The 47,230-nt window shown below is 35.9% G+C and carries 48 protein-coding genes; 20 read left to right on the forward strand and 28 right to left on the reverse strand.

Annotated elements, in window-relative coordinates; genetic code table 11:
* Nucleotides 1-182 precede the first annotated feature (182 nt).
* The 7 genes from DIT68_RS15075 (at nt 183) to DIT68_RS15105 (ending at nt 6,072) form a co-directional block, all read left to right on the forward strand.
* Complete coding sequence (locus tag DIT68_RS15075; protein WP_109360655.1) at nt 183-581, forward strand: OsmC family protein; 399 nt, start codon at nt 183-185, stop codon at nt 579-581.
* Between the two features lie 334 nt (nt 582-915).
* Complete coding sequence (locus DIT68_RS15080) at nt 916-1,230, forward strand: hypothetical protein (protein WP_146194245.1); 315 nt, start codon at nt 916-918, stop codon at nt 1,228-1,230.
* Nucleotides 1,231-1,383: 153 nt separating this feature from the next.
* Nucleotides 1,384-3,033 (forward strand): bifunctional metallophosphatase/5'-nucleotidase, encoded by a 1,650-nt coding sequence (locus tag DIT68_RS15085; RefSeq protein WP_109360703.1) that lies wholly within the window; start codon nt 1,384-1,386, stop codon nt 3,031-3,033.
* 181 nt (nt 3,034-3,214) lie between these two features.
* Nucleotides 3,215-3,613 carry a DoxX family protein gene (locus DIT68_RS15090; RefSeq protein WP_199223435.1) on the forward strand — a complete coding sequence of 133 codons (399 nt, stop codon included), beginning with the start codon at nt 3,215-3,217 and terminating at the stop codon, nt 3,611-3,613.
* Nucleotides 3,614-3,661: 48 nt separating this feature from the next.
* On the forward strand, nt 3,662-3,961 hold the full coding sequence (locus DIT68_RS15095; RefSeq protein ID WP_109360657.1) for a nucleotidyltransferase family protein: 300 nt from the start codon (nt 3,662-3,664) through the stop codon (nt 3,959-3,961).
* Between the two features lie 55 nt (nt 3,962-4,016).
* Entirely contained in the window at nt 4,017-4,445 is a 429-nt protein-coding gene (locus tag DIT68_RS15100; protein WP_109360658.1) for a sulfur reduction protein DsrE, read from the forward strand.
* A gap of 331 nt (nt 4,446-4,776) precedes the next feature.
* A complete protein-coding gene (locus tag DIT68_RS15105) occupies nt 4,777-6,072 on the forward strand; it encodes a glycosyltransferase (protein WP_109360659.1) in 1,296 nt (431 codons plus the stop codon).
* 93 nt (nt 6,073-6,165) lie between these two features.
* On the opposite strand, the gene DIT68_RS15110 is transcribed toward DIT68_RS15105, so the two are convergent.
* Genes DIT68_RS15110 through DIT68_RS15125 form a run of 4 tightly spaced genes read right to left on the reverse strand, consistent with a single transcriptional unit; the run spans nt 6,166 to nt 12,076 of the window.
* Nucleotides 6,166-7,473: a TolC family protein gene (locus tag DIT68_RS15110; protein ID WP_109360660.1), complete on the reverse strand. Its 1,308-nt coding sequence runs from the start codon at nt 7,471-7,473 to the stop codon at nt 6,166-6,168.
* Entirely contained in the window at nt 7,470-10,562 is a 3,093-nt protein-coding gene (locus tag DIT68_RS15115) for an efflux RND transporter permease subunit (RefSeq protein ID WP_109360661.1), read from the reverse strand. The genes DIT68_RS15110 and DIT68_RS15115 overlap by 4 nt, the downstream gene beginning before the upstream one ends.
* Nucleotides 10,559-11,602, reverse strand: coding sequence for an efflux RND transporter periplasmic adaptor subunit (locus DIT68_RS15120; protein ID WP_109360662.1), 1,044 nt, complete (start codon nt 11,600-11,602; stop codon nt 10,559-10,561). The genes DIT68_RS15115 and DIT68_RS15120 overlap by 4 nt, the downstream gene beginning before the upstream one ends.
* Before the next feature lie 3 nt (nt 11,603-11,605).
* Nucleotides 11,606-12,076 (reverse strand): MarR family transcriptional regulator, encoded by a 471-nt coding sequence (locus tag DIT68_RS15125; RefSeq protein ID WP_109360663.1) that lies wholly within the window; start codon nt 12,074-12,076, stop codon nt 11,606-11,608.
* A 364-nt stretch (nt 12,077-12,440) separates the two neighbouring features.
* On the opposite strand from DIT68_RS15125, the gene DIT68_RS15130 reads away from it, so the two are divergent.
* From DIT68_RS15130 to DIT68_RS15140, 3 genes are read left to right on the forward strand one after another with little or no spacing between them, the layout of a single operon-like run.
* Nucleotides 12,441-13,757, forward strand: a complete 1,317-nt coding sequence (locus tag DIT68_RS15130) for an AAA family ATPase (protein ID WP_109360664.1) — start codon at nt 12,441-12,443, stop codon at nt 13,755-13,757.
* A gap of 29 nt (nt 13,758-13,786) precedes the next feature.
* Nucleotides 13,787-14,443, forward strand: a complete 657-nt coding sequence (locus DIT68_RS15135; protein WP_233244214.1) for an RloB family protein — start codon at nt 13,787-13,789, stop codon at nt 14,441-14,443.
* A gap of 57 nt (nt 14,444-14,500) precedes the next feature.
* Nucleotides 14,501-15,274: a S1/P1 nuclease gene (locus DIT68_RS15140; RefSeq protein ID WP_109360666.1), complete on the forward strand. Its 774-nt coding sequence runs from the start codon at nt 14,501-14,503 to the stop codon at nt 15,272-15,274.
* 836 nt (nt 15,275-16,110) lie between these two features.
* Here the strand turns inward: DIT68_RS15140 and DIT68_RS15150 are convergent.
* The 6 genes from DIT68_RS15150 to DIT68_RS15180 form a co-directional block, all read right to left on the reverse strand.
* Nucleotides 16,111-17,511: a TolC family protein gene (locus tag DIT68_RS15150; protein WP_109360668.1), complete on the reverse strand. Its 1,401-nt coding sequence runs from the start codon at nt 17,509-17,511 to the stop codon at nt 16,111-16,113.
* Nucleotides 17,508-18,860: an HlyD family secretion protein gene (locus DIT68_RS15155; RefSeq protein ID WP_109360669.1), complete on the reverse strand. Its 1,353-nt coding sequence runs from the start codon at nt 18,858-18,860 to the stop codon at nt 17,508-17,510. The genes DIT68_RS15150 and DIT68_RS15155 overlap by 4 nt, the downstream gene beginning before the upstream one ends.
* 1 nt (nt 18,861) lies before the next feature.
* Nucleotides 18,862-20,568, reverse strand: coding sequence for a peptidase domain-containing ABC transporter (locus DIT68_RS15160; RefSeq protein ID WP_109360670.1), 1,707 nt, complete (start codon nt 20,566-20,568; stop codon nt 18,862-18,864).
* Nucleotides 20,569-21,255 (reverse strand): helix-turn-helix domain-containing protein, encoded by a 687-nt coding sequence (locus tag DIT68_RS15165; protein WP_109360671.1) that lies wholly within the window; start codon nt 21,253-21,255, stop codon nt 20,569-20,571.
* 407 nt (nt 21,256-21,662) lie between these two features.
* A complete protein-coding gene (locus DIT68_RS15175) occupies nt 21,663-22,127 on the reverse strand; it encodes a hypothetical protein (RefSeq protein WP_109360673.1) in 465 nt (154 codons plus the stop codon).
* On the reverse strand, nt 22,090-22,821 hold the full coding sequence (locus DIT68_RS15180; RefSeq protein ID WP_109360674.1) for a 3'-5' exonuclease: 732 nt from the start codon (nt 22,819-22,821) through the stop codon (nt 22,090-22,092). Before DIT68_RS15180 ends, DIT68_RS15175 begins: the two co-directional genes overlap by 38 nt.
* A 252-nt stretch (nt 22,822-23,073) precedes the next feature.
* Here DIT68_RS15180 and DIT68_RS15185 point away from each other — a divergent pair, with 252 nt between their 5' ends.
* The 8 genes from DIT68_RS15185 to rlmH all read left to right on the forward strand — a co-directional run bounded on the left by DIT68_RS15185 (nt 23,074) and on the right by rlmH (nt 27,361).
* The gene (locus DIT68_RS15185) at nt 23,074-23,268 is read left to right on the forward strand and encodes a hypothetical protein (RefSeq protein ID WP_109360675.1); all 195 of its coding nucleotides are present in this window, start codon (nt 23,074-23,076) and stop codon (nt 23,266-23,268) included.
* Nucleotides 23,269-23,510: 242 nt separating this feature from the next.
* Nucleotides 23,511-23,699, forward strand: a complete 189-nt coding sequence (locus tag DIT68_RS15190) for a hypothetical protein (RefSeq protein WP_109360676.1) — start codon at nt 23,511-23,513, stop codon at nt 23,697-23,699.
* Nucleotides 23,700-23,890: 191 nt separating this feature from the next.
* Nucleotides 23,891-24,124 (forward strand): hypothetical protein, encoded by a 234-nt coding sequence (locus DIT68_RS15195; RefSeq protein WP_109360677.1) that lies wholly within the window; start codon nt 23,891-23,893, stop codon nt 24,122-24,124.
* A 176-nt stretch (nt 24,125-24,300) separates the two neighbouring features.
* Entirely contained in the window at nt 24,301-24,660 is a 360-nt protein-coding gene (locus DIT68_RS15200; RefSeq protein ID WP_109360678.1) for a YraN family protein, read from the forward strand.
* Nucleotides 24,661-24,806: 146 nt separating this feature from the next.
* On the forward strand, nt 24,807-25,694 hold the full coding sequence (locus DIT68_RS15205) for a pseudouridine synthase (protein WP_109360679.1): 888 nt from the start codon (nt 24,807-24,809) through the stop codon (nt 25,692-25,694).
* A complete protein-coding gene (locus DIT68_RS15210) occupies nt 25,695-26,423 on the forward strand; it encodes a hypothetical protein (protein ID WP_109360680.1) in 729 nt (242 codons plus the stop codon).
* A gap of 84 nt (nt 26,424-26,507) precedes the next feature.
* Nucleotides 26,508-26,891: a DUF4783 domain-containing protein gene (locus tag DIT68_RS15215; protein WP_146194246.1), complete on the forward strand. Its 384-nt coding sequence runs from the start codon at nt 26,508-26,510 to the stop codon at nt 26,889-26,891.
* Nucleotides 26,888-27,361, forward strand: a complete 474-nt coding sequence (rlmH, locus tag DIT68_RS15220; protein WP_109360682.1) for a 23S rRNA (pseudouridine(1915)-N(3))-methyltransferase RlmH — start codon at nt 26,888-26,890, stop codon at nt 27,359-27,361. Before DIT68_RS15215 ends, rlmH begins: the two co-directional genes overlap by 4 nt.
* 391 nt (nt 27,362-27,752) lie before the next feature.
* Here rlmH and DIT68_RS15225 read toward each other — a convergent pair whose 3' ends face one another.
* The 4 genes from DIT68_RS15225 to DIT68_RS15240 all read right to left on the reverse strand — a co-directional run bounded on the left by DIT68_RS15225 (nt 27,753) and on the right by DIT68_RS15240 (nt 29,866).
* Entirely contained in the window at nt 27,753-28,142 is a 390-nt protein-coding gene (locus DIT68_RS15225) for a hypothetical protein (protein ID WP_109360683.1), read from the reverse strand.
* Between the two features lie 95 nt (nt 28,143-28,237).
* Nucleotides 28,238-28,510 carry a 50S ribosomal protein L27 gene (gene rpmA / locus DIT68_RS15230; protein ID WP_109360684.1) on the reverse strand — a complete coding sequence of 91 codons (273 nt, stop codon included), beginning with the start codon at nt 28,508-28,510 and terminating at the stop codon, nt 28,238-28,240.
* 47 nt (nt 28,511-28,557) lie between these two features.
* Entirely contained in the window at nt 28,558-28,869 is a 312-nt protein-coding gene (gene rplU, locus DIT68_RS15235; protein WP_109360685.1) for a 50S ribosomal protein L21, read from the reverse strand.
* A gap of 70 nt (nt 28,870-28,939) precedes the next feature.
* Nucleotides 28,940-29,866, reverse strand: a complete 927-nt coding sequence (locus DIT68_RS15240; RefSeq protein WP_109360686.1) for a DMT family transporter — start codon at nt 29,864-29,866, stop codon at nt 28,940-28,942.
* 181 nt (nt 29,867-30,047) lie between these two features.
* On the opposite strand from DIT68_RS15240, the gene DIT68_RS15245 reads away from it, so the two are divergent.
* A complete protein-coding gene (locus tag DIT68_RS15245) occupies nt 30,048-30,539 on the forward strand; it encodes a heavy-metal-associated domain-containing protein (RefSeq protein ID WP_109360687.1) in 492 nt (163 codons plus the stop codon).
* 104 nt (nt 30,540-30,643) lie between these two features.
* Here the strand turns inward: DIT68_RS15245 and DIT68_RS15250 are convergent, their stop codons facing one another.
* From DIT68_RS15250 to DIT68_RS15275, 6 genes are all read right to left on the reverse strand, one after another.
* On the reverse strand, nt 30,644-31,117 hold the full coding sequence (locus DIT68_RS15250) for a hypothetical protein (protein WP_109360688.1): 474 nt from the start codon (nt 31,115-31,117) through the stop codon (nt 30,644-30,646).
* A gap of 121 nt (nt 31,118-31,238) precedes the next feature.
* Nucleotides 31,239-32,831, reverse strand: a complete 1,593-nt coding sequence (locus tag DIT68_RS15255; RefSeq protein WP_109360689.1) for a hypothetical protein — start codon at nt 32,829-32,831, stop codon at nt 31,239-31,241.
* Between the two features lie 33 nt (nt 32,832-32,864).
* Nucleotides 32,865-33,530 (reverse strand): hypothetical protein, encoded by a 666-nt coding sequence (locus DIT68_RS15260; protein WP_146194247.1) that lies wholly within the window; start codon nt 33,528-33,530, stop codon nt 32,865-32,867.
* Between the two features lie 65 nt (nt 33,531-33,595).
* Nucleotides 33,596-34,261: a DUF3575 domain-containing protein gene (locus DIT68_RS15265; RefSeq protein WP_109360691.1), complete on the reverse strand. Its 666-nt coding sequence runs from the start codon at nt 34,259-34,261 to the stop codon at nt 33,596-33,598.
* A 186-nt stretch (nt 34,262-34,447) separates the two neighbouring features.
* On the reverse strand, nt 34,448-35,101 hold the full coding sequence (locus tag DIT68_RS15270; protein WP_146194248.1) for a hypothetical protein: 654 nt from the start codon (nt 35,099-35,101) through the stop codon (nt 34,448-34,450).
* 46 nt (nt 35,102-35,147) lie between these two features.
* Nucleotides 35,148-35,825 (reverse strand): DUF3575 domain-containing protein, encoded by a 678-nt coding sequence (locus DIT68_RS15275; protein ID WP_109360693.1) that lies wholly within the window; start codon nt 35,823-35,825, stop codon nt 35,148-35,150.
* A 150-nt stretch (nt 35,826-35,975) separates the two neighbouring features.
* On the opposite strand from DIT68_RS15275, the gene DIT68_RS15280 reads away from it, so the two are divergent.
* Entirely contained in the window at nt 35,976-37,517 is a 1,542-nt protein-coding gene (locus tag DIT68_RS15280; protein WP_109360694.1) for a glycine--tRNA ligase, read from the forward strand.
* Nucleotides 37,518-38,138: 621 nt separating this feature from the next.
* On the opposite strand, the gene DIT68_RS15285 is transcribed toward DIT68_RS15280, so the two are convergent.
* The 8 genes from DIT68_RS15285 to DIT68_RS15320 form a co-directional block, all read right to left on the reverse strand.
* A complete protein-coding gene (locus tag DIT68_RS15285) occupies nt 38,139-38,375 on the reverse strand; it encodes a hypothetical protein (RefSeq protein WP_109360695.1) in 237 nt (78 codons plus the stop codon).
* 14 nt (nt 38,376-38,389) lie between these two features.
* On the reverse strand, nt 38,390-39,277 hold the full coding sequence (locus DIT68_RS15290) for a sterol desaturase family protein (RefSeq protein WP_109360696.1): 888 nt from the start codon (nt 39,275-39,277) through the stop codon (nt 38,390-38,392).
* Nucleotides 39,278-39,675: 398 nt separating this feature from the next.
* Entirely contained in the window at nt 39,676-40,515 is an 840-nt protein-coding gene (locus tag DIT68_RS15295; protein ID WP_109360697.1) for a prohibitin family protein, read from the reverse strand.
* Nucleotides 40,505-40,705, reverse strand: a complete 201-nt coding sequence (locus DIT68_RS15300) for a hypothetical protein (protein ID WP_109360698.1) — start codon at nt 40,703-40,705, stop codon at nt 40,505-40,507. The genes DIT68_RS15295 and DIT68_RS15300 overlap by 11 nt, the downstream gene beginning before the upstream one ends.
* Nucleotides 40,706-40,839: 134 nt before the next feature.
* Complete coding sequence (locus DIT68_RS15305) at nt 40,840-41,745, reverse strand: hypothetical protein (RefSeq protein ID WP_109360699.1); 906 nt, start codon at nt 41,743-41,745, stop codon at nt 40,840-40,842.
* Nucleotides 41,746-41,873: 128 nt separating this feature from the next.
* Complete coding sequence (locus DIT68_RS15310) at nt 41,874-44,027, reverse strand: lamin tail domain-containing protein (RefSeq protein ID WP_109360700.1); 2,154 nt, start codon at nt 44,025-44,027, stop codon at nt 41,874-41,876.
* 313 nt (nt 44,028-44,340) lie between these two features.
* Nucleotides 44,341-45,252 (reverse strand): hypothetical protein, encoded by a 912-nt coding sequence (locus DIT68_RS15315; RefSeq protein ID WP_109360701.1) that lies wholly within the window; start codon nt 45,250-45,252, stop codon nt 44,341-44,343.
* A gap of 189 nt (nt 45,253-45,441) precedes the next feature.
* Nucleotides 45,442-46,980, reverse strand: a complete 1,539-nt coding sequence (locus DIT68_RS15320; RefSeq protein WP_109360702.1) for a YifB family Mg chelatase-like AAA ATPase — start codon at nt 46,978-46,980, stop codon at nt 45,442-45,444.
* Between the last annotated feature and the right edge of the window lie 250 nt (nt 46,981-47,230).

Consider the following 47,230-nt stretch of genomic DNA (forward strand, 5'->3'; position numbering starts at 1 on the left):
GAAAAACACGCTCAAAAAGTGAGAAATTAAATCAATAAAATAGACAATAACGCTTAGTTAAAAATTGAAATTTATATTTCTCCTTTCTTAATTGGTTAAAACTAGCTGATGAATAAAGCGGGTTAATCCTTTATTCTTATATTTCATAATTGATTTTGAACTATTCATTTTAAAAAAAAGCTATGGACGCAACACAATCCAAAACCTTAGAAGGAAATTACGCTCTTGAAATTAAATCGGCCTCTGGACATACCATAATAGCAGACGAACCAGAAGACCTTGGAGGACAAAATAAAGGGATGTCACCTTATGAGTTGATCGCCGCAGCATTAGCGGCATGTACCTCTGCGACATTAGAAATGTACGCACAAAAAAAAGAATGGGATCTGAAAGGAGTAAAAACCAATATCAAGGTTATTCAAGGTGATAGACCAGCAGATTTACCAAGTATTCACAGAGAAATTGAATTGGAAGGAGAACTCGATAGTAAACAAAAAGAAAGACTCATGACCATTGCCAATAAATGTCCAATACACAAGCTCCTGACTGGACAAATAGAGATTAATTCAGAAATGAGATAATTACTCCTAAGTGTTTGCGCTGTATTTCTAATGTTTAATTATTAAGGTTTAGTGTTTAACGAGAGTTGCGCTGGACTTTTTTTCATTAAACCCCAATTTCAACGCAGTTGAAATTCAATCCCTTGGGCGTTAAACATTAATAATTAAACCTTAATCATTAAAAAAAAATCCAGTTAAAATAGGTTAAATACTCTTTACTGTGACTTTTGTCACCTAATTCCGAGAAGAGTTACCTTATCTTTGAATCGTGAATCAAAAAAAGAGAGAAAATAATATTTTGTTGTATTTTCAAGTATTGGCCTTCGGGCTGATACTTGTTTTTTCGCCTTGTTCTGTGCGGAATTCAATTCAAGACTCTCTTGGTGTAGCACAAACTGATGTTACCAATAAAAGCAAAACCACCAATAATTTGGAGGAGCTTTGTGCTTCTTTAAATGTAGATAATGCCGGAGATCATATTTCTGAAATTATCAATACAACTCCAGATCTACCTACTTTTGGAGCATTTAGAGAATTTGATTTTCAAAAAGAGTGGATAATCAATGAAGATATTTCATTAAGTGATTATGAATCACCTTCTACCGTAAAAGACAAAACCCCTTTATATCTTTTACATCAACAATTTAGAGTCTACCTGCAAGAGGCTTAAAATTATAAAATTGCATCAGCTTTTTTATACCGTTTGAGGAACGCATTTCCCTCACAAAAATCAAAAATTATTTTAGAGCAAGCTAGCTCATCATCATTATTTATTGGAGTCAATCAACAGGTTTGGTTTGCCTCAAATATTAAATTTTATCAAATGAAAAAAATACTTTCTATCCTCGTTGCAGGTAGTTTCTTAACTGCATGTGGATCAAACACGGATACAGAAAACAAAAGCATGGAATCAAATATCATTTCAGATAACAGTGGCGATACCATAACAATTCTTCAAACAGCAGATATTCATGGTCAAATAGAAGTGCACGACGAACTCTTCTGGGAAAATGAAGAAATCAGCTTTAGAAGATTGGGTGGAATGGCCAATATGAAAACACTTTTCAACTCCGAACGTGCTAAAAATCCAGAAGGAACAATAATTCTCGATGGTGGAGATCTGATTCAAGGTGGAGCAGTAGCAGCACTTTCGGAAGGTACCGCATTTTCTGGAATCGTAAAAGCAATGGAATATGATTTCTTAATCCCTGGAAACTGGGAGGTGGTTTACGGAAAAGAAAAGATGATTAATGTTCTTAAAGGATATGAAACACCAGTTATCGCAGCAAATATGTATGATGACAAAACAGAAGAATATATTTTCCCGCCTTATTTCATTAAAGAATTGAAAGGTGTTAAACTTGGGTTTATTTCTTATAATGATCCAGATATTCCTGTGCGCCAAAATCCTTCATTTAGTAAAGGAATCCGTTTCGATAAAGTGCATGATAATTTAGCCGCATTAGTCAACAAGTTAAAAGACGAAAAAGAGGTTGATATTCTGTTTTTAGTTACGCACATCGGAATTTCAAAGCAATTTGACTTATCGAACGACCCAACTTTAAGTAAAGTAGATTACATTTTAGGAAACGATACACACGAAAGAATTCGTGAACCACTTCAAGGAGAATTTTCTAGAGTTACAGAACCTGGAGCATTCGCATCATTCGTTGGGAAAATGCAATTGGTGTTCAAAGACGGTAAAATCACTTATGAGGGATATGAATTAATGGAAGTTGATCCTGAAATTTATGCGCCAGACGAAAAAGTAGCTGCAGTAATTAAGGAAGAGGTGGCTCCGTATAAAGATAAAATTAGCCGAGTTTTAGGATATACTTCTACACCTTTATACAGATATTTCGTAGTTGAAAATCCGATGGATAACTTTATTACAGATGCTTCAAGGTGGAAAACAGGAGCAGATATCTCAATTTCGAATGGATTTCGTTTTAGTCCACCACTTGTTCCTGGAAAAGACGGAAAAGCAGCAATCACCTACGAATATTTGTGGAATATGCTTCCTGTAAACGAGTACGTGAAAACAGGAAAAGCAACTGGTCAACAAATTCACGATTGGATGGAGAAAGAAATTCATAACGTTTTCGCAAAAGATCCAAAAGAACGTTTTGGAGGATGGTTGGTTCGTTTCTCAGGAATGACTTTGGAGTTTGATTCAAGTAAACCAAAAGGCGAACGTGTGATTAATATTACAATAGGAAATGAGCCGTTAGATTTGAAAAGAGTTTATACTGTTTCTGCTTGTCGTCGTGAGGGAGAACCAGATCACATGTTGTGTAGAATGCCAAATTTAACAGAAACCGAAGTGAAGGAATACACCGTTCACGAAGTGTTGGAGGAATACTTGAAGGAAAAAGGAACAATTTCACCTGTGAGAGATGGCCGTGCAAAAGCAGTAGATTTAGGTGATAATGTTTTGTCGCAATTGCCAGGAACAGATTATCATTTCCATTAATTAATTACGAATTACAAATTATCAATTACGAATTGTGTACTTCCCTAAATAGGGTTGGCCGTTTTGGTTAATATTCTTAATTTATTCACTTCCTCGGAAAGAAATAGAATTAAAGCGCCTCCCTCCCGATTATAATCGGGAAGGGTGATAAATGGGGAGGATTTTTTTAAATAATAATATCATGAATTCAACATTCGAAGTAAAAAGGTCATCAGTGGTTATTTTGCGAATGATGTTAAGCGGAATTTTTATCGTGGCGAGTTTAAACCATTTATTTAATTTGGAGAAAACCGTTTCACGAATAGAACAAGCTAATTTTGGAGCGATCGGTCAACTTTTGGGTACACCAGAAGTGGCCGTAATCGCCTCTGGAATCTTAATGCTCATCGCAGGAATAGCGCTTTTGATTGGGTTTAAGACCAAGTGGGCGGCAATTTTGCTTCTTTTGGTTTTGATTCCAATTACATTAACCATTCAAGTAGGACAAGTTCAAACCATGGGACCACTATTTAAAAATATCGGTTTGGCTGGTGGACTTTTGTTCTTCGCTATGAATGACATTCAATTCCGAAAAACATAGGCGAAATTTCATAAATAAAAATTGTATATTTGAGTTAACTTTATTGCTATGATTGACGCTAAAGAAATATTAAATTATTTAACCTTAAAAAAGAATAGGTTTGAAAAGGAATGCCATTTGGTGGAAATCGGCATTTTTGGTTCTATTGCTAGAGGAGAGCAAAATGAAAAATCTGATATTGACTTGATAGTCGAATTTGAAGAGAATACTCCAGATTTATACGCTATTAAGCAACGGTTAAAAGATGAAATACAAACAATGTTCAATCGTCCTGTAGATATTTGCAGAGAGAAGTACATCAAACCAATATTCAAAAGCCAAATTCTTTCAGACGCTAAGTATGCATAACTATTCAAAGCATCAAGTACTTTGAATAAATAATCAAATTATAAAAACAGAAAAAATGAAAAATATAATAACAATAATTACACTCGCGCTTGTATTTGTTTTCGCACAAACAGCAGTTGCCCAAAACCTAGACAGCATAGATACAAACAAGAAAAACTATATTGTATTAACCAAAAAAGTGGGCCAACTGAAACCAATTTCACTTGCTGCAGACGAAATGAAGAAAGAAGACGGAGCAGATTTCGGTGAATTCCATGTTGTGTTTTGTGGAAAAAACATTGATGATTTAACAGACAAAAAACGCATGGTAAAACATTTAGAAAGACTCAATAAAAGCGGAGTGAAACTTATCGCATGTGGCTTTTCATTGAAGAAATTCGATGTCAATCCAGAGAAATTACCAGAAGGAATCGAGATCGTAGATAACGGAATCGCCTATGGTTTGAAATTGAAGAAAAAGGGCTTTTATGGGATGGAACTGTAGAGCCTAAAGGGCTTTCCTTGTTAAATTCCAGTTTCTCTTTAAGATGGTATTTACTGTTTTTAGGAGGAACTGGATTTTTTGTTTTTGGGGCTGCCACTGAAAATTCTTGACAACAAATTGATCAAGAAGATCAGGGTCGGGTCATCAGCTATATCTCTGACAAAAATGTCAGAGGATGCCGCTACTACCCCTCATCCGAAACGAGGCTTCGACTATTCATTAATAGGTCTTATTCAATCCGTAATTACCCTCGCTACTGCGAGATTTCATCTTATGGTTGTAAGAATCCCATTTCATTTCTTATTTTTGAAATTCCACATTTTATAAACCAATGAACTCAACAAAGAAAGTACTCGTTATCGCATACTATTGGCCGCCAAGCGGAGGAGCAGGAGTACAGCGTTGGTTAAAACTTACCAAATATTTAGCGAGACTTGGACACGAAGTACATGTTATATCAGTTGATCCTGAGAAAGCAAGTTATTTTAATTTAGATGAAAGTCTGAAAAACGATATCCATCCAAATGTAAAAGTACATTTATCCGATTCATTCGAGCCTATAAATATATACAGTCGAATGGTGGGGAAAAAAAATGTGCCTACTGCCGGATACTCTAATGTAGACGAGCAGCATTGGAAACAGAAATTGGTAAGCGGAATTAGGAGCAATATTTTTATCCCAGATCCTAGAATTGGATGGAGAAATCATGCCTACAAAAAAGCAATGGAAATAATCGCAAGCGAAAATATTCAGAATGTGATTACTACTTCGCCACCACATTCTACTCAGTTAATTGGACTAAAACTCAAACGAAAACTAAAAGATAAAATTAAGTGGATAGTCGATTTTAGAGATCCTTGGACGGATATTTATTACTATCCATTATTACAACATTCTAAGATTTCTCATCGTCTAAATTTAAAATTAGAACGTCAAGTGGTAGAGGAGTCTGACAGAATAATTACTGTTGGCGAAGGATTTAAAGCTTCTTTTTTATCGAAAACAAATAATGTAAAATCAGATAAATTCGAAATTATTTCAAATGCCTTCGATCCAGATGATTTTAAAATGAAAGATGAGGTTCACCCAGATAAAGATGTTTTCTTGGCTTCTTACATAGGAACAGTATCTGACAAATATGAACCAGACGTGTTTTTCGAAGCACTAGGACAACTTGCCAAAGATTTTCCAGATGCACCAATTCAATTTAAAGCAACTGGGGTTGTGTCGGAAAGATTACAAGAATTAATTGTCGATAATTTAGGCGATAAAGCATCATTTCATGCTCCAGTTCCCCACGAACAAGCGGTACACGCCATGCTAAAATCTCGTGTGCTTTTGTTAATTACTCCAGGAATTGAAGGAACCATTCCCGGAAAAACATTTGAGTACTTAGCTTCAGGACGAAGAATTGTAAGCATAGGAAAAGGAGACAGCGCAAAAGCAATTATTCAATGCAATGCTGGGGCAGCATTCGAACGCTCCGAAAAACAAGCGGTTTACGATTATTTGAAATCAGCTTTATTAGATTTTCAAAACAATATTCCTTTCGAAACGAATTACGAGGAACTCAAAAAAATGTCTTGGAATTACAAAGCAGCTCAGGTTGCTGAACTGCTTCGATAACTTTAATATTTCGCTGCCGCGAGCTTGCGCTGCTGCGAGGTTGATGGCTGCTGCGAGATTACATCTCGTAGCATGGTTTTCAAAGCTTATTTCTTAAAATAAACTTTGAAAACCACCACTCAACAAAGAAATATTTAACCTTGCGGTTTGGTATTCAATTTGAGATTGCAACAATCTTCCTTCTGCTTGAATGGCACTGTACTGAATTTCCCTGAGTTCTAAAGGTGTAATACTACCCGCTTTTAAAGCCGTCTCAGAAATGTCAATAATGGACTTCGTTTGTGAAATATTGCGTTGCTCAAACAATAGTTTTTCCTCCGCAAACTGCATTACTTCGTAATAATTACGCAAATCTGCCAAAGCATTGATGGAGTCATTTTGATAAGCTAACTGAGAACGTTCTTCGTTTAATCTGCTGTTTTTTAATTCTGTTGCACGCGATAAATGATTCAAAATACTCCATTTTGCTGTAATTCCTATGCTAGGTCCGTAACTTCTATTCGAAGCCAAGAAACCAACTTCGTTTACGGAATTTCCATAATCGTAAGCAGCATAAAAGCTCAATTGCGGATAAAATCTACTTTGTGCTTCTTTCGTTGATAATTCAGAAATGGCAATATTCGATTTTGCCTGCATGATAGAAGTGTTTTGCTCCATAAATTGACTTGCAATTGCATTCCATTCTTGCTTTTTCTCTTGCGCACCTAAATCTCCTTCAACGATTATCTCCTCCGTAACAGGAAGCTGCAAAACTTTACTTAAATCAGCTTTTACTTGTGCCTGAGATTGCTGATTCGCTATGTATGCCGCGCTATCAGCGGTTAAATCTAACTCAGCTTGCATTAACTGAATTCTATTTGCAGCACCACTGTTGAACCGACTTTGCATATAATCTTTACGCATTTTAGACAATTCAATGGCACCAGTGTACACTTCTTCCATTTCCTGAAGTGAAAGAAGTGTGTAGTAATTCACCACCGCTTCATAGATTTTCATTTCCATTGAAGCACGTAAGTTCAACTCGCTAAAACGCTCCAACTCCTCTAGTTTTTTGTCTGTTGCAAACATTTTGAAACCATCAAAAAAGGTCCAGTTTAACATTGCTCCAGCACTGAAAGCTCTATTACTTGCATTTGTTGCCTCGTTAACATCTCCGCTGATGAATTCCTGTCGTGCAGTGCTCTGTGCTAGGTCTTGTGTTGCTTGAACATCAAGTGTTGGCAAGTATCCTGCTGCACCAATATTGTTTTCATTCTTTGCAATTTCAGTATCAATTTTTGCAATTTGAATACCGAAATTCTGCGATAAAACACGGCTTACGACTTGTTCTAACCCCAGTTTTTCTTGCGCGATGGATAGTGAACTAAGCAATAATATGCTACTCAAAATTAGTGTTCTCATGATTCTAATGCTTTGTTTTCAGTTGCTTCTATAGATTCTACTGATTTTTTCTGTTTTGAAGAAATGTAAATGTAAAGTCCTGGAATAATGTAAAGAGTTAAGACCAAAGAGAATGTTAATCCTCCAATAATTGCAAGTCCCATGGGAACACGACTGGTTGCAGCATCTCCCAAGGCCAACGCAATTGGAAGTGCTCCTAAAATGGTAGCCAGTGAAGTCATCAAAATAGGTCTAAATCGTGCGGAAGAAGCATCAATTATAGCAGACTTTAGAGTTAGTCCAGCGTTCTTACGTTGATTTGCGAACTCTACAATCAAAATACCGTTTTTGGTTACTAATCCAACCAATACAATAATTCCAATCTGACTAAAAATATTTAGGGTGTGACCAAATATCCAAAGGGTGAGTACTGCACCTGCAAGTGCCAGAGGTACTGTTAACATAATTGTAAAAGGATCTCTGAAACTTTCGAATTGTGCCGACAATACTAGATAAACAAGAATTAACGCCAATCCAAAAGCGAAAATTAAACTGTTACCACTTTCCATAAATTCTTTTGAAGTACCTGCCAAAGAAGTTGTATAAGAAGCATCCAGTAGTTCTTCTGCAATTTTATCCATTGTTTCAATACCGTCTCCTATTGTTTTACCTGGAACTGGTGAGGCTTGAATAGTCGCAGAGGCATATCTGTTGTAGCGATACAATTGAGGTGGACTTGATTCGTCTTTTAAGTCGACCAAATTGCTCAATGGAATTAATTCCCCACTTTTGCTGCGCACATTTATTTCTTGCAAGTCTTTTGGCTCATTCCTGAATTCTTTTTGCGCTTGGCCAATTACTTCATATTGTTTCCCATTTTTGATGAAATATCCGTAGCGCTGACCAGAGAAATAAAGCTGCATCGTTTGAGCAATATCTAATACTGAAACACCAACCATACTCGCTTTGTCACGATTGATGGTTACTTGGAGTTCTGGTTTGTTGAATTTTAAGTCGACATCTACAATCTGGAAATCACCACTTTCTTTGGCTTTATCCATAAAATCAGGAATAACTTTTTCTAATTTTTCCAAAGTTGGCGCTTGCAGTACATATTGAACAGGTAAACCTCTTCCTCGACCACCTCCAATAGTTTGTTCTTGAACTACGAATGTTCTTGCAAAATTAAATTCCTTCAGTTTGCCAGTGATTTCATTGGCTATTTCATCCTGACTTTTTTTCCTTTCTCCTTTAGGTAAAAGGTTCAAGCGCACGAAACCAGTGTTGGTAGAAATTGATGAACCAAATCCAGGAGCAGTAACAGAAAGCAGATTTTTTCTTTCCTCTAAAGTGTCGACATAAGAAATGATTTCTTGTTGAAATTCATCCATGCGTTCAAAAGATGTTCCCTCTGGAGCTGTGCTCATAATCATCAAACGACTTTTATCTTCCATTGGGGCCAGTTCAGACTGTAGTTGGCTTCCGAAAACAAATATCGAAGCAATAATTAACGCCATATAAATAAATGCCTGCCAAGGACGTCTCATGAAGGCAATTAATGAGCGTTTGTAGCCCCTCTCCATTCCATTAAAGAATTTTTCAGACTTCACAAAAAGTTTGCTCTTCGCTTTGGATTTCTTCAATAATCGGGAAGACATCATCGGTGTTAGCGTTAAAGAAACGAAGGAAGAAATAATGACAGAGCCGGCGACGACGACTCCAAACTCTCTAAATAATCTTCCTGTTAAACCATCTAAGAAGATTACAGGCATAAATACTGCTGTAAGCGTAATTGTCGTTGCTAAAATTGCGAAGATTATTTCATTGGCTCCTTCAATTGCTGCTTTTTTGGGTTTCATACCCCGTTCAATCTTTGTATAAATATTTTCCATTACTACAATGGCATCATCCACTACAAGCCCTGTGGTTAGAACAATTGCCAAAAGAGTTAAGATATTAATAGAGAAATCCATCAAATACATGATGAAGAATGTACCTATTAACGAAATTGGAATAGCAATAATTGGAACCAAAGTTGTCCTCCAGTTTCTCAAAAACAAGAAAACAACCAAAACTACAAGTAAGAAAGAAATGATTACCGTTTCTTGAACTTCTGAGATAGACTTTCTAATGTTTTCGGTTGTATCTAGTGCTACTCCAAGTTTTATATCTTCTGGTAAATCTGCACTAATACTGTTGATTTTCTCATAAATTTCATCAACAATTTCAATGTAGTTTGCACCAGGTTGGGGCTGTATCGCAATACCAATCATTGGAACACCGCCATTTCCACGGAGAATTGTTCTTTCGTTTTCCGGACGCATTTCAGCCACTCCAATATCACTCAACCTTATAATTTCACCATTTTCTTCTCGGATGATGAGATTATTAAATTCTTTTTCTGTGGAAAGCCTTCCAAAAGTTCGAATGGTTAATTCTACATTGTCTCCTTCAATTCTACCAGAAGGCAGTTCAATATTTTCTTTCAATAATGCTGATCTAACCTCTGTTGCTGTAATGTTTTTGGCCGTCATTTTATTGGGCTCCAACATCAATTTCATTGAAAACTTCTTCTCTCCCCAAAGATAAATCCTACTGATTCCAGAAATGGTTTGTAAACGTTCCTTAAATAAGTTGATCCCAATATCTGTAAGTTCCAACAGACTTCTGTTATCGGATTGAACAGTCATTGAGAAAATAGTTTCCGCATCCGCATCAGACTTGGCTACAATTGGTGGGTCTGCATCGTCGGGCAACATTCGAATGGCGCCAGAAACTTTATCTCGAATGTCATTGGCTGCATTATCGAGATCCAAGTCTAAGTTGAATTCTACTGTAATCGTGCTTCGTCCATCACTACTCACAGAGGTCATAGTACGAATTCCTTGAACCTGATTTACCGCTTCCTCAATGGGTTCGGTAATTTGAGATTCTATAATGTCGGCATTTGCACCGGGATAGTTGGTGGTTACCGTTATAATTGGTGGATCCACTGAAGGGAATTCTCTAACGCCTAAGGAGTAAAATCCTATAGCACCGAAAATGACGATCACAATGGACAAAACCATTGCTAGCACCGGTCGGTTTATGCTTACTGATGATATGCTCATTTAACTTCGTTTTTCGCTTTAATTGATACTCCTGGTCTCATTCCTAATAATCCAGTCATAATTACGGTGTCGTTTGCTTTTATATCTCCGAACAATTGCACATTGGTACTGGAACGATTCCCAATATTTACATTTCTTTTTGCTGCTTTTCCGTTTTCAAACACCCAAACAATTTGTCCGTCAATTACAGATACAATTGCTGATGCGGGTACGGTAATAGTGTTAGCAGATTCCCCTAGGTTATAATCAATATTTACAAATCCACCTGCCACAATGTTTTTGCTCTCTCCAACTTTCGCTCTTACATTCAACATTTGTGTATTTTGATTAATAACTGGGCTAAAGGCATACACTTCCGCATGTACAGGAGTTGGGTTTAATGAGTCAGAAGGTGTTCTTAAAGTGACTTTCTGACCTTTTTTTACTTTGTGAGCATAACGCTGTGAGATGGCGAAATCAACTTTTAATTGGTTTGTTTGTGCCAAAACAGTGATCAAATCGCTAGTGGTAATGAAAGCGCCTTCACTAATTTCTCTTAAACCAACAATTCCCTCAAATGGAGCAGTGATTCTTCCTTTAGAAATTTGAACATCTAAAGATTGGATCTGAGCCTTCAAAGAATTGACATTAGATTCTGCTTGCTCAAAAGCCTCTTGCGTACCTGCTTCACTTTCGAAAAGCGTTTGCTTTCTTGCCTGGTCTTTCTTTGCTAATTCTAAATCAACTTTCAGCTTGTTTCTATTTGATTGCAAAATATCTGTATCAACAGTAAGCAATAGTTGACCTTTTTTCACTAAGTCTCCTTCTTGAAAATGAATTTTTTTAACTCTCCCGTTGATCTCGCTGTATACATTTACTTGTTCGAAAGGCATGGTTTTGCCCGGAACAGTAATTGTTTCTTCAAACGGTTCAGACTTAGTGACAAAAAAATCAACATTTGTGTAGTCGATTTTTCCCGTGTTTGTCTTTAGTCCAGGGTCTTCACTACAAGAAAAGGCAAGCATCAAAGGAATTGAAAAAAGGAGTATTTTTATTTTCATCGTTTATTTATTTAATCTTTTATAGTCGAATACAATTCTTTCACCATCAATTGGCCCAACTTTATTCGCTAAGTCGGTTATTTCAGACAAAACAAGATCTTTAGTGCTTTTGCTAAGTACACTTGTAAATTCTTGATCTGTTTCAATTAATGCTTTTTCTATAATCGGAACATATTCCTTCCCGTATTTCGTCACATGCAACAAGAAAGACCGCTTATCGTTTGGATGCTTTAACTTCTCTATGAAGCCATTTTCCATGAGATACTTCAAAATTCTAACTACAAGTACTTTATCTGTTTGAAGAATTTCTGCCAATCTTTTTGAGGTGATTTCTCCATCGTTATTTGAAATTACCCAGAAAGGATAGAAATACTTATCAATTGGCAAGTCTTTTAACTTAGCGCTAAATACGCTAAGGTAATTCTTGGTTAAAACCACAAATAATCTCCCCAGTGGAGTGATTTGTTTCTTCATTTTTTAAATACTCTATCGTTCCTAAAAAAAGTTTACAAAGTTAACCAATTAACATTCTGTTTTCACTATTGTTTATATAAGTTCTAAATAAAATGTTAAAAGGCGGGGAGTGGGTTTTCAAATTTTAGAAGTAATTAGTTTTTGCAAGAAAACCCCAAATATCCGTCAATGGGAAGGTCAGACTCTGCACATCGCAGCCATCGCACTAATAAATATAAACTCCTGATAATATAGAACTTCACAAGCCTTATCTATGGAATCTTCTTATCAATGACTTGAAAATCCGTAGTTTTCTTACGAACACTCGATTAGAAGTTAGTCCTTATTCTTATATTTGCATAAAATATGAAAATAATCATTTAACATGAAAATTCAAGAATTTAGTTTCGGTAACTACAAATCATTTAAAGATATTCAAACTTTAAATCTTTCATCTGCAAATATAAAATCAAGTAAACCAAATCTTGATGTTCTAAACGTGATTAAAGGTGAGAACAAAGAGGCTGTTTCATTTTTGAAGTCAAAAGCAATATACGGCGCAAACGCAAGTGGAAAAAGTAACATAATAAAAGCCTTGGTTTCATTTGTGAGAATTATTCGAACGTCTGTAAAAGATGAAAAGGCATTGAATGCAGTGGAGTCATTTAAACTTTCAACGGAGACTGAAAATGAACCTACTTTTTTTCAAATGATTTTTTGGCATAACAATATTAAATTTAGATATGGTTTTGAAGCTGATAACGAAAAGATAGTTTCAGAATGGTTGTATGGAAAACCAAAAGGTAGAGATTTACCATTTTTTATTCGTGATAATCAAGAAGTCATAAAACTTGATAAAACTAATTACTCTGAAGGGAATAAGTTACTCACTTTGTTGGACGATGATTCGGATGAAAATGAAGTTTTTAGAAATAATTCCTTGTTTTTGTCAACGCTGGCCACATTTGGGTTCGGGAAATTATCGAAACAAATTATTGATAGTTTAGGGTCTATTATTGTAGTTAACGGTTTAGGTCATCAGGGTATGTATCGATATGCAGGTGATGCTTTAAATGATTTAAATAAGAAGAAATATATAATTGATTTTCTAAAATATGGAGACATTGGAATTGAGGATTTGACTGCTATGGAGGTTTCTCTTGAGGATTTACCTGATATAAATGAAAGGATAAGAAATGTATTTGAAGATAATAAAAAAGGTAAGATTCTTGTTTCAACAAGAAAGAAGTATGATGAAAATAAGGTCTTTAATGAGACACATTCGTTTCCTTTTATCGGTCATGAATCGGAAGGAACTAAAAAACTTTTTGAACTAAGCCCTCTTATTTACGATGCAATAAATAATCAATCTCCAATTTTTATTGATGAATTTGATGCAAGATTTCATCCATTATTGACAAAGAAAATTCTTGAATTATTCAATTCAGAAAGTAATATTGGGTCTCAACTTGTTTTTACAACGCATGATTCTAATCTTTTGTCTCCAAATTTATTAAGACGAGATCAAATAGAATTTGTTGAAAAAGATAAATATGGAGCAAGTCATTTGTATTCTTTGGCTCAATTTAAAGGTGTTAGAAATACATCTTCTTTTGAAAAAGATTATATTCAAGGCAAATATGGAGCTATCCCTTTTTTAGGAGATTTTAGAAAGCTGATGAAAATAAAAGAAGATGCCTAAAAAAAACAAAAGCTATTAAGAAAACAGATGTGAAAGCGAAAAAGCCTTGGTTGAAAAAGACGAAATCTTCTGTTTATCAATTGGAAACAAAAGAAACTTTTAAGATAATTTTGATAGTTTGTGAAGGACAAACTGAAAAGTTATATTTTGAATCATTTCCTGTTTTAACACTAAAAGTGGAGGCTGTAGACTTAAAAGGGCAAAGTAAATTAAAATTAATTGAGTCGACAACTCTAATGTTAAAAAGCAAAGACGTTGAATATGATGAGGTGTGGTGCGTTTTTGATATGGACTTAAGAAATGGTGAAAGGGAGTTTTCCGATTTTGATAATGCTATTTCAAAAGGAAGAACTTTAGGATATAAAATAGCATATTCCAACGATTCTTTTGAACTGTGGTACTATTTGCATTATAACTACACAGAGCAAAAACACCACAGAAAATTTTATTATAAGTTTCTTGGTGAACGATGGGGTTTGAATTATGAAAAGAGTGGTAAATCATATAGATTCAGTAAAAGTATTTATTTGAAATTGGAGGAAGATGCTGAAGCATCACAAGAAAACGCTATCGAAAACGGCAGAAGATTGTTAAACATTCAATCAGACCTGCCTTTTCATCAACAAAATCCTGTTTCATTGGTTTATCAGCTAGTGGTGTATCTTAATGAAAATAAACGAGGATAAACTTTTTCAAAGTAATGGTTCTTAAATTTCTTCTAACTTTATCCAAAATTTAATATGATGAAGAATTTAATCCTGTCTTTCACGTTTTTATTAATGCTAATAATTCCTTTTCAAGGAAATTCTTGGGGGATGCTAGGTCACCGAGTTGTTGGTGAAGTAGCAAGCAAGCATTTAAATGAGGCAACAAAGCACAAAATTCAAAGTATTTTGGGTAATCAAACTTTGGCAGAGGTAAGTAATTGGATGGATGATATTAAATCTGATGAAAAATATGACTCTTTAAAACCTTGGCATTATGTGACCATTCCTGATGGAATGAAATACAGCGAAACAAATTTAAATCCAAAAGGGGATGTGATTTCAGGGATTAATTTTGTTGTTAATCAATTGAAAAGAGATGATTTAGATGTACAGCTAGAAAAAGAGTATCTTATGATTTTGGTTCATTTAGTTGGAGATATTCACCAACCTCTTCATGTAGGGAATGGGAAGGATAGAGGAGGAAATCAAGCCAAGGTAACATGGTTTGGAACAAATTCTAATTTGCACAGGGTTTGGGACAGCGATATTGTAGACGGTAAAAAATACAGCTACACGGAGTTAACCGAAATTATTAATCACCCCACACACGAGGAAGTTGTTTCTTGGCAATCAGACAGCGTTGAAGATTGGGCGCATCAATGTATGCCTTTCCGTGATGGGATTTACGATTTTGAAAGCGATTATGGTTGGGAGTATAAATATCAATACGCGCATTGGGGAACACTAAAAATGCAATTATTGAAAGGCGGTGTGCGCTTAGCAGGAATTCTAAATGAAATTTATGGCTAGACAGTGACTGATCATTCGATAGAGTTTAGATAGAGTTCTTCCCCGCCAACACCGCAGGTGTAAACTCTCCACCTCCAAACACGTCAACTGAATAAAGCCCTCTGCGCCCTTTGCTTCTCCCGCATCTCTGCGTCACTCTTTTTTTCTTTGCCAATCTTTGCACCTCCGAGGTAACCCTTCCTGAGACACTCCTTCGCGCATCTTTGCCCCTTAGCGAGACTCCGCGTAATTCTCCTTTTTTCTCTTCGTAACCCTTCCTGAGACACCCCTTCGCGCATCTTTGCGTCTTAGCGAGACTCCGCGTAATTCTCCTTTTTTCTCTTCATAACCCTTCCTGAGACACTCCTTCGCGCATCTTTGCCCCTTAGCGAGACTCCGCGTAATTCTTCTTTTCTCTGCGTAACCCTTCCTGAAACACTCCTTCGCGCATCTTTGCACCTTAGCGAGACTCCGCGTAATTTTCCTTTTTTCTCTTCGTAACCCTTCCTGAGACACTCCTTCGCTCATCTTTGCCCCTTAGCGAGACTCCGCGTAATTTTCCTTTTTTCTCCACGTCACCCTTCCTGAGACACTCCTTCGCGCATCTTTGCGCCTTAGCGAGACTCCGCGTAATTCTCCTTTTTTCTCTTCATAACCCTTCCTGAGTCACTCCTTCGCGCATCTTTGCGCCTTAGCGAGACTCCGCGTAATTCTCCTTTTTTCTCTTCATAACCCTTCCTGAGACACTCCTTCGCGCATCTTTGCACCTTTGCGAGACTTCGCGTAACTCTTCTTTTCTCTGCGAAACCTCATTTATCTCTGCGGTAAAACCCATATCCAACCCTCACTTTTCCAAATCAATCCAAGCTCCCCAATTCATACTCAATATTCATGAACGCTTTCTGTGATTTAATCAATAAATCAATAAATTTGATTTGCGTGTTGATGAAGCTCCATTCTCTGGCATTAACAAGGAAGAGCGAACTTTCTCCTGCTTCAAATTTTTGTTGTTCCGCTTGTAATAACCGATTGGTGCTATTCACAATCGTTGTATAACCTGATAATTGTTGTTGTGTGGTTTCCCAAGTATTTATAGCGGCTTTCAGGTTCAGGCTCAGTGAACGTTCAGTTTGATCAATTTCATATTGTTTTTCTAATATAAAAATGTTTGTTTTTTGGAGTTGCCCTCTTTCTTTTCTCAGAAAAATAGGCATCTTAAAGGATAGTCCCCAATTATAATTGTTCATGGAATAAGCTTGAATGACGTCTCCATCAATGGGTTCATTTAATGCATTATATTTTAAATCAAACTTTGGTTTTAATCGTTCTAAATCTAATTGCCGCTGTATATTAAGTTGTTCCAAATACAATTGCTTTTTGGCTAATTTTGGATGGTTTTCAATTAAGGAATCTAGATGTAGTTTCATTGATGCTAAGTCCAATTTGTTTTCGAATTGATTTGAACTTGGCGGAACTATGTCGGCACTTAATTCTAGTGGAACCCCATCTTGATTCCATAAATAAATTTCCAATTCGGCATTGCTATTTCTGTACTCTAAAATTGCATCTTGCAATAATATAGATCTGTTTTGATACTGAATGAATGCTTCAACTGTATCGATGCTCGCATTTTCACCTACAATTGAAGAGCGCTTTGTTGAATTGTAGCGAATTTTAGCCAACTCTTCTCCTTCTTTATAGATTTTGTATTTGCGCGATGCGCCCACCCATTTCCAATAGGATGAAATCGCTTCCTTCATTAAATCGTTCATTAAAATCCGTTGTTCTGCTTCGCTAATTTTCTGATAGACCTGGGCCTTTCTTAAATCAGCCCTGCGCTGATCGATAAACAAATCTTGACCGAGAGGAATAGAAATTCCTGCGTAAACCAAGCCGTTAGCGGGTGTTCCACGTTGCGGATTCACGTAGTTTCCGTTTGATTGTTCGTATCCAGCATCTATTTCTATTCCAAACCAAGTTGGAATTTTCATTCCGGCATTCAGTAAGTCGTAATACTGTTTATCGTCAAAGTATTTTTGGCTTAAATCGCCATATAGATAAGGATCAAAAGCTCCACGGTTGGCTTTCAGATTTTCTTTTCCATACTCAATTTTTAAATTCGCCTGTTTTGCCAATGGATGAAATTCCCTTACGATTTTGAGAAAATCAACTAAGCCTAAAACTTGCGTTGAATCTTGAGCCACTGTGGATGAAGCAAAAAAAGACAGTGCAATATATAAAAGGTATTTTCTGATCATTTCTCCTTTTCTTTTGAGTTGCTAGTTCCATTGCTGTAATAATCAGGTGGGAACCCATTAAATTGACGCCATAATTCATACCAAATAGGTACATCTGAAAGCAATAGCATGCTGTTTGCTCCACCACCTAGACTCAAAACTTCAGGCCAGCTTTGTTTTGTTGTGTCTGGTTCTACCAAAATTCTGAATGTTCCATCGGCTTGCGCAAAACGATCTATTGCGTTTACTGTTCCACCGAAAGTTCCATAGCTTTTATTTGGCCACCCAGAAAACACAATTGCAGGCCATCCGTCAAATTGAATTCTAACGTGTTGACCTTTTTTGAGTAAAGGAATGTTTATTGGCTGAACAAACATTTCTACTGCGAGATCGGCATTTGCAGGCATAATACTTACGATTTGCTGATTCTCTTTTATCATTTCCCCAATTCCGGTAGTTAAAGATTCAGTGATATACCCATCCTGTGGAGAGGTCACATAATATAGTCCTTGTCTGACCTGATAATTCGATAATTTATTTTCTAAAGAACGTAAGTCTTTTATTGCACTCATTTGATTAGAGGCTGTGCTAAATTTTTCAGAGTTAATTTTGGAAATGCTGATGTTGTAATCATTTCTAATCGTAGTTAACTCGATTTGCGCATTGATTACTTCGTTTCGGGATGCCAATAAATCATTTTCTGCACCTATTTGTTCTGCGATGGTTTTTTGATATTTTAGTTTTCGACTTTCAAATTCAGTTTGTGACTTTAAACCGTCGTTAAATAACTCCTCAAACCTGTCCAACTGTTTTTTGGCGATTTCTTCATTTAATGTTGTCGCCACATATTTGATACTGTCGCTTTTTACTTTTAACTGGGCTTGTTTTAGTTTGTTTTTGGCTTGCTCCAATTTAAGACTTAGCACAGCTTGCAGGTTTTTAATCTGATCTTCCAAAGTGTTTACCTTACTCGAATAGGCTTCAATTGACTTTTCTGATGCCTCTACTTGGTCCGTTGTTCTTTCCACTAATTGTGGATCGAAATACTCTGATTTTATTTCAGATATTTTCACAATGGTATCTCCTCGTTTCACGAAATCTCCTTCTCGAACAAACCACTCTTCAATTCTTCCCGGAATGATAGAATGTAACATTTGTGGTCGAGACTCGGGAGATAAAGCGGTAACAGTTCCTCTTGCTCGAATATTTTGAGTCCAAGGGACAAATAGAAAGATGATGAAAATTATTAATGCACCAGTTAGAATTCTAGGGAGAACCCTGTGGCCAACTCTGTTTTTTACAATTGTTAAAGCGCTATACTTTGAACTGTTTATTTTCTTATGAATAGGATTCTTCGATAGGTTTAGCATCTTACAAAGTTTTTAATGTTGTTTTAACTTGGTCATAACTTCCATGGCTGATTATGCTTCCTGACTGCATTACCACAACTTTATCAGCTTTTTTGAGTACTTCTTCATTCTTAGAGCTCATGAGTATTGTCCATTGATTTTCTCTGTCAAAGAGGAACTTGAGCACTTTACTTCTGTCCACTTTTTTTAGTTGCTCTAAAGAGTTTTCCAACACAAGTAATTTTGGCTTGTCTACAATACTGCGGGCAATAAGTATTTGTTGAACCACACTTTTAGGGAGTGATTTTCCATTAGGTAAAACTAGAGTGTTGTAACCTTGTGGTAATTCGCTAATGAATTTTGTTAGGCCTACATTTTCTGTTGCCCAACGTATGTTTTGTGGTGTTGCCTGACTTCTTCCTACGGCAATGTTTTCCATGATTGTGCCATAAAAAAGGTCTTCCTGTTTTAAGTTGGTACCAACCAAACTTCTCAAAGACTCTAAGTTTAGACTGCCTATTGAAAGGTCATTAAACGCTAAGTTACCCTGCTGAGTTTCATAAAGGCCTAATGCGATTTGTAGCATTGTATTTTTTCCAGAGCCCATAGGACCAGTAATTACAACTCTTTCGTTGGCCGATATATTGAGCTTTATCTCTTTAAGGGTGTAATTGTTGTTTCCTGGATATTGGAAGCTGATTTTGTTAAAGTCAATCTTTAGTCCTCCTGATGGCAAGGTTTCTCTTAAATCTATTCCTTCATCGGGTTCTAGGGCTAAATCTGTTACTTGAGCCACTTTTTCAATACCTGTGAGTACGTCATAAACCGTATCAATATCTCGAATCAATTTCTCAACAGAATTAATAATCATTACAATAATTATTTCTGCTGCAACAAACTGTCCAATATTCATTTGTTGTTCCATTACCAAAACACCACCTATAATAAGAAGACCAGCAACAATTAAAACTTTGAAAATAACCAGTGCTGAATATTGGGAAACTAAAACCTTGAAATGTTTTTCTCTTGCATTTAAATATTTCTCAGCATGTACATTGGAACGTTCCAAGACGTAATCTGTTTTTCCAGCGAGTTTGAAACTAATACTTGTTCTCCCTGCTTCCTCAAGCCAATGTACAAGACTATATTTATGACTAGATTCTTCTAAACTCGTGTTTAGTCCTTTTCGCCCCATGAACTTAAACATTAAATAGAAAATGATAATCAATAAAAAACTGTAAATGATGAAAAACGGATGGTAAAGCGATAAGAGAATTAATCCTAGAAAAACTTGTATTCCTGCAGTAGAAATAGAAGTTAATAATTTCGACATTCCCTTTTGAATGGTCATGACATCAAAAAAACGATTAATAAGTTCAGGGGTGTATTTTTTAAATAAATCCTCAAATTTAATCCTTGGAATGCGGTAAGCGAATTCAAAAGAAGCTCTAGTGAAAATACTTTGCTGAATGTTTTCCGTAATTCTAAGTTGAAGAATCTGAAGTACGCCTTTTACAGCAAACCCCAGTACAACTACCAGTACCATTACAATCCATGCAGAATTGATTTGTCCCACTTGAATTAAGTTAATGATGGCCTGAATACCCAAGGGTAAAGTTAGTCCTGTTAGTCCTGCGAAAAATGAATAGTAATAAACATTCCTGATGTCTTTTCCGTCTACTCTAACAAGTTGCCAAAATCGTTTTGTTATGGATAACTTTTCTTCCATTTACTTTGGTTTTATGGCGTTTAATGCCAGGTTTAAGAAGAAGTCTTGTATGTTGTCTACTTCTTTCTTTGTGCTAAGGTTGGTTAAAGACGGTAAATGATTTCCAAAAAACCTCTGCAAATGCGTTCCTTCAATAACTGTGGATACCAACATCTGCGGATAAGGATATTCAGGATTTATTTCTAATATAATTGCACTTACTCGGTTTACAACAGATTTGTAATTCGAAAAAACACCATGCTTGTTTTCATCATCTACAAGTTTGTTGATGTATGCTTTTGCAGATTCATCATAAACGACTTTCTGGAGTTTACGTTCGTTAATGTTTTTAAAATCACTATCCACTTGAGTGTCCTCTGTGAGTATTGTAAAAGCATTTTTTAATTGTAACTCCTTGTCTTCGATGTTGGTTGTCGCCAGTATAAGCTTCGATTCTGTCCAGCCCCAAAACCAAATCGTTAAATAGAGGAGAATCTTGTTTTTATTTTCAAAATAACGATAGATAGAAGCCTCAGTTGATTTGATTTCTATGGCTAGTTTCTTGAACGTAAAGGCTTCAAAGCCTATTTCAAACATAAGATCGATACTGCCTGAAATGATTCTCTTACCCAAGTCACTGCTTTCAGGGTCTTTTAAAAATAGATAGTCGTTTACCTTAATTTGGATATTAGAAAGAAATTGCTGCATATTGATTGTATTTCATGCAAATATAATAGTAAAACTATTAATTCAGTATTTTTTACTATTATTTTAAGAATAATTTGCAAGTTGGATGTTTCATATCTAAATCAAGTAAATATGATAAACCGCTAGATCTTCACAAAATACAGGGATTCCCTTCCACAATAAAACCATTTTCTCACTACCAGAGGTGTGATCTCACCGTAACTCACCACAAAAAACTAAGTAAAATCTCAGTGTCCTCCGCGAAACCTCCAAGACCTCCGGGGTAAAACCATTTTCTCACCACCGGAGGTGTGATCTCACTGTAACCCACCACAAAAAAACTAAGTAAAATCTCAGCTTCCTCCGCGAAACCTCCATGACCTCTGCGGTAAAACCATTTCGCACAAAGTAGAACACCCACCAAAGATTTACTCTTGTCCTCTCTTTCTTATTACAAACAGCCATCCCAACACAGGATGAGGTTCTATACTTAAATCTAGGATTTGTAAATTCTTAATTTTCTTGCGCCAGATTTTATAATTGGATTTGCTTATGGCTTCTTGTTCAGACAAAAATGTGTTTTCTTCAAAATCCTTAAATGCACTTTTGTTTTTTGCTGTAAATAAGAATCCACCTGGTTCGTACTCGTTTGTGGAGGGTAAGAATGTTAGGGTCGAATCTAAAGCGCTTATTTTAAAACCTAGGCTGTCAATTGTTGTCATGTTTTTACTGCTCCAATTTTGGATTTGACTAAAAAATGAGGAAATCAATTCGTCTTTGGTAATTACTTTTTCTTCTTCCAATTCTGATTTGCTGGGATTGCTTTCGCATGAGCTTAGAGCAATCAATACCGCACTAAGAATAAAAAATATCACTTTCTTCAACCAAACCATCACCTTTCATTTTTAAAAATAACTGAATCAACGCCACCACGTCTTTTTCGCAATATACTTTTATTCTTTCAAGGTCATTCTCCTCGTAGTAAACTCTTGCCACATCTGCTCCTGAGATGTCGTCTTTTGGCGTCGGGATTTTGAAAATATGACACAATAGTGGGAGGGAGGTGAAGTGTTTATAATCTCCAAATTTCCATAACTCTAAAGTGTCCAAATGGTTTATTTCCCATGGCTTTTTGCCCGCTATGTCAAGTGGGGCTGGTAATTTGATTCCGTTAATTAACATTCTTCGCGCTATATAAGGAAAGTCGAATTCTTTTCCGTTATGTCCGCAAAGTAAACTGTTTGGATCGCTGTAGTAGTCGTTCAGTAGGGTAGCAAAGTTTTTTAGTAGAGTTTCCTCGTCATCATGATAAAATGATTTCAGACGAATACTTTTACCTGTTACCACTCCAGATTTTGGTTTGTTGACATAGCCTACAGAAATACAGACAATCTTCCCGAATTCAGCTAAAATTCCGGCATTCTCACTGTAAACCTCACTTTCAAACTCTTCTCCTCTTTGTTTGAACCGTGTTTTTTTATTAAACAACTCCGCTGTGGTTTCGTCTAATTCCTTGTAATCATAAACCTGTGGGACAGTTTCTATATCCAGGAATAAAATTTTTTCTAAGTTGATCTTGTCAAGCATAATTTGTGTTTTAATCCCAAGGTAGTTTTTTTGTTCAATATTTTAAAAGAAAGTACCAAAAAAAAGCAAGAATTTAAATTAGTCACAGACACGCTTTATTTTTTAACAAAGCTTTCGAAAGTAGATTTTGAGGGTTTGAACGTGAAGATTAACGAGCATTTATCCTTAACTAATGTTTGTATCCCTTGTATTTTCTTAACACTTTGATCCTCATCCAATCTGTACTTTTGAATTGAATCAAAATAAATTATTATGAAAAAAGTACTGTTTGTTGGAATGATTTTCGGCGGTTTGGCCTTAACATCTTGTAAAAAGGATTATAAATGCACCTATGATCTTGGTGGAGTAGAGGTGGTTGATACCTATGACAATTTGGATAAGGACGAGGCCGATTCAAAAGAGTCTCAATGTGAAGTATTGGGAGGTGATTGGGAGCTAGATTTGTAATGAATCGTTTGCAGAAACTGATCCTTACTTGTTTTTCAATGAATGTCTAACTTGTTTTACAAGAATAGATGAGTCAAGTTCCTTAATATTGCTCTTTATTTAATGTGATACGTTTAAATACCTAGTCCTAAGTAATGTGTGCTTTTTTATGTTTGGAAATGAGAAATAAAACGAAAATATGTTAATAGATCTAAATTTATTTTATACTTTTGTCGGTAATTAAATTTTTAAAAAACATTATTATGAAAAAAGTATTATTTGTTGGGATGGTATTCGGAGCTTTAGCTTTAACTTCTTGTAAAAAAGATTACACTTGTGATTTCGGAATGGAAGGTGTTCCTAATCAAGAGTATACAGATTTAGATAAAGATGAAGCTGATGCAGCTGAATCAGCATGTAAATTAGTAGGTGGAACTTGGTCAGAAAAATAATCTGAAACATTTTTTACAATTAAGGAACTCGAAAGAGTTCCTTTTTTTATGCAATATAAATTAGTGATTAGCTCCTATTCTTAGGGAGTCTATAGATTCTTAATTCTCGAAAAATCCTTTTCCAAGCAATCAATGTCTCCAATAATTAATTAAATTCGTTCAAATTTTAAAATTAATTTAAATCACTAATTATGAAAAAGGTACTATTTATTGGGATGTTATTTGGAGGTTTGGCTTTAACTTCATGTAAGAAAGATTACACTTGTGAGTGCACAACTACTACAAACATGGAAGGAATTGCCGATACTTCGTTTTCTGAAACGATAAACGATAAAAAAGATGAAGCGAAAGAGAAATGCGAAAGCATGTCAACTTCTGTAACGTCAGGAGATTTCTACACAAAAACAGATTGCATAATCTTATAATCAAGATTTTAATTGATTAGGTAAATATAGAAAAGTCAGTTATTCAACTGGCTTTTTTTCGTTTAAAACTTTCGAATAAACCAAAATCTAACTATAGGTCGAAGTTTTTAACACAATCTATCTAGGTTTAACGAATAATATTTCCGAACTTAAGATCAACCTAAAAACAAAAGAAGATGACCACCAAAGAATTAGGAGACTTGGGAGAGCTGAAAGCACAAGAGTTTCTGAGACAAAAAGGATTTCAAATTACCGATACAAACTACCGTTTCAATAGAAATGAAATAGATATTATCTACTCATTGCCCGGAAAGGTTGTTTTTGTAGAAGTTAAAACCAGGCAAACTGCAGAAATTGGACCACCTTGGAAATCGGTTACCCGTCACAAACAGCGTCAAATCATAAAATGCGCACATCAATATATTGTTTCTCGAGACTTGGATATTGAAGCACAGTTTGATATTATTTCAATCGTTCATAATAGACATGGTACCTTTATAGAACATATAGAGGAAGCATTCTATCCTAGATTGTAAGTAGACCGAAAATCCGGTAAAGTCTATGTACTTCGAACTTGTAAGATTAAAATCTGTGTTTTGAATAGGAATTATAGGATTATCAATTATCAATTGATAATTTATCAATTATCATTCTCTATCTTTGCAATATAATTATATGAAATATGAGTAAAAATACTGGAGGAAATCCAAAAAGCAAGGAAATGCGTGGTAAAGGGAAGTCCAAGTACAGCGGTAGTCCGAGTAAGTATTTATCTAAAGGAAAAGGGAAAATTTCAACGGGCGCGGCAGGCTTACCGAAAAGAAGTCGTACAAGTCAGGGAGAGCCTTTGCCAAAGTTTGATGACAAAATTAGATTGAATAAATATATAGCGAATGCAGGAATCTGTTCTCGTAGGGAAGCAGACACACTAATTGCGTCTGGTACTGTTAGCGTAAACGGAAAAGTGATTACAGAATTTGGTTATAAAGTTAATCCTACTGATGTGGTGCGCTATGATGGTGCTACGATTAAGCGCGATGTGAAAAGATATATTTTGGTGAATAAACCAAAAGATTTTGGAGTGCGATATTCAGAGGATCCCGCAAAGAAGTCTGTATACAATTTAATCCAGAAAGCAGGTAAAGAAATGCTCTATCCTGTAGGGAAAATGGACAGAAGTGCATGTGGTTTAATTCTGTATACCAACGATGCTGATATGGACAAAAAACTGATGCACCCTAAGTTTAAGGTTTCTCAATTGTTCCATGTTGTTTTAAAAACAATAATGTCGGAAGAAGACTTGGAGAAATTAACCAAAGGATTGTTTGTGGATGACATGATGTTCAGTGCGGAAGAGGCCAGCTTTATTAATGGAAAAGGACACAATGAAATTGGTGTTAAAATTTTCTCTAATAAAAGCAATAAGGTGAAGTTGATGATGGGGAAACTGGGGTATGAAATTATCAAAATGGACCGTGTTGAATTTGCTGGTCTAGATAAAAAAGACTTACCAAGAGGTCAGTTTAGACACTTGACGGAAAAAGAAGTTTCGTTTTTAAAAATGAGTTAAATGAAGTATTTATTATTTATAGTAGGGCTTGTTTTCTTACTGGTTTCTTGCGATTCAAATGGTGGAGAACAAGAGTTGTCTGGAAGTGAGCCTGGACATAGCAAGGCTGATTATTTTTATCCTACAGATAGTTTGATTCCATATATTTATGTTTTTCAGAACGTAAACGAACCTTTGGATGAAAAGATTTTGCGTATTTATCGTTCAGAAACAGACTCTGCTAATGCATTAGTTGTTGAATTTTATAATTCCGACATGAAAATAACTGAAGGCTATACGCATGATATCAATGATGGTTTTAAAGTACTTGATCACATGATCGTGGATGGGGACGGTTTGAAAAGACAGGCTAAGCTTACCTCAAATACTTTCTTCCCTAAAGATATGAATGACCAAACTCAATTTCTATCTGATTTTCCTTCACATCTAGATTCTCTAACGATGATTTATCAATCGAAAAGAAGAATACTAGAGCAAGATAAAAATGTAGAGGTCTTAGGGCAAGATGTCCCAGCTCTTGTTATAGAGGACTCTGTAAAAGTACTTTTTGCGAATCCATACACTCAAAAGAGCAGTGGGCAAGGAGTGATGATTACTAGAACATTTGCAAAGGGTTATGGAATGGTCGCTTGGTCGGCAAATAACCAGGAAATAATGTATAAACTCGAGAAGATTCTGCCAAATAAATGGTGGGATGAGTATGGTCCAACACCACAAATAATGCCCTAAAAATATTAAGGTTATGATTGTGTTTAAGCAGCTCTTGCTATAGGCACAAAATTTGTAGTTGTGCCTTGGAACGAAAAGAAAACAATGAATTATATTATTACATCCATCTTGAGTTTAATTTTTGCATTTAATGCAATTTTCACCATACCGTATCAGGAAGTGGAATCGGCCTTTTCTCAAGGGAACGCAGCGAAAATAATGAATTTGGGAACTACCAAGATGCTCATATCTATTGAGGGGATGGAGGGCGTTTATAGCAAATCTCAAGGAACCCAAGTATTGAATAGTTTTTTTAAAAACAACCCGCCTAAATCTTTCTCCTTTGGCTTTAAAGGTAAAAATAGCGGGGCATCTACGTTTGCCATGGGTGAGTACCGCTCTGGAAATGTTTTTCGCGTAAGTATTAAGTTTAAGAATATGAATACCCAGCATCAAATTGAGTCTATAACGATTAACTCTCAGAAATGAAAATTAAGTTGATTTATGTTGGAAAAACAGGTAAGAAATTTCTCGAGGATGGTGAAAAGGAGTACACTAAGCGATTAAAGCGTTACCTTCCCTTTGAAGTTATAGAGTTGGCGGATATCAAAAATGCCAAAAAACGTTCAGAGGATGAGATTAAAAACCTAGAAGCAGAGGCTATCCTAAAAAATATCAAATCAAACGATGTGCTAATCTTATTGGATGAAAAAGGAAAGGAAATGGGCTCTGTAAAGTTCTCAAATTATCTTCAAAAGCAGTTCAACGCCGGAAGTCAGGGAATAGTATTTGTTATTGGAGGGCCTTACGGATTTAGTGATTCGGTATATCAAAGGGCAAATGATAAACTGTCTCTTAGCAAGCTGACTTTCTCCCATCAAATGATCCGAATGTTCTTTATTGAACAGCTTTATCGAGCGTTAACAATTTTGAAAGGAGAGCCTTATCATCATCAGTAGTTCAATGGATAGTTTTTAATGTTTAGTTATTAAGTTTATGGTTAACGTGATTTGCGCTGGCGGTAGCTTAGGGATACTTGCTAGGCGATCATTTTTTTATTAAATCATATCTTCTGGATTGAGATTTCTCACAAACTTCATTGATCAGCAAGTTGCTCAAGGATTATTAGTAAGGGGTTTCATTTCGGGAAGCTCAGTCGTCGAAGAGTTGTTCTGTTGACTTAGCTTGCCAAGGCAATGAGTTAAAATGAAAATATTTTGAACAGATTGGGATTACAACAAAATAGTTAGGATGTTACTCTATTCGTTAAGCCTTTCATGTCAATAGCCTTAATTTCAATACGGTTGAAATTCAACAGGCTACCCCGCGTTAAACATTAATACTTAAACATTAGTATTTAAAGTACTTCAAGCTATCCAAGCTCAATTCCCAGATTCCTGATTCATTTATAAATGGTTCTTGTGTTACTTGACGGATTTGTTGAACAGAGTTTCCGAATTGCATTCCCTTGGTCGATTTGTTATATTTCACCTTTCCAGTTTGAAAAAATAAGCATTCTTCAAATGGTTCATCTTTATCGCAAGCTACGCCAAAACCGCTGTCTTTTCCGTCTATACTCAAGAAATTTCTTATCGAATCTCCTTTTGTTGGTGAGTAGAATACTGCGGTTCTCCACTGTCCTTTAAACTCCTCGTTATATTTCTCTATGTTTTTAACGTTACAAGAGAGGAAGAACAAGGCTAGGCTTACAATAAAGAGTAGAGAAATTGAGTTTTTCATTTTACTTCAGTTAAAATATTTGCGAAAATAAAGATATAAAAAAAATGCTGTCCGATTTCTCAGACAGCATTTAGAATAATTTTATTTCTTGTAGCTTACGCTTCAGTTTTTTCCTCTAAAGGTGTAACTGATACATAAGAACGGTTGTTTCTTTTCTTTCTGAATTCAACAACTCCTGTAGTCAATGCATACAAGGTGTGGTCTTTACCAATCCCAACGTTGTTTCCTGGGTGGTGTTTAGTACCTCTCTGACGAACAATAATGTTACCTGCGATAGCAGCTTGTCCACCAAATATTTTTACACCAAGGCGTTTACTTTCCGACTCACGACCGTTTTTCGAACTTCCGACTCCTTTTTTATGTGCCATCTTATTTAGTTTTTTTCAATTCTAGAATAAATTCTAAAATCTTTAGTTTATGCTTTAATTCCTGTAATTGTTACCTCAGTAAGGTGCTGACGGTGACCGTTTTGCTTTTGGTAACCTTTTCTTCTTTTCTTTTTGAAGACAATTACTTTTTCTCCTTTCAGGTGACGTTCTACTGTTGCAGAAACTGTTACACCATCTATAGCTGGGGCGCCAACGTTGATTTTATCTTTGTCACCTGTCAATAGAACACGGTCAAAGTCGATTTTATCTCCTTCTTTAGCGTCTAAACGGTGTACAAACAAACGTTGATCTTTTTCAACTTTGAATTGTTGCCCTGCTATCTCTACAATTGCGTACATAGCTAATTTAATTAATTATTAATATTCTATAAAAATTCGGACTGCAAATGTAATGATTTATTTATTAAAATCATAAACCTTCAGTTTTTTTTACAATTTGTTTCTTCATGCTATTGGCTGTAAATATGCCCAATAGAATAATGAACATGGCAAGCACTTGTATCCAACTCAGTATTTCGCCATCAAAAAAGCCAATGATCACTGCGACGATGGGGATGAGGTAGGTCACACTGCTGGCAAACAATGCAGATGTTTTTCCAATGAGGTAATTAAATAATATAAGCGAGAGTGCTGTCCCAAGGATAGCCAAGATGGAAATGTAGATTAAGGCTTTATTCGCATGCTCATTTTCCATGATCGTGGCTGGTGTGTCGAAATAAAAGAATAGAAAAAGCGCCGGTAAAATGGCAAAAACAAAGGCAACTGCGGTTACTTTTAACGGTTGTAAATGGCTTAGGTTATAACGCATGGTGTTGGTGCTAAGTCCGTAGCACAAGGTCGCGAAAACAACAGCCATTACATGTAGATAGGTGCCTGAAGTATCTACGACGGAAACTCCGTTCACTAGTATGACGATTCCTATTGTTCCTATCAAAACGCCAATCACTTGCATACGGTAAAGTTGCTGACGAAAGAATGAAGCGCCAATAATTAAGGTGAAAATGGGAACCATGCTGTTCAACATTCCAGCATAACCAGAACTAATTCCTGTTTCCGCATAAGTGAATAAAAACGCGGGAATAAAGCTACCTGCTAGCGAAACAACGGCCAGGCTAATACCTATTTTGTAGGATGTAATGATTTTTAGCGAACGCAAGCCCAGAGGAAGTAGAGCAGTGGAAGCGAATAACATTCTCAATGTTCCCACTTGATTGCTGCTAAAAATTAAATCTCCGGTGGCTTTGTCTATCATTCCACGTTTCATTAAAATGAACGAACTTCCCCACACGGTTGCAAGCAGAATGAGGATTGCCGAATACTTGAGGTTTGCTTTCATTCTGCAAAATTAGTAGATGATTTTAAATTTAGGGCGAATTACTTTTTAAAGCTTTTCTTACGTCTCATTTTATTGTAATTCTGAGGTTAATTATGTTAAAAAATGAACTGCTAACGAACTAAAAATTAAATGATTTGTTCTCTATAAATTGTTTATGTATTTTTGTTAAAATTTGTTACTCATGAGGAACTTTGTATTTTTATCGGTGTTACTATCTTTTCTGTTTGCTTGTGAGGCTAACGAAAAAGTAGAAAATGAATTCGTTGACGAAAAAAGTGTTTCACCCACGCATGTGGCGACCTTCGAAGTAGAAGGGATGATGTGCAAAAAAGGATGTGGTTCCGCAATTAGAAAAAGTCTTTATGAGACAGGCGGAGTTTCGGAAGTGGAAGTTACTTTTAATGAGGGAAACCCTACCAATGAAATAAAAGTACTTTTTGATATCAAGAAAACATCAACTGAAAAAATGATTTTCGTTATTGGTGATTTAGCGGAAAGTCGCTATTCTGCTAGATTAAAAAAAGTTACAGAATCAACAATTGCACCAATGAAAGTCAATAATGACAGTAAGCCAAACAAGCATAAAGTTCAAGATATACCTACAAGAGAAGTCTCTTCCAAAAGCTTTTCTTTCCCGAATCTCACGAAGTTGTTGAATGGGTTGATTAACTAGGTTTTTCCCGCAGATCTCGCAGATTCCCGCAGATGTTTTTTGGTTCGCTAGCGCTCTCTTTTTCTTCCGCAGATTTCGCAGATTTTCGCAGATGTTTTGGTTCGCTAGCGCTCTCGTTTTTTCCTCGCAGATTTTTTTGCGTCCCCACGTAATTCTCTTTTCTTTCTTCCTCTTATCTGTGAAAACCTTTTAAGTGCCTCGGCGCTTCTGCATACCTTTTTCTCTTTTTGTTTTTCTCTGCGTATCTCTGCCCCTCTGCGCATCTCTGCGTAATTCTTTTCTCTCTTTTTATCTGCATATCTCCGCGTAATCCTTCCCTTCTTCCTTTTTCTCTTCCCTGCGCGCTCTGTGAAAACCCTCCGTGAAACTTTGTGAAAATCCTTCAAGTACCACCGGCGCTTCCGCATACCTTTTTTCTCTTTTTTTTCTTTGCGTATCTCTGCCCCTCCGCGCATCTCTGCGTAATTCTTTTCTCTCTTTTTATCTGCGTATCTCCGCGTAATCCTTCCCTTCTTTCTTTTTCTCTTTCCTGCGCGCTCTGTGAGAACCCTCCGTGAATCTCTGTGAAAATCCTTCAAGTGCCACTGGTGCTTCTCCCAAGACCTCCTTTCATTGAATGCCTATCCTCCCCAAATAAAAAGCCGCTCAAGAAAGAATCTCGAACGGCTTTAGTAATCCTAAATCTGGTTTATGAATACCTTATCTCAAAATAACATTCGTAAATCTATTCTTCTTTTTTCCTTTCGAATAAAGCACAAGATTATTCTGCTTTCCTTTTGGACTTGCGCTGGGTACTAAATAAACTTTCGATTTTTTATCACCAAATAATGGCGTTTTAGAAGCTGTTCCGTCTTCCTCAAACTTTACCAAAACGACCTTAGACTTTTTAAGTTTTAAAGCCTTAATGTTGTCACCAACTAAAATGTTTGAGGTTTCATTGTTGTCATTGTAGATAATATTTAAAGAGTTGTCATCATTAATTCCTGTTACAATTCCTGAATAAATACCATCATCATTTATCGAATATTGCTTTTTGGCTACTTTCGAATACCAGTCAACCGAGTTGTCCTCTAATACACTAATCACCATTAAATCGTTGTAGTAATAACGGTTGGTATAAGTGACAGTACCATTTGCATTAGTAGTTGTTGTAACGGTGTGTAGATAGTATTCTGCGACCATATAGAATCCGCCACCTTTTTTCATTACAATATCTCTCACTTTATAATAATACAATCTCTCGAATCTATTATTTTTTGAATCTCTGCCTTGCTTGCGGTTTTTCTTACGCACTTGCCTGTCCGTTAAAAACTGTTCCAAATATTCATCTGTGAATTCTTGTGAGTTTACGTTACTGATTTCTTTTGTCTCTGGGTCAATGGTAAAGACAAAAACTCCTCTCGTTGAATTTCCTTTTGTGTCAGAATAGAATCCAGCGCATTGTAGTCTCCCTAAATCATCTGTTTTCATTTGAATTTGACTAATGAATCCAGCATCGTCATTTAAAAAGTTGATGATGTATTCTTGCACATCACTTTCGCCCTTGTATAATGTAAATACGCGCGCTTCTGTTTCAACTGCTGTTCTGAAAATTGTATTTCTTTTAGATTCTTCAATTGCAACTGAAGTAAGCATGTGAAGATTTCCTTTGGCATCTAAATGCGTACGATTAATTCCAAAATCACGTTCCTTAAAAGGGAAATCTATTGTGATATTATCTACTTCTTTAAAATCTTGATCTATGATTAAAAAGTGTCTGGACGCCATTTGTTCTTTGTCAATCTGCGGTGGAGTAGTCTCGATCAAGAAACTTGTCGAATCTGCTGAAATTGAAATATCGAAACTGTTTATTCTTTTTCTTCTTTCATATTCGAATTGAACAAGTTCATAAATTTCCGATTCAAATTTGGCATCTCTTGTAATAATGGTTCCGTAGGCTGTATTTATTCGGTTTCTGCTGTCTTGTTTCTCCATGAATAAATAGATGTTCCCATTCAGATATCTCATTAAAGAGAATTCTAAATCTTTGTCTGGAAGTTCTAATTCATTTCGACTAACAAAGTTCATGTCTTCATCAAAAATCTCAAGAAATTGTCTTCCTTTTCCCAAAAGTTTTAGCTGTTCTTTCAAAACGATTATTCCATCGTCTGCATGATGAACTGAAATGATTCTTTCCTTTTTATAGGCTTTGGTTTCATTTCCAATATGGACTTCTATGTTCTGAGCCTTGCTGAATGGAAGTAGAGTAAAACTAAAAAGCAGTAGGATAAGTTGTAAAAAATTGTGTTTCATGATTTGTTTTTGTTGTATTTAATTGTTGTTTATCTAAAAAATATAACCAATCTTAAATCCAAAATGGATTCTTGGTTTTGTGTTTCTCTTCGTCTCTATTACCCGAAATTCTTCGTTATCAAACAGTTCTTCGGTTGGCGTATTCATTCCTATGCCCACATGAAAGTCAAAGATTATATTGTAATCGTAATAATACACATATCCCATTGTTATTCTAGGCATAGAATACACTCTACTTTCTTCAGCGTCGGCTTCAATAACATAAGGGGCTTCTTCGGTAAAGGCTTCAACTTGTCTTTCCCAATTGTATTTTCTGTATTTGAATTCTGGTGCAATATAAAAATCCTCAAGTGATTGAATAGGGTAGAAACGCAGCGCCGCTGAGAAGCTGTATCCGTATCTAGCGTCGACTGACTGGTCTGATGGCGAAAATGCATTGTCACCAAATAATTCTCCATAATAATCTCCAAATGTTAGCCCAGCGCTTATTTCAGCAGAGAAATAGTCGTTTAAAGCTCTTTCATAGTAAATAGGGAAATCTCCTGTTAATATTTCAAAGATGCTTATTTTGATCACATTTTTTTCAACGGGATTTTCAACACCGTCTGTTTCATTCTCCGCCCCAAAAGTGATGACTCTAGGCTGGGCATACGCAATTGCACTAATTACTGTAAACGCGATTATAATTATTGTTTTCATAATATTCATTAATTTGGATCATAAGATGTATCGAGCAAAACTGTTTCAATTAGATTCGTGATTTTTTAAAAAGCATAAGCTATTTTTAAACCCAAGTTTAATCGTGGATTTGTACCTCTTTTTCGAACTTCCATCATCATTGTTTCTTCATTATATATATTCTCTTTAGCGGTATTCATACCAAGGCCTATGGACCAATCAAGGGAAAGGTTATTGTCATAAAGTATCATCCAGCCAAAGGTGATTCGTGGAATAGTGTATGTTCGATCTTCCTCCACCATTTGCTCATTGTCATAGGGCTCATCAAAGAAATATAAATCGTCATAGGTGATTCTTTCCCAATTGTATTTTCTGTATTTAAACTCTGGAGCAACGTAAATTCCTTCCAGCGCTTCAATAGGATAAAAACGAATTGCCGCCGTGAAGCTGAATCCCATTTTAGGAGTCACAAAATTGTTAAAGGGCGAATAGAGGTCTATGTAATTTACGAGTCCATATAAATCAGCGTTGGTCATTCCTATTCCCACTTCGGCCGTAAGTTTTTCTGTTAAAATACGCTCGTAATAAATGGAGAAGTCTCCTGCAACAAACTCAAAAGGATTTAATTTAATAAGATTTTTTGGCGCTGGATTAGTCGGCTCTGTGCCTTCTTCTCCAAAGGTAACCACCCTAGGCTGGGCTTGCACGATGGTCAATATCAAAGTGAAACAAATAAATAGTAGAGCTCTCATTTTGTTAGTTTTATACAAATGAACGAAAATTCAATTGTAAAAAGATATTTTTGATTTGTTTTTTTCCATCCAGATACTATTTGGACACTTTACACACTTCTGTTTTTAGGCGTTACACTTCAAGGGAAAAGAGTGAACACTGTTGTTGAAAAACATAAGAGTGGATTATAGAAGTCACTTTTTCCTCTAAAACAAGTAGCCTATTTTTAATCCTAAATTCACCCTAGGCTTAACGCCTGATTTCTTTTCATCAAGTATAAAACTTTGATTATTGTAGTAAATTTCTTGTACCATGTTTATTCCAAGTCCAAAGTGTGAGTCGAGTGAAAGTTGATTGGTTAAAAACAAGATATAACCAAAGTTTAGGCGTGCAATTGAATGTCTCCTGCTTTCGTCAATAGAACTGATCACTGCGGAATAGTTGGAGGTAAACTCCATCACTTCGCGGTCCCATCTGTATTTTCTGAATTTATATTCGGCTGAAACATAAAAATCTTCAAATAGTTCTGAAGGGTAAAACCGAAGGGCAGCTGCAAAACTAAACCCTATTTTGTTTTCTTCTTTCGAGTTGTAGAAATAAGTGTCTGAACCGAAATCTCCCCAATTATCGCCGGAAGTTATGCCTAGTCCAATTTCAGCAGAAAGTACATTGAGTAAGGCTTTTTCATAGTATAAAGAGTAGTCACCTGAGCTCATAAGCTCCAATAAATTAAATTTAATGACATTGCTTTCTTCTTTCGGTAATGACTCCTCTTGCTCTGAGTCAAAAGTAACAACTCGAGGCTGAGCCTGTGCCAAAGTGACAACTAAAGTGAAGATGATAAAAAGTATTGATTTCATGTTTTTTGTTTTTTGAGTGTTGTCATTTAGGGAAAGAAAAAGGGGATTAGAATGCATATCCTAATTTAAATCCAAGGTTTACTCTTGGACGAAAATTTACTTTCGTGGTCTCCAGCTCCCCTGAATAAGGATTGTAAATTTTTTCAGTAATTGAACTTAATCCAATACCAGTTTGAAAATCAAATTGTATGTTATTGGAGTAGAAGAGAGCATAACCAAATGACAGTCTCGCAATGGAGTGAACTCTGCTTTCGTCAAGGTATAAACCTGGAATGTTAGCATCAGTATCAATGAATTGAGCTTCGTCACTCCAATGGTATTTTCGGTATTTATATTCTGGTGCAATATAGAAACCATCAAATGTTCTTGAAGTATAAAAGCGCAGACCAACAGCGAAGCTATTGCCCATTTTTTTATCAACTGCGTATGCTTCGGGAGCATAAAGTGATGGTGAGAATAAGTGGCCAAAAAAATCATTATATGTTAATCCAGCACCTACTTCAAACGTGAGTTTGTTCGTTAGTTGTCGCTCATAATAAAGTGAGAAATCAGAGGAGAAGAGCTCCCCTAAATTGAGTTTAATGATGTTCTTTTCATCATAAGTTCTCTGTTCTGATTCCTCTACTTCATCACCAAAAGTAACGACTCTTGGTTGTGCTAAAAGAGGTGTGGAATTAGCTACAAAAATGAGCAAGAGAAGAAGAGTGGATTTTATTAGTTTCATAAAGGGAATGGTATGAATCACTAAAAGTAAAGATTTTTGCAGAATAACCCGTTCTTGGGAAGCTTTATGTTTTTATTTATTCCATTACAATTCGCAACTGCGGTTTAAGATTTGCCTTTCCATTCATTTAAATTGTTTAAATTTGCCCTCATGAAAAAGAGTGAAGACAAGCTAAAAGAGGTTATTTCCCACGCCAAAGAGTATGGGTATGTATTTCCATCTTCAGAGATATATGATGGGCTATCAGCAACGTATGATTACGGACAGTTGGGCGTTGAGTTAAAAAACAACATCAAGAAATATTGGTGGTCTGCAATGGTTCAAATGAATGATGAAATCGTTGGTTTGGATGCCGCAATTTTTATGCATCCAAAGACTTGGAAGGCTTCAGGACATACAGAAGCTTTTAATGATCCAATGATAGATAACAAGGATTCTAAAAAACGCTACCGCGCGGATGTTTTGGTGGAAGAATTCATTGAAAAATACCGTGAGAAAATTGCAAAAGATGTTGAGAAAGGCAAGAAACGCTTTGGTGATGATTTTGATGTAGAGCAGTTTTTAGCAACCAATCCTAATGTTAAAAGGAATCAAGCGAAAATTGATGAGCTTGAAGCTAAGCTTGAAACAGTTTTTCAAAGTGGTGATTTAACCCAATTGAAAGCAATGATTGATGATTTAGGAATTGCTTGTCCTGTTTCTGGATCTAAAAATTGGACAGAAGTTCGCCAATTTAATTTGATGTTTTCCACCGAACTAGGTTCTGTAGCAGATGATTCTTCAACAATTTACTTGCGACCAGAAACTGCACAAGGAATATTTGTGAATTTCTTGAACGTTCAGAAAACCGGAAGAATGAAAATTCCATTTGGTATTGCTCAAATTGGAAAGGCCTTTCGTAATGAAATCGTGGCGCGTCAATTTATTTTCCGTATGCGTGAATTCGAACAGATGGAAATGCAATATTTTGTGCGTCCAGGTGAAGAGTTGAAATGGTACGAACACTGGAAAGAAAAGAGAAATAAATGGCATAAAGCACTTGGGCTAGGAGAGGAGTTCTACAGAGATCACGACCATATTCAGTTGGCACATTACGCCAATGCAGCATCAGATATTGAGTTCGACTTTCCAATGGGTTTTAAAGAGTTGGAAGGAATTCATTCTCGAACAGATTTTGACCTTAAGGCGCACGAAGAACATTCAGGGAAAAAATTACAATTCTTTGATCCAGAATTAAAGAAAAGCTATGTTCCTTATGTTGTAGAAACTTCGGTTGGTTTGGACCGTATGTTCTTGGCTGTTTTTAGCGCTTCTTTGAAAAATGAAACATTGGAAGACGGTTCTGAAAGAGTTGTTTTATCTATTCCTCCTGCTTTGGCACCTTATAAAGTTGCGGTGATGCCATTGACCAAAAAAGGTTGTTTACCTGAAAAAGCAATGGAAATTATCGATGAATTGAAATTTGATTTCAATTGTCAATATGACGAAAAAGATTCGATTGGAAAACGTTACCGTCGTCAAGATGCAATTGGTACACCATTCCATGTAACGGTGGATCACCAAACATTAGAAGACAATACCGTAACGATTCGTGATCGTGATACTATGAAGCAAGATCGTGTGGCTATTGCAGATTTACACAGTATTATAGAAGAAAAAGTAAGCTTGAAAAAACTACTTCAAAAAGGATAGACTTTGTAGTAGTAAGTAAAAATTATAGATTTGGAGGAGCCTCGACGATTGCGTTGAGGCTTTTTTTGTTCTAATGTTTTTCTAATGTTTAGTGTTTAATTGTAAAGTTTAACGAGGCTTTGTATTGAATTTCAACTGCGCTGAAATTGAGGTTGCTTTTGATGTAAATACGTCTAGCGCTAACCCCATTGAACCTTAAACTCTAAGCTTAATTACTTAATTACTGAAGTTTTGAAATTGACATTAACACGGTGCAGACTTTCTGTTATGTAAACGTTTGTTAATGAGCGTTTCTCCTTCGGGAGAGGGGAGGGTAAGGATTTTTAAATATAATTTGTGTGTTTTATCTTAAGCTCTAATAAATTAAAATGCGTATCCGATACTTTACCAGTAAATTTAGAGTTAAACTTCAACCCTCCAATAAAACAGAGTTTTATGAAATGTGGTATGTTATTAATTTCAACATATGACAATGTCCAGGATTCATGCCGCAAGAAATCCGTGATTATCGGCGTTGCTAAAACGGTGACTGCGATGCACTAAGCTTGCCGAATGTGAGCATGTAGAAGGCCCGTATCACCCACGTTCCAATAAAGCGCAAACCACGTTAAACATTAACAATTAAACATTACTATTTACCTTCTTCTTCATCACAAAATACTTCACCACCTCAAAAATCAACCAAAGCCAAGGAGCGCCATGCATCACTAAATCAAACCAGTCCATTGCTTGCATACCATTGGCACCGCCTAAAACCCATTTTATTTTACCAAAAAGGTGAGGCTCTGGTGTAAAAGGCGCTAAACCTAATGTCAATGACGCCATTAAGGCTAAAAGGATATTGTTATTCTTGTTCATTATGCTCTCTTCTATTATTTTTCCTTTCTGAAAGGCGCTACTAACTGTTGGAAAAATCCTTTCGGATATACTTCATCGTTATCGAATCCTAGCTCAATATCTCGCCCATCATAAGGAATATAATTTGTTTTGAAAATATAGTCCCAAATACTCAGTGAAATTCCGTAATTCATTCCGTAAGGATGACTTTCTGGAAGTTCTTTGGCGTGATGCCATATGTGCATTTTGGGATTGTTGAAGACATACTTAAGCGGACCATAATCCCAACCCAAATTGGCATGGTTTAAGTGTCCAATAGCCACCGCCGAAGCGTAAACAATGAATGCCAGCTCTAATTGAAATCCAAAAAGCATAGACAACGAAATGTATTTAAAAGAATTATAAACCAAGGTTTCACCGAAATGGTAACGCATGTGGGCAGCGAACCCCATTTCTTTCACGGAGTGGTGAACTTTGTGTATTTTCCAAAGAAAAGGAACGTGATGCAACATTACATGAACACACCACTGAACGAAGTCTGCAATAATAAAAAACAGGAAAAGTTGAACTCCCCAGTGCAAATTGGATAAATCAATCAAATGCCCACCTTCGTAGCCTAGAGGAGCCAATAAGTTGTTGAGAAACTCTACAGTTACCGAAGATAGCGCTACATAGAGCAAAAGGTTGAAAATAAAGAAATTGAAAAACATGTAAAAGGCATCCAGCCAAAAGTCTTTTCTGAAAGCTTTTTGCTCTTTTCTCCAAGGTGCAAGTAGCTCTAATCCCCAAACTACTAAAGAAATAACAATTACGAAATAAAAGAAATTAAAATCTCCCTCTGGAAATGGATTCTTAATCGTCTTCCACAGGTAATTTGCGTAATTGGTATATGTCTTTGTAAATAAATCTATGTATTCGTTCATGATTTAAAAGTAACCTATTTTGATGACAAAAATACAACTTCATCAATCCTCTTTATGTGATAATTGTCACGTATACTAAAGAACTAACAAATTTTGAATGAGATTGTTTTTAATGCTTCTGTTATTGATTTTGCGAATTAGACCGTGCAAGCCCTTGATTTCTGTTACCTTAAATAATCACTTTCTCTTTTTTTATAAGAATGGTTCGGGCGAATTGCAAATTACCCCACGTCTCGACACGAGCCAAACAATCATTGCTCCGCTTTAGTTGCAATGCGGGAATCTTCTTCCTTTAAATCAAAAAAAGCGACCTACCTAAGTAAATCGCTTTTCAAGTATTGAATTCTTGAATTTTCAACGCCGAATCTCTCAACGCAGTTAATCCTAGAATTGTTTTCCTAATTTGACTTCAAAATCGAAACTGCCTTATCTCCGAATACATTATTGCTACCATAAGGTGAGCCTTGGCCATCCCATTTTTCCCATTTTTTTAATTCAATGTATTGTGGGTTTTTTGCAATTTGCTCCGCCTCCAATTTTATCGCTTCAGCCTTAAACCTTGCAGATACAATCAAAGAAGAATCTCCTCTTGCTTTTTCGATTCTTGCATTTGCCAAGTATTCTTGCTCCTTTTGCTTTTCCTTTGCCGTAAGGTTCAGTTGTTTTTGTGTTTCTTTCGCCTCAATCTGAGCCGCAATGTTATCAGGTAAATTCACATCAGCAATCTCAACATAGTTTAAGTTCAAGTAATTCCCTTCGAAATCTCTCTCTAAAATAGCTTCTATTTCTCCCTCCAAAGCCTCTCTTTTTGAAGAGTAAACTTGCTCATAAGTATAACGTCCAATAACGTCTTTTATAGAACCTTTTGCTTTGTCATCAATGAAAATCGTGTAGTTTTCACGGTGTTTCATGTGCAAATTAGCCACTCTTGAAGGAATGATGTTGTAGTTTACTGAAACTTCAACTGTAACATCTGTACCGTTTATGTCCATTACTTTTTGAACATACTGTTTTGATTTATTAACCACTTCATAAGTAATCATTTTATTCCAAGGAAGAATGAAATAGGTTCCCTCTACATACGCTTCATCCTCATTTATACTTGGAGAATTGAAGGGTTTAAATACAAAACCTTGTTCACCGGGCTCAACATCTACCCACGAATTAAAAAATATTACAAATACAATTAAAGCGACTGCTCCAATTGCTACATACCTCACCATTTGTTTAGTTTCCATACCTGTCTTTTTTACCTTTTCTTACGATATAATCGATTGTTAAATATATAATTGAAACCAATGCAATAAGCACCATTACCTTCATGAATGGAGGTGAATTAAACAAAAAACGAATCGAAACATAAATGGAACCACCAATAATGATTGATCCAAAAAGAATTCTAAAGATTTGTCTATTTCTAATATTCATTGACTACAATTGAAGGAGCAAAGATAATATTAATCATTTAGGAAATGTCAATTAGGAAATACGAATTCCATTTTGTCTCCTAATTACGTGGGGTGAAAGTAGGGCGTTCTTCAAAATCGTATCTCCACCTGGACTTATGTTTTTACTTTTCGGTAGAGAGAAAATAAAAGCCTAAACCAAAGTGGAGAGTTGTCCCATGAGTAGGAAAAGTAGGCTTTGTCATTTCCATTAAAGCGTTGATTAAAAAATTGGATTCCTTTTACACGCGATCCACCAAAATCAATTGAGCAGTTTTCGTTAAAGCCATGCGCAATAAAATGATTCATTAAAGCATACATTGCGCCTTGTTCTTGAAGTTCTTCTTGTGCTGTTCCTTTTAAGTACAGTAGTTTATTATTGAATTTCAACCCAATTAAGCCACCTTTCAAATCTTCACCTGCAAAAACGCCAACTTTATATAAAAATCCTTTTTCTTCTGCTTTTTTAATCACTTCAAACAAATGTTCAACATCTTTGGTGCCGTATATCGGTAGTTTTTTGGATAGTTCTTTGGCGATAAGTTTCGAAAGCACTTCTGTATTAATATTTTCCTCTCGAATTTCATAATCCGTCTTTTCAAAGCGTTTAATCATTCTTTTGGCTTGCGTTTTTAGCTTAAAAGAATCTGTATTTACAACTTGGTGAATAAACTGGTGAAAAGACGTTTTGGGAAGAATTGCCGATTTAGCGTGTAAATCTCCTTTCGAATAACGTTTCAACAAGGACTTCTCGAATGCCTCCCAATCAATTTTTGACACATCACCAATTGCTTCAATATAGCGCAGGAATAGGGGAGGGTAAACCCTTGAGATACCACCTTTCCTAACCACACCAACAGGAATAGCAAAAGAAAAATCTTCTGCGACATAAGCTTCCCAGTCGATTGCTGTGGCATCAAGATAAAATGAGTTGACATAGATGCTGACATCCTTCGTTTTTGCAACAAGTTGGTCCCAATCTTTTTTGTTAATATCCTTTTGATTTACCCAGTGTGCTTCCATGACAAATTATCTTCAACAAACTTCTTGAATGGCGAAGATAATTTTTAATTGATAAATAGACGGATTAAAGCAGTACAAAGAAAGTAATTGTTGCTTAGGTCTGAATTGTTTGACTCATTAAGCACCAGTTAGTGAACCAGTATCTTCGTCACAACACCACTTTCTACATTATGCACCAAGAAAAAGCCCTTTTTTGAAAAAGAAATTTGAGCTTTATCTTTTACTTTAAAAACCTTTTTTCCAGAAGTTGAATAAATATGATATTCTCCTTTGCTTGGGAAATGTAAAATCTGAGTATTCGAATCATAATGAATTTCGTCTCTTTCGATTTGAACTGAAATAGTTCCTTTATCATAAGTTTTACCATCATAATCCACCGACTCCAATCGATAGTAATGAATCCCAGAACTAGAGTTTCTGTGCTTAAAATTGTATTCTTTTGGAGTTGTTATTGTTCCAGAACCATCAATCTTTCCAATAGATTGAAAATCATAGCCTGTTTTTGAATGAAAAACTTCGTAATAGTGATTATTGAGTTCTGTAGCTGTTTTCCAGTATAAATCAACCTCTCCATTAATGAATTCTCCTTCAAATTTCAGCATTTTCACAGGCAATGCTACTAAACCACAACTTCCTGTAGAAGATCTCAACATATCTATCCACCCTTGATTGTCTGTGTTGTTCGCAGCGCCAGGTGTTTCATCGGTTGTTAAAACATCATCTGTAGCATCCCCAATACTCCAATTATTTATATTTCTGAAATCACCAGAATTAAAGAATACGTTTGTTTTCTCCATATTTGAACTGCTAATCTTGGTGTTGTCCACACCACCAGTGTTCCCAACGCCATAAGAAACTCCGAAAAAATAATCGCCGTTTGGTTTTCTTGTCTGGGCGACATCAGCGGCGTTGTTAAACCCAATTCTATTTGTGAAGTTGAACAATGTAGGAGGACTATTCACATCCGCACTGTAGGAACTACTATCAGTGTTAGGAAACTCATGTCCTACGCTAAGGTAAGTATCGTTGTTAAAAGGAATAATATAAACTAAATCTAAATTGCTATCTGTTAAATCATCGCTAGGCATGTGTGGATTGTCTCCACCTGTAGAACTGTTGTAAACTACAATTATAGATCCTACTTTAATATTGCTCCATTGTGTATGATCACTGATTTTTAAATGTCCAATTGAAACACCTTCAGAACCAAAATCTCCATTGTTGTCATCAATTATGTAGCCTCTAATATCGCTTGTTCCTCCACATTCACCAGCAACAACTAATTCATAATATTCTTTTGAACCAGTGTGTCCATTAGAAAACTCGTTAAGTAAAATTCCACCAAAATCTGGAATAGTCGGATCACAAGGAGAATTGTTTATTATTTCAATGTTATGACCATTGTTGGAGCCTAAAACTTCCGGGTTATCGCTCACTACTCTAACACGATAAAGAGTTCCTGCATTATAATTTGTTGGTATGGTGATTCCTATACTGCCCGAAGGGTTTACACCATTTAGACTGCTAGATCCAATGATTAAAGGATTTATAAAACTTCCATTTACATCCGATAATTGAACGGTAAATGTATTCCCAGTATTATAAGTACCAACAGAAGTAAAAGAAACAGTTCCACTATAACTCGTGGTGCAATCTACATTAACTGAAGTAGGAACAAATGTTGTAGAAATCGAATTTGGATTACATCCTGGTGCGTCTCCAAAACCAGTCATGACTGTTCCACCTGCTGTTTTATCAAAGCGAGTACTTGGGTCAGTCAAATCTGCTGTAGAACCACTACAAATTCCAGCTTTTATTGAAATATTTTGGTTTTCTGTACTAACTCCACTACCACTCCAATTACTTCCCGGATCGACTCCACATTCTCCTATAACATCTTTTAAAACTCCATCAAGATATAATGTTAAAGCATCATTTCCATTGAATAAAAAGCCAAAAGTTGTAATTCCAGCAATATCACTCCCTGATGAAGCTGCTGTTGTTAAGTCGGAAGTTCCTATTACCCAAACTTGATATGGCCCAAGAATCCCAGAACTTAAAGTTACTTTTAATTCACAAGCCCCTCCATTGGTTCCTTGAAAAACTTCTAAATTTTCAACAGAAAAATCAATTGCAGTTGCAGTATGATTATAAACTTCTATTCCTTTTGGAGTGGATCCAGAACTAGTTTCTATGTACTGACTAATCATTACTTGTCCATTAGCAGAAAAGCCAAGTGTCAGAAAACTGACTAGAAATGCTATGTATAAGAGTGGCTTCATAAGTTAAATGTCGATTAAATAACACTAAAATCAAAAGTGGAATTTAAGTTGTGATAATTCACAATAAGTATAAGTTCTTAACAAACATAATGAAATTGAGCTAAATACGAAGGTTTTTCTGTTTTAAAATCAAATAAAGTCCTAATCTAACTTCAGAAAAACAAAAACCCAAAGAAATGTAAGGTTACATCACTTTGGGCGTTTTGAAAATTATCAATTCACTGTAAATTGTAGAATATAATTTAATCTGTCATAATCTCATATAACTTATTCTCCGTGATTAATTCGTAATTGGAAGATTCATAATTCATAGTTACTTTCCTTCTTTCTCTGCCAATACTGCATCCCCAAATCGTTCATAATTCACCAACCAAGCTGCTGCGTTTTTTACATATCTTCCTGTTCCAGCAGTGTCCCACTTTAGGAATAAACGAGTAAATCCGCCATCAACCAAAAGTCGTTTGCCGTCTTTTTCGTAGGCAGCAGTAACCATGTTTCCTGCAGAACCGTATATGATAGGTGTTAAATCTTTGTGTGCATCAATTGTAGCAATTGTAATTCCTTCATAAATATTTTGAAGTCCGGTGGTAATTAAATGATTTGGCATTATACCAGATTTACTTCCATCTTGTAAAAGGCCAACTGTTTGGTCGCCCATGATATTCCCTTTCATTTCATTTCCTATCAAGTGGTTAGCGATAAAGTTGGCGTCAGCATAATAAGGTTGATTATCTCCCCAAATATACACTCCTTTTCCGCTGTCGAAGTACTTTTTAATAACATTAGCATGTTCTAAATTCAATTTTCGAACGCTCGAAGAAATGATCCATAATTGACAAGACTTGGCCAATGCAGAATCTAAGGCTTCAGGCGAAGGAGGATTATTGATCCAACGATAAACGGAAAATCCTTTTTCCTTTAAAGAAGCAGTAGGTAAAGAAAAATCGAATCCTTCCCCAGTATATAAATGCAAAACAGCAATCGTTTGACCTTCAAAAGCACCATCTACCGCTAGGTCATATTGATTTCCCTCCGCATTTCCGTAACTATCAGCTTCAACTTCTCTTGTTTCAGTTACAACTTTGTATTCCTTGGTATCGGAATCATATCTTTCAACCTGAACTTCTTCTTTAATGACATTTTGTTTTGCCGCTGCATTGTATTGTGATTGAACTCCACCAATAAATAACGCTGCAAATAACCCGGATAATAATAACTTTTTCATAATTCTAGTTGTTTAATTTCCACCTTGTACAACTAACTTTGAAAAGCGTTCATATTTAATTACGAATGGAGGAATTACGAATTACGAATTTGGGTTTGCAAATTCGTAATTCGTAATTGAAAAAATCGTAATTATTTCCCCGATTCATCCCCGTTAAACCTTAATAATTAACCATTAAACATTGAAAAATCATTTCGCCCAATCTTCCCTATCTAAACTTCTAAACTGTATAGCCTCCGAAATATGTGCTGTTGTTATATTTTCTGCTCGCTCAAGATCTGCAATTGTTCTGGCTACCTTTAATATTCTGTCATAAGCCCTTGCTGAAAGCCCTAATCTGTCCATTGCTTGCTTTAAAATTGCATTACATGCTTCATCAATATCACAATATTTCCTCAATTCCTTACTAGACATTTGTGCATTACAATGTGTTTCTTCAGAAATTTTAAATCGTTCTTCTTGAATAAGTCTAGCCTGAACCACACGCTCCCGAATGTCTTTACTGCCTTCATCGGGCTGATGATAAGCCAACTCATCGAAACTAACAGGAGTAACTTCTACATGTAAATCGATTCGGTCGAGTAGTGGACCACTGATTTTATTCAAATAGTTTTGGACAATTCCAGGAGCGCAAACACAATCTTTGTCTGGGTGATTGTAATAACCACACGGACAAGGATTCATTGCCGCAACGAGCATAAAACCAGCGGGATATTCAACCGTAAATTTCGCCCTAGAAATGGTCACGAATCTATCTTCAATGGGTTGGCGCATAACTTCTAAAACTGAGCGTTTATATTCTGGAAGTTCGTCTAAGAATAAAACACCATTGTGCGCCAAGGAAATTTCACCAGGCTGAGGATAACTCCCTCCACCAACAAGTGCAACATCTGAAATTGTATGATGAGGTTTTCTAAAAGGTCTTTCTGTTATCAATCCTGCTCCAGCCTTTACTTTTCCGGCTACAGAATGAATTTTCGTGGTTTCCAGTGATTCATTAATGCTCATTGGCGGTAAAATTGTTGGTAAACGTTTGGCTAGCATTGATTTCCCTGCTCCAGGAGGTCCAATTAAAACAACATTGTGTCCGCCTGAAGCGGCGATTTCAAAGGCTCTTTTGATGTTTTGTTGGCCCTTTACATCTCTAAAGTCAACTGCGAATTCATCTAGTTTATTGTAGAATTCCTGACGAATATCAATTTTTGTAGGTTCCAATCCTTTTCCCTCATTTAAGAAAGTTATTACTTCGTTAATGGTGGTTGCTCCGTAAACATCTAATCCGTCTACAATAGCTGCTTCTCTTACATTTTCTATAGGTAAAATTATTCCTTTGAACCCTTCTTCCTTTGCTTTTAAAGCGATGGGTAACACACCTTTCATGGGCTGTAAACTTCCGTCAAGGGATAATTCTCCTAGTAAAATATAGTCACCTAACGATTCTGTTTTAACCTGCTCGCTAGCTGCCATAATTCCAATTCCTATGGGAAGATCGAAAGTTGAACCTTCCTTGCGAATATCAGCTGGTGCCATATTTACTGTGACTTCTTTCATCGGGTATTTATAACCGTTATTAGAAAGTGCAGCTTTTATTCTTTGTTGACTTTCTTTTACAGCGCTATCTGGTAGTCCAACTAAAATAAAACTGATTCCTTTATCGATATTTACTTCGATGGTGATGGTGGTGGCTTCAATGCCGAATACGGCGCTACCGAATGATTTAACTAACATAATGATTTAGGTTTTAAGTTATAAATTCAAGTCAAATTTCGGTTTTTAGACATCAACCAAAACCTAACCCTAAATTAAGATAGTGAAATAATTGACATTGAAAGGAAAAAAAACTAAAAAAAATTACACTACATGACAAAAATATAACTAATTAAAAATCAGTAAAATAAGCATGGAAACACTTGTTTAAAAGACTGGTATTCAGTATCTTAGATGAATAACTCCACTCATTTATCTATGAAAAAGAATA

The sequence above is a fragment of the Brumimicrobium oceani genome (assembly GCF_003143775.1).
Taxonomy (GTDB): Bacteria; Bacteroidota; Bacteroidia; order Flavobacteriales_D; family Crocinitomicaceae; genus Brumimicrobium; species Brumimicrobium oceani.

What these genes read in the sequence shown, in the direction of transcription:
- DIT68_RS15305 (WP_109360699.1), bottom strand. Translation starts at nt 41,745, where the DNA reads ATGGAAGCACACTGGGTAAATCAAAAGGATATTAACAAAAAAGATTGG.
- DIT68_RS15110 (WP_109360660.1), bottom strand. Translation starts at nt 7,473, where the DNA reads ATGAGAACACTAATTTTGAGTAGCATATTATTGCTTAGTTCACTATCC.
- DIT68_RS15190 (WP_109360676.1), top strand. Translation starts at nt 23,511, where the DNA reads ATGAAAAAAGTATTATTTGTTGGGATGGTATTCGGAGCTTTAGCTTTA.
- DIT68_RS15140 (WP_109360666.1), top strand. Translation starts at nt 14,501, where the DNA reads ATGAAGAATTTAATCCTGTCTTTCACGTTTTTATTAATGCTAATAATT.
- DIT68_RS15295 (WP_109360697.1), bottom strand. Translation starts at nt 40,515, where the DNA reads ATGGAAACTAAACAAATGGTGAGGTATGTAGCAATTGGAGCAGTCGCT.
- DIT68_RS15130 (WP_109360664.1), top strand. Translation starts at nt 12,441, where the DNA reads ATGAAAATTCAAGAATTTAGTTTCGGTAACTACAAATCATTTAAAGAT.
- DIT68_RS15245 (WP_109360687.1), top strand. Translation starts at nt 30,048, where the DNA reads ATGAGGAACTTTGTATTTTTATCGGTGTTACTATCTTTTCTGTTTGCT.
- DIT68_RS15180 (WP_109360674.1), bottom strand. Translation starts at nt 22,821, where the DNA reads ATGCTTGACAAGATCAACTTAGAAAAAATTTTATTCCTGGATATAGAA.
- DIT68_RS15315 (WP_109360701.1), bottom strand. Translation starts at nt 45,252, where the DNA reads ATGAAAAAGTTATTATTATCCGGGTTATTTGCAGCGTTATTTATTGGT.
- DIT68_RS15240 (WP_109360686.1), bottom strand. Translation starts at nt 29,866, where the DNA reads ATGAAAGCAAACCTCAAGTATTCGGCAATCCTCATTCTGCTTGCAACC.
- DIT68_RS15275 (WP_109360693.1), bottom strand. Translation starts at nt 35,825, where the DNA reads ATGAAACTAATAAAATCCACTCTTCTTCTCTTGCTCATTTTTGTAGCT.
- DIT68_RS15210 (WP_109360680.1), top strand. Translation starts at nt 25,695, where the DNA reads ATGAAGTATTTATTATTTATAGTAGGGCTTGTTTTCTTACTGGTTTCT.
- DIT68_RS15115 (WP_109360661.1), bottom strand. Translation starts at nt 10,562, where the DNA reads ATGAGCATATCATCAGTAAGCATAAACCGACCGGTGCTAGCAATGGTT.
- DIT68_RS15090 (WP_199223435.1), top strand. Translation starts at nt 3,215, where the DNA reads ATGAATTCAACATTCGAAGTAAAAAGGTCATCAGTGGTTATTTTGCGA.
- rplU (WP_109360685.1), bottom strand. Translation starts at nt 28,869, where the DNA reads ATGTACGCAATTGTAGAGATAGCAGGGCAACAATTCAAAGTTGAAAAA.
- DIT68_RS15125 (WP_109360663.1), bottom strand. Translation starts at nt 12,076, where the DNA reads ATGAAGAAACAAATCACTCCACTGGGGAGATTATTTGTGGTTTTAACC.
- DIT68_RS15150 (WP_109360668.1), bottom strand. Translation starts at nt 17,511, where the DNA reads ATGATCAGAAAATACCTTTTATATATTGCACTGTCTTTTTTTGCTTCA.
- DIT68_RS15255 (WP_109360689.1), bottom strand. Translation starts at nt 32,831, where the DNA reads ATGAAACACAATTTTTTACAACTTATCCTACTGCTTTTTAGTTTTACT.
- DIT68_RS15215 (WP_146194246.1), top strand. Translation starts at nt 26,508, where the DNA reads ATGAATTATATTATTACATCCATCTTGAGTTTAATTTTTGCATTTAAT.
- DIT68_RS15205 (WP_109360679.1), top strand. Translation starts at nt 24,807, where the DNA reads ATGAGTAAAAATACTGGAGGAAATCCAAAAAGCAAGGAAATGCGTGGT.
- DIT68_RS15105 (WP_109360659.1), top strand. Translation starts at nt 4,777, where the DNA reads ATGAACTCAACAAAGAAAGTACTCGTTATCGCATACTATTGGCCGCCA.
- DIT68_RS15290 (WP_109360696.1), bottom strand. Translation starts at nt 39,277, where the DNA reads ATGAACGAATACATAGATTTATTTACAAAGACATATACCAATTACGCA.
- DIT68_RS15085 (WP_109360703.1), top strand. Translation starts at nt 1,384, where the DNA reads ATGAAAAAAATACTTTCTATCCTCGTTGCAGGTAGTTTCTTAACTGCA.
- DIT68_RS15270 (WP_146194248.1), bottom strand. Translation starts at nt 35,101, where the DNA reads ATGAAATCAATACTTTTTATCATCTTCACTTTAGTTGTCACTTTGGCA.
- DIT68_RS15095 (WP_109360657.1), top strand. Translation starts at nt 3,662, where the DNA reads ATGATTGACGCTAAAGAAATATTAAATTATTTAACCTTAAAAAAGAAT.
- DIT68_RS15185 (WP_109360675.1), top strand. Translation starts at nt 23,074, where the DNA reads ATGAAAAAAGTACTGTTTGTTGGAATGATTTTCGGCGGTTTGGCCTTA.
- DIT68_RS15310 (WP_109360700.1), bottom strand. Translation starts at nt 44,027, where the DNA reads ATGAAGCCACTCTTATACATAGCATTTCTAGTCAGTTTTCTGACACTT.
- DIT68_RS15155 (WP_109360669.1), bottom strand. Translation starts at nt 18,860, where the DNA reads ATGCTAAACCTATCGAAGAATCCTATTCATAAGAAAATAAACAGTTCA.
- DIT68_RS15320 (WP_109360702.1), bottom strand. Translation starts at nt 46,980, where the DNA reads ATGTTAGTTAAATCATTCGGTAGCGCCGTATTCGGCATTGAAGCCACC.
- DIT68_RS15285 (WP_109360695.1), bottom strand. Translation starts at nt 38,375, where the DNA reads ATGAACAAGAATAACAATATCCTTTTAGCCTTAATGGCGTCATTGACA.
- DIT68_RS15265 (WP_109360691.1), bottom strand. Translation starts at nt 34,261, where the DNA reads ATGAGAGCTCTACTATTTATTTGTTTCACTTTGATATTGACCATCGTG.
- DIT68_RS15225 (WP_109360683.1), bottom strand. Translation starts at nt 28,142, where the DNA reads ATGAAAAACTCAATTTCTCTACTCTTTATTGTAAGCCTAGCCTTGTTC.
- DIT68_RS15300 (WP_109360698.1), bottom strand. Translation starts at nt 40,705, where the DNA reads ATGAATATTAGAAATAGACAAATCTTTAGAATTCTTTTTGGATCAATC.
- rlmH (WP_109360682.1), top strand. Translation starts at nt 26,888, where the DNA reads ATGAAAATTAAGTTGATTTATGTTGGAAAAACAGGTAAGAAATTTCTC.
- DIT68_RS15200 (WP_109360678.1), top strand. Translation starts at nt 24,301, where the DNA reads ATGACCACCAAAGAATTAGGAGACTTGGGAGAGCTGAAAGCACAAGAG.
- DIT68_RS15160 (WP_109360670.1), bottom strand. Translation starts at nt 20,568, where the DNA reads ATGGAAGAAAAGTTATCCATAACAAAACGATTTTGGCAACTTGTTAGA.
- DIT68_RS15260 (WP_146194247.1), bottom strand. Translation starts at nt 33,530, where the DNA reads ATGAAAACAATAATTATAATCGCGTTTACAGTAATTAGTGCAATTGCG.
- DIT68_RS15100 (WP_109360658.1), top strand. Translation starts at nt 4,017, where the DNA reads ATGAAAAATATAATAACAATAATTACACTCGCGCTTGTATTTGTTTTC.
- DIT68_RS15120 (WP_109360662.1), bottom strand. Translation starts at nt 11,602, where the DNA reads ATGAAAATAAAAATACTCCTTTTTTCAATTCCTTTGATGCTTGCCTTT.
- DIT68_RS15075 (WP_109360655.1), top strand. Translation starts at nt 183, where the DNA reads ATGGACGCAACACAATCCAAAACCTTAGAAGGAAATTACGCTCTTGAA.
- DIT68_RS15280 (WP_109360694.1), top strand. Translation starts at nt 35,976, where the DNA reads ATGAAAAAGAGTGAAGACAAGCTAAAAGAGGTTATTTCCCACGCCAAA.
- DIT68_RS15165 (WP_109360671.1), bottom strand. Translation starts at nt 21,255, where the DNA reads ATGCAGCAATTTCTTTCTAATATCCAAATTAAGGTAAACGACTATCTA.
- DIT68_RS15195 (WP_109360677.1), top strand. Translation starts at nt 23,891, where the DNA reads ATGAAAAAGGTACTATTTATTGGGATGTTATTTGGAGGTTTGGCTTTA.
- rpmA (WP_109360684.1), bottom strand. Translation starts at nt 28,510, where the DNA reads ATGGCACATAAAAAAGGAGTCGGAAGTTCGAAAAACGGTCGTGAGTCG.
- DIT68_RS15175 (WP_109360673.1), bottom strand. Translation starts at nt 22,127, where the DNA reads ATGGTTTGGTTGAAGAAAGTGATATTTTTTATTCTTAGTGCGGTATTG.